General features: G+C 71.8%; 45 protein-coding genes, 2 tRNA genes and 1 riboswitch (2 of these 48 cut by a window edge). Of the genes, 18 read left to right on the top strand and 29 right to left on the bottom strand.

The genetic code is table 11. The features are described 5' to 3' along the window. The 5 genes from MB828_RS40320 to MB828_RS40300 all read right to left on the bottom strand — a co-directional run. Nucleotides 1–894, bottom strand: partial view of a 4-hydroxybenzoate 3-monooxygenase gene (locus MB828_RS40320; protein ID WP_301652486.1) — the 5' portion only. 285 nt of this gene lie to the left of the window's left edge; only the first 894 of its 1,179 coding nucleotides appear in the window; it begins with the start codon at nucleotides 892–894; the stop codon falls past the left edge of the window. Between the two features lie 251 nt (nucleotides 895–1,145). Next, nucleotides 1,146–1,823 carry a hypothetical protein gene (locus MB828_RS40315; protein ID WP_133027883.1) on the bottom strand — a complete coding sequence of 226 codons (678 nt, stop codon included), beginning with the start codon at nucleotides 1,821–1,823 and terminating at the stop codon, nucleotides 1,146–1,148. 94 nt (nucleotides 1,824–1,917) lie between these two features. Further along, nucleotides 1,918–3,825, bottom strand: coding sequence for a hypothetical protein (locus MB828_RS40310; RefSeq protein ID WP_301652485.1), 1,908 nt, complete (start codon nucleotides 3,823–3,825; stop codon nucleotides 1,918–1,920). Between the two features lie 89 nt (nucleotides 3,826–3,914). Continuing rightward, on the bottom strand, nucleotides 3,915–4,133 hold the full coding sequence (locus MB828_RS40305) for a hypothetical protein (protein WP_133027885.1): 219 nt from the start codon (nucleotides 4,131–4,133) through the stop codon (nucleotides 3,915–3,917). Nucleotides 4,134–4,211: 78 nt separating this feature from the next. After that, nucleotides 4,212–4,427, bottom strand: a complete 216-nt coding sequence (locus MB828_RS40300) for a hypothetical protein (protein ID WP_185149294.1) — start codon at nucleotides 4,425–4,427, stop codon at nucleotides 4,212–4,214. Between the two features lie 231 nt (nucleotides 4,428–4,658). Here MB828_RS40300 and MB828_RS40295 point away from each other — a divergent pair, with 231 nt between their 5' ends. Further along, complete coding sequence (locus MB828_RS40295; protein ID WP_132894448.1) at nucleotides 4,659–5,048, top strand: helix-turn-helix domain-containing protein; 390 nt, start codon at nucleotides 4,659–4,661, stop codon at nucleotides 5,046–5,048. 152 nt (nucleotides 5,049–5,200) lie between these two features. After that, nucleotides 5,201–5,452: a hypothetical protein gene (locus tag MB828_RS40290; RefSeq protein WP_240528530.1), complete on the top strand. Its 252-nt coding sequence runs from the start codon at nucleotides 5,201–5,203 to the stop codon at nucleotides 5,450–5,452. A gap of 28 nt (nucleotides 5,453–5,480) precedes the next feature. Here MB828_RS40290 and MB828_RS40285 read toward each other — a convergent pair. Next, nucleotides 5,481–5,563, bottom strand: a tRNA-Leu gene (locus MB828_RS40285). A gap of 451 nt (nucleotides 5,564–6,014) precedes the next feature. On the opposite strand from MB828_RS40285, the gene MB828_RS40280 reads away from it, so the two are divergent. Together MB828_RS40280 and MB828_RS40275 are read left to right on the top strand one after the other, a co-directional pair. Beyond that, nucleotides 6,015–6,779 (top strand): ABC transporter ATP-binding protein, encoded by a 765-nt coding sequence (locus MB828_RS40280; protein WP_301652556.1) that lies wholly within the window; start codon nucleotides 6,015–6,017, stop codon nucleotides 6,777–6,779. Beyond that, on the top strand, nucleotides 6,779–9,307 hold the full coding sequence (locus MB828_RS40275; RefSeq protein WP_301652484.1) for an ABC transporter permease: 2,529 nt from the start codon (nucleotides 6,779–6,781) through the stop codon (nucleotides 9,305–9,307). Before MB828_RS40280 ends, MB828_RS40275 begins: the two co-directional genes overlap by 1 nt. A gap of 82 nt (nucleotides 9,308–9,389) precedes the next feature. Here the strand turns inward: MB828_RS40275 and MB828_RS40270 are convergent, their stop codons facing one another. The 15 genes from MB828_RS40270 to MB828_RS40200 all read right to left on the bottom strand — a co-directional run bounded on the left by MB828_RS40270 (nucleotide 9,390) and on the right by MB828_RS40200 (nucleotide 27,525). Then, the gene (locus MB828_RS40270) at nucleotides 9,390–10,688 is read right to left on the bottom strand and encodes an SAM-dependent methyltransferase (protein WP_133027888.1); all 1,299 of its coding nucleotides are present in this window, start codon (nucleotides 10,686–10,688) and stop codon (nucleotides 9,390–9,392) included. Nucleotides 10,689–10,893: 205 nt separating this feature from the next. Then, entirely contained in the window at nucleotides 10,894–12,273 is a 1,380-nt protein-coding gene (locus MB828_RS40265; RefSeq protein WP_133027889.1) for an NAD(P)/FAD-dependent oxidoreductase, read from the bottom strand. Between the two features lie 443 nt (nucleotides 12,274–12,716). Then, a complete protein-coding gene (locus MB828_RS40260; RefSeq protein WP_301652483.1) occupies nucleotides 12,717–13,658 on the bottom strand; it encodes a Ppx/GppA phosphatase family protein in 942 nt (313 codons plus the stop codon). Continuing rightward, nucleotides 13,655–14,209 (bottom strand): DUF501 domain-containing protein, encoded by a 555-nt coding sequence (locus MB828_RS40255; protein WP_301652482.1) that lies wholly within the window; start codon nucleotides 14,207–14,209, stop codon nucleotides 13,655–13,657. The genes MB828_RS40260 and MB828_RS40255 overlap by 4 nt, the downstream gene beginning before the upstream one ends. 29 nt (nucleotides 14,210–14,238) lie before the next feature. Then, complete coding sequence (locus tag MB828_RS40250; protein ID WP_046731699.1) at nucleotides 14,239–14,715, bottom strand: FtsB family cell division protein; 477 nt, start codon at nucleotides 14,713–14,715, stop codon at nucleotides 14,239–14,241. 107 nt (nucleotides 14,716–14,822) lie between these two features. Further along, on the bottom strand, nucleotides 14,823–16,109 hold the full coding sequence (gene eno / locus MB828_RS40245; RefSeq protein WP_133027892.1) for a phosphopyruvate hydratase: 1,287 nt from the start codon (nucleotides 16,107–16,109) through the stop codon (nucleotides 14,823–14,825). Nucleotides 16,110–16,453: 344 nt separating this feature from the next. Then, nucleotides 16,454–17,152, bottom strand: a complete 699-nt coding sequence (locus MB828_RS40240) for a transglycosylase family protein (RefSeq protein ID WP_133027893.1) — start codon at nucleotides 17,150–17,152, stop codon at nucleotides 16,454–16,456. Nucleotides 17,153–17,155: 3 nt separating this feature from the next. Continuing rightward, a riboswitch (cyclic di-AMP (ydaO/yuaA leader) is annotated at nucleotides 17,156–17,359 on the bottom strand. Nucleotides 17,360–17,540: 181 nt separating this feature from the next. Then, nucleotides 17,541–18,545 carry a transglycosylase family protein gene (locus MB828_RS40235; protein ID WP_301652481.1) on the bottom strand — a complete coding sequence of 335 codons (1,005 nt, stop codon included), beginning with the start codon at nucleotides 18,543–18,545 and terminating at the stop codon, nucleotides 17,541–17,543. Nucleotides 18,546–18,748: 203 nt separating this feature from the next. Next, entirely contained in the window at nucleotides 18,749–20,035 is a 1,287-nt protein-coding gene (locus MB828_RS40230; protein WP_301652480.1) for a cytochrome P450 family protein, read from the bottom strand. 3 nt (nucleotides 20,036–20,038) lie between these two features. Beyond that, complete coding sequence (locus MB828_RS40225; RefSeq protein ID WP_301652479.1) at nucleotides 20,039–21,034, bottom strand: nucleoside triphosphate pyrophosphohydrolase; 996 nt, start codon at nucleotides 21,032–21,034, stop codon at nucleotides 20,039–20,041. A gap of 104 nt (nucleotides 21,035–21,138) precedes the next feature. After that, complete coding sequence (locus tag MB828_RS40220; RefSeq protein WP_133027898.1) at nucleotides 21,139–21,786, bottom strand: SurA N-terminal domain-containing protein; 648 nt, start codon at nucleotides 21,784–21,786, stop codon at nucleotides 21,139–21,141. 237 nt (nucleotides 21,787–22,023) lie between these two features. Then, nucleotides 22,024–22,848, bottom strand: a complete 825-nt coding sequence (locus MB828_RS40215) for a glycoside hydrolase domain-containing protein (protein WP_133027899.1) — start codon at nucleotides 22,846–22,848, stop codon at nucleotides 22,024–22,026. 80 nt (nucleotides 22,849–22,928) lie between these two features. Further along, nucleotides 22,929–24,458, bottom strand: a complete 1,530-nt coding sequence (locus MB828_RS40210) for a serine/threonine-protein kinase (RefSeq protein WP_301652478.1) — start codon at nucleotides 24,456–24,458, stop codon at nucleotides 22,929–22,931. Continuing rightward, on the bottom strand, nucleotides 24,455–25,054 hold the full coding sequence (locus MB828_RS40205) for a hypothetical protein (RefSeq protein WP_301652477.1): 600 nt from the start codon (nucleotides 25,052–25,054) through the stop codon (nucleotides 24,455–24,457). The genes MB828_RS40210 and MB828_RS40205 overlap by 4 nt, the downstream gene beginning before the upstream one ends. A gap of 182 nt (nucleotides 25,055–25,236) precedes the next feature. Continuing rightward, nucleotides 25,237–27,525, bottom strand: coding sequence for an N-6 DNA methylase (locus MB828_RS40200; protein ID WP_301652476.1), 2,289 nt, complete (start codon nucleotides 27,523–27,525; stop codon nucleotides 25,237–25,239). Nucleotides 27,526–28,128: 603 nt separating this feature from the next. Here MB828_RS40200 and MB828_RS40195 point away from each other — a divergent pair. From MB828_RS40195 to MB828_RS40185, 3 genes are all read left to right on the top strand, one after another. Then, nucleotides 28,129–28,851 carry a hypothetical protein gene (locus MB828_RS40195; RefSeq protein ID WP_301652475.1) on the top strand — a complete coding sequence of 241 codons (723 nt, stop codon included), beginning with the start codon at nucleotides 28,129–28,131 and terminating at the stop codon, nucleotides 28,849–28,851. 93 nt (nucleotides 28,852–28,944) lie between these two features. After that, the gene (locus tag MB828_RS40190; protein ID WP_301652474.1) at nucleotides 28,945–30,732 is read left to right on the top strand and encodes a M48 family metallopeptidase; all 1,788 of its coding nucleotides are present in this window, start codon (nucleotides 28,945–28,947) and stop codon (nucleotides 30,730–30,732) included. A 63-nt stretch (nucleotides 30,733–30,795) separates the two neighbouring features. Continuing rightward, entirely contained in the window at nucleotides 30,796–31,914 is a 1,119-nt protein-coding gene (locus tag MB828_RS40185) for a hypothetical protein (protein WP_301652473.1), read from the top strand. A 6-nt stretch (nucleotides 31,915–31,920) separates the two neighbouring features. Here MB828_RS40185 and MB828_RS40180 read toward each other — a convergent pair whose 3' ends face one another. The 4 genes from MB828_RS40180 to MB828_RS40165 all read right to left on the bottom strand — a co-directional run bounded on the left by MB828_RS40180 (nucleotide 31,921) and on the right by MB828_RS40165 (nucleotide 40,100). Next, entirely contained in the window at nucleotides 31,921–32,637 is a 717-nt protein-coding gene (locus MB828_RS40180) for an HNH endonuclease family protein (RefSeq protein ID WP_133027906.1), read from the bottom strand. A 232-nt stretch (nucleotides 32,638–32,869) separates the two neighbouring features. After that, nucleotides 32,870–36,403, bottom strand: coding sequence for a transcription-repair coupling factor (mfd, locus tag MB828_RS40175; protein ID WP_301652472.1), 3,534 nt, complete (start codon nucleotides 36,401–36,403; stop codon nucleotides 32,870–32,872). 332 nt (nucleotides 36,404–36,735) lie between these two features. Beyond that, on the bottom strand, nucleotides 36,736–39,315 hold the full coding sequence (locus tag MB828_RS40170) for an ABC transporter permease (protein ID WP_301652471.1): 2,580 nt from the start codon (nucleotides 39,313–39,315) through the stop codon (nucleotides 36,736–36,738). Then, on the bottom strand, nucleotides 39,312–40,100 hold the full coding sequence (locus MB828_RS40165; protein ID WP_301652470.1) for an ABC transporter ATP-binding protein: 789 nt from the start codon (nucleotides 40,098–40,100) through the stop codon (nucleotides 39,312–39,314). The genes MB828_RS40170 and MB828_RS40165 overlap by 4 nt, the downstream gene beginning before the upstream one ends. 520 nt (nucleotides 40,101–40,620) lie before the next feature. On the opposite strand from MB828_RS40165, the gene MB828_RS40160 reads away from it, so the two are divergent. From MB828_RS40160 to MB828_RS40150, 3 genes are all read left to right on the top strand, one after another. After that, complete coding sequence (locus MB828_RS40160) at nucleotides 40,621–42,114, top strand: MFS transporter (RefSeq protein WP_301652469.1); 1,494 nt, start codon at nucleotides 40,621–40,623, stop codon at nucleotides 42,112–42,114. Nucleotides 42,115–42,303: 189 nt separating this feature from the next. After that, entirely contained in the window at nucleotides 42,304–42,714 is a 411-nt protein-coding gene (locus tag MB828_RS40155; protein ID WP_133027911.1) for a DUF485 domain-containing protein, read from the top strand. Continuing rightward, complete coding sequence (locus tag MB828_RS40150; protein ID WP_301652468.1) at nucleotides 42,711–44,321, top strand: cation acetate symporter; 1,611 nt, start codon at nucleotides 42,711–42,713, stop codon at nucleotides 44,319–44,321. The genes MB828_RS40155 and MB828_RS40150 overlap by 4 nt, the downstream gene beginning before the upstream one ends. Before the next feature lie 37 nt (nucleotides 44,322–44,358). Here MB828_RS40150 and MB828_RS40145 read toward each other — a convergent pair whose 3' ends face one another. The 3 genes from MB828_RS40145 to MB828_RS40135 form a co-directional block, all read right to left on the bottom strand. Further along, on the bottom strand, nucleotides 44,359–45,246 hold the full coding sequence (locus tag MB828_RS40145) for a cellulose-binding protein (protein ID WP_430381498.1): 888 nt from the start codon (nucleotides 45,244–45,246) through the stop codon (nucleotides 44,359–44,361). 275 nt (nucleotides 45,247–45,521) lie between these two features. Next, nucleotides 45,522–48,551: an SUKH-4 family immunity protein gene (locus MB828_RS40140; RefSeq protein WP_301652467.1), complete on the bottom strand. Its 3,030-nt coding sequence runs from the start codon at nucleotides 48,549–48,551 to the stop codon at nucleotides 45,522–45,524. An 8-nt stretch (nucleotides 48,552–48,559) separates the two neighbouring features. After that, nucleotides 48,560–49,576, bottom strand: a complete 1,017-nt coding sequence (locus MB828_RS40135; protein ID WP_133027913.1) for an SMI1/KNR4 family protein — start codon at nucleotides 49,574–49,576, stop codon at nucleotides 48,560–48,562. A 298-nt stretch (nucleotides 49,577–49,874) separates the two neighbouring features. Between MB828_RS40135 and MB828_RS40130 the strand changes: the two genes are divergently transcribed. After that, nucleotides 49,875–50,411 carry a YwqJ-related putative deaminase gene (locus MB828_RS40130; RefSeq protein ID WP_133027914.1) on the top strand — a complete coding sequence of 179 codons (537 nt, stop codon included), beginning with the start codon at nucleotides 49,875–49,877 and terminating at the stop codon, nucleotides 50,409–50,411. A gap of 121 nt (nucleotides 50,412–50,532) precedes the next feature. Next, entirely contained in the window at nucleotides 50,533–51,066 is a 534-nt protein-coding gene (locus MB828_RS40125) for an SUKH-3 domain-containing protein (RefSeq protein ID WP_301652466.1), read from the top strand. 37 nt (nucleotides 51,067–51,103) lie between these two features. On the opposite strand, the gene MB828_RS40120 is transcribed toward MB828_RS40125, so the two are convergent. Then, the gene (locus MB828_RS40120; protein ID WP_301652465.1) at nucleotides 51,104–52,468 is read right to left on the bottom strand and encodes a sensor histidine kinase; all 1,365 of its coding nucleotides are present in this window, start codon (nucleotides 52,466–52,468) and stop codon (nucleotides 51,104–51,106) included. 166 nt (nucleotides 52,469–52,634) lie between these two features. On the opposite strand from MB828_RS40120, the gene MB828_RS40115 reads away from it, so the two are divergent. The 6 genes from MB828_RS40115 to pth all read left to right on the top strand — a co-directional run. Further along, complete coding sequence (locus tag MB828_RS40115; protein WP_301652464.1) at nucleotides 52,635–53,498, top strand: helix-turn-helix domain-containing protein; 864 nt, start codon at nucleotides 52,635–52,637, stop codon at nucleotides 53,496–53,498. Between the two features lie 14 nt (nucleotides 53,499–53,512). After that, nucleotides 53,513–53,587 (top strand) — tRNA-Gln (locus tag MB828_RS40110). Nucleotides 53,588–53,702: 115 nt separating this feature from the next. Beyond that, nucleotides 53,703–55,151, top strand: coding sequence for a bifunctional UDP-N-acetylglucosamine diphosphorylase/glucosamine-1-phosphate N-acetyltransferase GlmU (gene glmU, locus MB828_RS40105; RefSeq protein ID WP_301652463.1), 1,449 nt, complete (start codon nucleotides 53,703–53,705; stop codon nucleotides 55,149–55,151). A 140-nt stretch (nucleotides 55,152–55,291) separates the two neighbouring features. Then, a complete protein-coding gene (locus MB828_RS40100) occupies nucleotides 55,292–56,272 on the top strand; it encodes a ribose-phosphate diphosphokinase (RefSeq protein ID WP_133027919.1) in 981 nt (326 codons plus the stop codon). Nucleotides 56,273–56,489: 217 nt separating this feature from the next. Continuing rightward, nucleotides 56,490–57,086, top strand: coding sequence for a 50S ribosomal protein L25/general stress protein Ctc (locus tag MB828_RS40095; protein WP_133027920.1), 597 nt, complete (start codon nucleotides 56,490–56,492; stop codon nucleotides 57,084–57,086). A gap of 74 nt (nucleotides 57,087–57,160) precedes the next feature. Then, nucleotides 57,161–57,671, top strand: the 5' portion of a protein-coding gene (gene pth, locus MB828_RS40090; RefSeq protein WP_301652462.1) for an aminoacyl-tRNA hydrolase. It continues 92 nt past the right edge of the window; 511 of the gene's 603 nt are visible here — the first part of the coding sequence; it begins with the start codon at nucleotides 57,161–57,163; its stop codon lies beyond the right edge, outside the window.

The following is a 57,671-nucleotide window of genomic DNA, read 5'->3' as shown; positions in this document are numbered from 1 at the left end:
CCCCTTGGCGCCGGTCGGCGGCACGATGTGGGCGGCGTCCCCGGCGAGGAAGAGCCGGCCGTGCCGCATCGGCTCGTGGACGTACGAGCGCATGGGCGTGACCGACTTCTGGGTGATCGGGCCGCGCTCCAGGCGCCAGTCGTCGTCGGTCTCGAAGCGGCGCTCCAGCTCGTCCCAGATCGCCTCGTCGGTCCAGTCCTCGGCGTCCGTGCCGGCCGGCACCTGGAGGTAGAGGCGCGAGACGGACGGGGAGCGCATCGACAGGAGGGCGAAGCCGCGCTCGTGGCGGGCGTAGACCAGCTCGTCGTGGGAGGGGGCGACGTCGGCGAGGATGCCCAGCCAGCCGTAGGGGTACGTCCGCTCGAAGACCTTGGACAGGGACTCGGGGAACGCGGTGCGGGCCACTCCCCAGAAGCCGTCGCAGCCGACGACGTACTCGCACTCCAGGACGTCCTCGCGGCCCTCGTGCCGGAACCGCACCCGGGGCCGCTCGCTCCCGGCGCCCTCCACCGCCAGCGCCTCCGCCTCGAAGAGCAGCGGACCGCCCTCCTTGAGCTGGAGGGCGATCAGGTCCTTGCAGACCTCGGTCTGCGCGTAGACCGTCACGGACCGGCCGCCGGTCAGGGCGGGGAAGTCCACGCGGTGGCGCCGCCGGTCGAACCGCAGCTCGATGCCGTCGTGGCGCAGGCCCTCGCGGTCCATGCGCTCCCCGGCGCCGGCCGCGCGCAGCACGTCCACCGTGCCCTGCTCCAGGATCCCGGCGCGCTGGCGGTGCTCGACGTAGGAGCGGTCACGGCTCTCCAGGACGACCGAGTCGATGCCCGCGTTGTGCAGCAGCCGCGCGAGGAGGAGCCCCGCGGGTCCGGCTCCGATGATGCCGACGGTGGTGCGCATCGGTCGTTCCCTTCCGTCCGTTCACCCACGACGGCCACGGCCGGCCCGCTCACGTGGTGTCGGTTCGCGTGGCCTGCCGCGCGGCTTGTTCGCCTGGTGAAATTAACTTCACTGAGTTGCCCTGAGTCTCCTTCCGGTCGTACCCCGTGTCAATGGACACGACCGGACGCCGGGCCCGCGAATGGCGCTCGCGGGCCCGGCGGCCTCGGTGGGGTGTGCGGTGCCCGGTCCCTACGACGGCGGCGCGGGGCTCAGCGGCCGCCGGGCCAGCCGTCCAGGTGGCGGTGGAGGGTGACGTCGTTCTTCGGGTCGCCCTTCGGGGCGTTCGCGACCGCGTCGTGCAGGACGCTGGTGACCTCGCCGGCCAGCCCGTCGACCTTCGTGCGCAGGTCGGCGGCGGGCAGTGTGGACCGGGTCAGCGCGTCGAGCCGGCGGTGGATGTCGGCGAGCTTGTCCTGGGTGGCCTTGTCGAAGCGGAGCGCGGTCGGCGTGGAGACCACGAACTGGTAGGCGCCCGCGAGGGTCTGACAGCCCGTGCACTCCTTGTTGGCCGCGTCGCTGAGGTTCACGGCGTTCAGGTGCGTGTGCTCGCCGGCGATCGTGACGATCTGGAAGGACAGCGCGACCGAACGGCAGTGGTCGTCGGCCGAGCAGCCGGCCGAGACGGCGTTGGCCTGGTTGCGTGCGGCGGCGGCGTTCACCGTGCCGAACTGGCGGACCGTGAACGAGTCCCTGGCCTGGGTGTGGTGACCGCGGTCGGCGTGGCTGAACACGTGGTCGGAGGCGAACGCGGCGTGCGTCGCGGCGGTGGCCGCCTGGGCGGGCACGGCGGTGGCCGCGCCCGCGAGTCCGGCGGCGAACAGGCCGATCCGCATGGCCCGTCGGGTGAGCGGGCTCGCGGTGGCGCGTGGTTTTCGGTGACTGCTCATGGCGTGCTCCTGTGCTCCAGTGGTGCTGCGGTAAGCGGTGAGTGGACGACGGCCCGGTGCCGGCACGTGCGGTACGGCGGCCCGGTGCCGGTCGTCAGGACGTCGCCGGGGCCGGGCTCGGCGAGTCGCTGGCCGGCGGCGGGGACGGGCTGGGCGTCGGTGACACCGGGACGCTCTCCGACGGGGTGGGCGTCGGCGGGACCGCGACGCTCTCCGAGGGGGAGGGCGTGGGACCGGTGACCGTGCCCCCGCCGGACGGCGCCGGGGATCCGGTGGTGCCCGTGCCGGGGTGGCCCGGCGCCGAGACGGACGGCGACGCCGAGGCGGACGCGCCGCGTGACGTCTGCTCGGCCGAGGGCGCGGCGCTCGCTCCGGCCGGGCCGGCCGGGGCCCCGGACACCGTGTCCGTGGGCGTGCCGGAGCCGTCGGCCGGCTGGTCCGGGGTCGAGGCCTGACGGGCCGGCGGCGCCGTGGTCGGCACCCCCGGCTGGAGGATGGGCGCGATCGGCGGCTGCTTGGGCAGCGGCTTCGGGGTCACCCCGGACATCCAGGCGTAGCTGAGCCCGGTGAGCCCGGCGAGGGCGAGGGCGCAGATCGCCAGCCGGAGGCCGGGCCGGCCCGCCGTGGACCGCTTCGCGGCCCGGAAGATCCGCCCGCCGATCTTCACGGACAGGTAGACGACACCGGCCATCGGGCAGAGCAGCATCACGCAGCCGATCGTCCCGACCAGTCCCTCGACGATCTTTCCGTCCACGAACGCCGAGCCGGTGCCGATGAGTTGCTCGGTCAGCGAGCGGACCATCGTGGTGAGGATCCGGGGCAGGTTCCACAGGGCGTAGCCGAGTTCGCCGATGATCAGCGGGATCATCGTCAGCACCCAGGTGGCGACGATGGCGCGCGCCGACTTCTTCAGCCCGGCGACCTCCGCGCGGGCCTTGTCCCCCCTCGCTCCCGGTACCAGGGCCAGCAGGATCGGCTTGATCTTGCCGTACAGGTCCGGGACGCCGGCCAGGTCGCCGAGGATGTAGTAGCCGTCCAGCCGTACGGCCGGCATCAGCTGTTCCATGATCTCGAAGTGCCCGAGGTACACCGTGGCCAGGAAGAACTGGGACCCGGTGGCGAAGTAGGCGCCGGTCATGGCCAGCATGAAGACGACGTTGAAGTACACCCCGCCCAGGTCGGTGCGGAGCCGGCCGGCCCGGCCGATCCGGTAGACGTCGGTGACGTCCGTGTACATCGAGGGCCAGATGAGGAAGAGCCCGCACCCGATGCAGCCGGGGCGGGCTCCGCCGTATCTGCACGCCGAGGCGTGGCCGAACTCGTGGAAGACGAGGGAGGCCACGGTGAGCACGAAGACGACGAGGATCAGGACCGGCTGGTCGAGCACCTGGAGGACGGGCTCGATCGCCCCGAAGAACCCGAACAGCCAGACGTCCATGGCGACGGCCGAGCCCAGTAACAGCGCGACCACGGCCGGCCGGTGCAGCCAGGCCAGCGAACGCGCGATCTTCATCGTGCGCCGCTCGTTGAAGATGACCCGGTGGCCCTTGAGGGCGAGCAGCAGGTCGGAGCGCGGGGCGTCGACCTCGTCGTCCTCCTGGCCCTCCGGGACCGTCACACCCAGCGGTTCCAGTTTCTTCTCGACGAGGAAGCGGATGTTCTCCCCGCTCACCTCGCGGCCGAAGCGGGCGCTGACCCGGTGCGCGATGGCCTCGGCATCGCGGACGCCGTCGACCGACGACGCCACCAGGTACAGCAGCCTGGACAGCTGCACGACCTGCCCGTCCCCCCGACGGGCGATGTACTTGGGCTCGGTGAAACCCGACCCCTGGTACTCGCCGTGCAGCCGCAGTCCCGCGCTCAGCCTCGGGACCGGTGACGGCGCCTCCACCACCGGCAGGTTGCCCGTCGCCACCTGCTCGTAGGTCACCGGCCAGCCGCCGGGTCCGGGCACCGGGCCCGTGTCGTACAGCGCGGCGGTCCCGTCTCCGAGCACCGTCATATGTGGTCTCCCCCCGGATCCCCCATGAAGTTCCCCCCCGATACCCAGGAGCGCCACCGCCGGGGCGACGGCGGTGGCGCTCGCGGGGACTACTGGGTGACGCTGATCGTCTGCGCGGCGGCCGACTCGGCGGACGACCAGGCCGAGTGGTCGTTCAGCGCGGCCGACTGGTTGGACGCCTCGATGTTGGCGACGTGCTTGGTGACGTTGACGGTCTTGCCGAAGCTGAACTTCAGCTTGCCCAGGGCCTCACGGCCGGGGAGCAGCTCGGCGGACTCGTTCTCCAGCTCGTTCATGTCCATGCTCATGACGGATGTCCTTTCGGTGCGTGTGCGGTGAGATCGATGTGGGTCCAGCGGGTCCCGGCGCCGTGCGCCGGGACGGTGCTACTGGGTGACGCTGATGGTCTGGGCGGCGCCGGAGTCGGCCACCGACCACGAGGAGTGGTCGTTCAGCGCGGCGGACTCGTTGTGGGCGCTGATGTTCGCGACGTGCTTGGTGACGTTGACCGTCTTGCCGAAGCCGAACTTCAGCTTGCCCAGGGCCTCACGACCCGGCAGCAGCTCCGCGGACTCGGCCTCGAGCTCATGGGCGTCCATCATGATCTTTCCCCCTCGGGAATAGACATTTCCGATCGGATCGAGTCAGGTTCCCCCCGGACTCTGTCCAATCTGGTCGGACGTGCTGTCCAACGAGATTGGACACTACGGGCTCGGGGACCCGTCGCGCAACCCGTTCGTGAAATCACCCTCTCGGCCGATCGCGTACCCGACCGTAGAATCGGCGCGACATGGGGGCGCACCCCGCCGGCGGCGAGCAGGAAGTGACGGTCAGTGGCCAACGCACTGCAGCAGTTGATCCGCGAGCACCTCGACCGCAAGGGCTGGTCCTACGGTGACGTGGCGCGCCGCGGCTCCGTCCCGCGCTCCACCGTCCACCACCTGGCCACCGCGGAACGGGTGGTCCGCATGCCGCAGACGACGACCCTGGAAGGGCTGGCCAAGGGGCTGGAACTCCCGCTGGAGACGGTGCGCCGGGCCGCCGCCGAGGCCTGCGGGATCCACGTGTACGACACCGCGCCGGACGCGGATCCGAACGCCCCGGCCGCCGACCCCGAGGTCGCGCTGCTGATCGCGAGCGTCCAGAAGCTGTCGTCCGACGACCGCCGCCATGTCGCCGCCCTCGTGGAGTCCCTGCTGGATCGCTCCCCGCGGGAGAAGTGACCGCCACCGTCACACTCCCGGGTGTATTTCCGTCAACCCGGGTAAAGAATCCGACTCCGCACGAAACCGCCAGGCTCCCGGACTAGTCTCTCGTCCTGCCCGGCAGGCGAGAGCCGCACGACCACGGGCTCTCAGGGGGAAATGTGTTGTTCGTGCACGGCGGACCCGCGACGGCCGTGGTCCGGGGACCCGACGGCGAGTCCGTCGTCCTGCTGTCCGGGGAACTGCCCGAGGTGCTCACCGACACGTCGGTCACCGAGCTCCTGGACCTGGCGGCGGCCATTCTGGACACCGTCGAACTCGCCCTCTTCGAGGAGTGCCTGGCGGCCCTGCGCCGCAACGGCATGCGCGCGGGCCGCCGCATCGAGGTCGACGGGGCGGTCCTGACGGTCTACGAGGGGTGAGCCGACACCGCCCACGAGGGGCGGGAAGTGCCCGGAACCGGACTTGAACCGGTACGCCCGCGAGGGGCAGCGAGGTTTAAGCTCGCCGTGTCTGCATTCCACCATCCGGGCAGGCCATGGGCTCCGCTACGCGGCACCGACCCTATCGGGACGCGTCCCCCGAACAGCGGACGGCCGACCCGATGTTGTCTTATTTTATTGACGTCTGAGGGTGCATCAGCCCCCGGAACGAGCCATCCGCACTTGCCAATAGCGTTACGCGCGGTGGGTGCGCGCGTACACGGAATGACGGAATTTCACCGTCCGAACAAGGGGGCTCCACCTGTTCTCGACGTCTCGCGGTGGCCGGTTCCGAATCTTGCTCTCGGGGTCCGCCGTCATCCCCAGGTATGAGACCGGGCCCGCCGGTCCGACCTCGGTCGACCCCCGGAACCGGAACAGCGGCTGACTACACGGGCCGGTGCGGCCGAGACGATGGTGCGGTCCCCGTGAACGAACGCCGTCGTCCCGACAGGAGCACCCTTCCGTGTCCATCACACCCTCCCCCGAACTTCGTCCGGGGGTGCCCCCGGTCGACCGGCGGACCACCTCGGTGGCCGCACGAGCCACGGACCTCTCGAAGGTCTACGGCCAGGGCGAGACCCAGGTGGTCGCCCTGGACCGGGTCACCGTCGAGTTCCGGCAGGCCGAGTTCACCGCGATCATGGGGCCGTCCGGCTCCGGCAAGTCCACGCTGATGCACTGCGTGGCCGGCCTCGACACCTTCTCCTCCGGTTCCGTCCGGATCGGCGACACCGAGCTGGGCTCCCTGAAGGACAAGCAGCTCACCAGGTTGCGCCGGGACAAGATCGGGTTCATCTTCCAGGCCTTCAACCTGCTGCCGACGCTGACCGCCCTGGAGAACATCACCCTCCCGATGGACATCGCGGGCCGCAAACCCGACCAGGAGTGGCTGGACAGCGTGATCCGGATGGTCGGCCTGAAGGACCGGCTCGGCCACCGCCCCTCGCAGCTCTCCGGCGGCCAGCAGCAGCGCGTCGCCGTCGCCCGCGCCCTCGCCTCCCGGCCGGAGATCATCTTCGGTGACGAGCCGACCGGGAACCTGGACTCCCGCTCCGGCGCCGAGGTGCTGGGCTTCCTGCGCAACTCGGTGCGCGAACTGGGCCAGACGGTGGTCATGGTGACCCACGACCCGGTCGCCGCCGCCTATGCCGACCGGGTGGTCTTCCTCGCCGACGGCCGGATCGTCGACGAGATGTACCGGCCCACGGCCGAGACGGTCCTCGACTTCATGAAGCAGTTCGACGCGAAGGGCCGTACCAGCTGATGTTCCGCACCGCCCTGCGCAACGTCCTGGCGCACAAGGCCCGGCTGCTGATGACCGTGCTCGCCGTCATGCTCGGCGTCGCGTTCGTCTCCGGCACCCTGGTCTTCACCAACACCATCTCGGACGCCTACCAGAACAGCTCCGCCAAGGGCTTCAAGGGTGTCGACGTCGCCGTCACCGCCAAGTACCAGGACTCCAAGGGCGACAAGGTCGGCAGGACGCCCGACCTCACCCAGGCGGTGCTCGACAAGGCCGGGAAGGTCCCCGGGGCCGCCTCCGCGACCGGGGTCGTCACCGGCTTCACCGCCATCGCCGACAAGGACGGCAAGCTGATCGGCGGCGGCTGGCAGTCCGAGGGCGGCAACTACTGGGGCACCAAGGACGCCCGCTACCCCCTCGTCGCCGGCCACGCGCCGAGCGGCGCGAACGAGGTGCTGATCGACTCGAAGACCGCCGAGCGGGCCGGTTACCAGGTCGGTGACACCGTGCGTATCTCGGTGAACGGCCCGGTCCTCACCCCGAGGATCGCCGGCGTCTTCACCACCGACGACGGCAACGTCGCCGCCGGCGGCAGCCTCGCCCTGTTCGACACGGCGACCGCGCAGCAGCTGTTCGGCAAGAAGGGCGCGTACGACGAGATCGACGTGACCGCGAAGTCCGGCACCGGCCAGGCCGCCCTCAAGTCCCAGCTGGACGCGGCCCTGCCGAGGAAGCTCGTGGAGACCACCACCGGGCAGAAGCTCGCCGACGACCAGGCGGAACAGATCTCCAGCAGCATGAGCGGACTGCGCCAGGGCCTGCTGGTCTTCGCCGGTATCGCGCTGTTCGTCGGCACGTTCATCATCGCCAACACCTTCACCATGCTGGTCGCCCAGCGCACCAAGGAACTGGCGCTGCTGCGGGCGGTGGGCGCCTCCCGCCGCCAGGTGACCCGCTCGGTGCTGATCGAGGCGTTCGTGGTCGGCGCGGTGGCCGGCGTGACCGGTCTGGTCGCCGGTATCGGCATCGGCGCCGGACTGCGCTCGCTGCTCGGCTCGTTCGGCGCGACCGTCCCGGACGGCCCCCTGGTGATCACGCCGGGCACGGTGGCCGCCGCGCTCGTCGTCGGCGTCGTCATCACCATGCTGGCCGCCTGGCTGCCCGGCCGTCGCGCCGCGAAGATCCCGCCGGTCGCCGCGATGAGCGCCCTGCACGCGGCCCCGACCACCAAGTCCCTGGTGCTGCGCAACACGATCGGCGCCCTGTTCTCGGCGGCGGGCGTGGCGGTCATCCTGGCGGCGACGACGATGAGCGGCAGCGACGGCCAGGCCCCGATGGGTCTCGGCGCGGTCCTCCTCATCATCGGCGTGTTCGTCCTCACCCCGCTGCTCTCCCGTCCGCTGATCGCGGCCGCCGCCCCGCTGCTGCGCGGGTTCGGTGTCGCCGGGAAGCTGGCCCGCCAGAACTCGGTGCGCAACCCGCGCCGTACCGCCGCCACCGCCTCCGCGCTGATGATCGGCCTGACGCTGATCACCGGCATGACGGTGATGGCCGGCAGCCTGCAGAAGTCCATCGACCGGATGGCGAGTTCGGCGATCCGCGCGGACTACGTCGTCTCGATGGCCAACGGCAACGCGCTCTCCCCCGACGTCGCGAAGAAGGTCGCGGCCACCGACGGGGTCACCGCCTCCAGTCCGCTGCGCAACGCGGCCTCCCGGATCGACGGCGAGACCGAGTTCCTGACCGGCGTCGACGGCTCGGCGATCGGGAAGCTGACCGACCTCGAGGTCGACAGCGGCACCTTCGAGGTCGGCGGCTCGGACGTCGTCGTGGACGACGACACCGCGAAGTCGCACGACTGGAAGGCGGGTTCCGCCTTCACCGTCCACTTCGAGGACGGCAAGGCGCGGCGGATGACGGTCGCCGGGGTCTACCAGGGCAACCAGATGATCCGCGGGATCATGCTCGACAACGCCGTTCTCACCCCGCACGAGACCGACCCGGCCGACATGCAGGTCATGGTCAAGACGGCGGACGGCACGTCGGGCACGGCCAAGGACAGGCTGGAGAAGGCCCTCGGCTCCAACCCGGCGATCAAGGTCCAGGACAAGCAGGACCTGTCCGACTCCATCGCGCAGGCCTTCACGCTGATCCTGAACATGGTCTACGGCCTGCTCGCGATGGCCGTGATCGTCGCGGTCCTCGGTGTCATCAACACGCTGGCCATGTCGGTGTTCGAACGCTCCCAGGAGATCGGCATGCTCCGCGCGATCGGCCTGGACCGCAAGGCGGTCAAGCGGATGGTCCGCCTGGAGTCGCTGGTCATCTCGCTCTTCGGCGGGGTGCTCGGCATCGGCCTGGGCGTGTTCTTCGGCTGGGCGGCCGGCCAGTTGGTCGGCGCGAAGATGCCGACGTACGAACTGGTCCTGCCGTGGACCAGGATGGCGGTCTTCCTCCTGCTGGCCGGTGTGGTCGGCGTCCTGGCCGCCCTGTGGCCGGCCCGGCGCGCGGCCCGCCTGAACATGCTGTCGGCGATCAAGGCCGAGTAGCGGCGGCGAGTACGGCGAAGGGGCCCCACACGAGCGAGGTGGGGCCCCTTTTCGCGTCCTCGGGTTTCGCGTCCTCGGGGGACTACCGGTTCCAGGTGCGGGTGCGCAGCGGCAGACCGGAGGCGCCGTCGTCCGGTGTCCTGATCGCCAGGACCTGGTTGACGCCGATGCGGTTGCGTTCGAAGGCCAGGGCGGAGGCGGCCATGTACAGCCGCCAGACGCGGGCCCGGCCGGGTCCGGCCAGCCGTGCCGCGCGCTTCCAGTCGGCCTCCAGGTTGACCACCCAGCGGCGCAGGGTGCGGGCGTAGTGCTCGCGGATCGACTCCACGTCCCGCACCTCGAACCCGGCCCGTTCCAGCTGGGTGACGGTGGTGCCGATCGGGGCGAGTTCGCCGTCCGGGAAGACGTAGGCGTCGATGAAGTCGTCGACGTTGTAGGCCGACTCGTCGCGCTGCGGGCGCCGCGCGATCTGGTGGTTGAGCAGCCGTCCGCCGGGCTTCAGCAGCCCGTGCAGCTCCTGCGCGTACTCCAGGTACCGCTCGGCCCCCACGTGCTCGGCCATCCCGATCGACGAGATCGCGTCGTACGGCCCGTCCCGGACGTCCCGGTAGTCCTGGACCCTGATCTCCACCCGGTCCGTCAGACCCTCGTCGGCGACCCGTTTACGGGCGAACGCGGCCTGTTCCTGGGACAGGGTCACCCCGACGACGCTCACCCCGTGCTCACGGGCCGCGTGGATGGCCATGGAGCCCCAGCCGCAGCCGACGTCGAGGAGCCGCTGACCGGGGGTCAGGCCCAGTTTGGCGCTGACGAGTTCGAGTTTGTCGCGCTGCGCCGTCTCCAGGGTGTCCGCGTCCTCGGCGGCCCCCCAGTAGGCGCACGAGTACACCATCGACGGGCCGAGCACGATCTCGTAGAAGTCGTTGCCCACGTCGTAGTGGTGGCTGATGGCCCGTCTGTCGCTGTGGCGGGTGTGCAGGTGCCGGCGTCTGCGCACCTCCTCGCGGGGCGGGGCGGGCGGGATCGGCGGCCCCGCGAGCCTGAGCAGGTCCCGGGCCGCCGCCCGCACCCGGGGGTCGCGCAGGGCTTGGGCGAGGGTGCGGGCGTCCTCCCCGCGCTCCCAGATCAGCCCGGACATCGCGGCCAGGGCGGTGTACAGGTCGCCCTCGATGTCCAGGTCGCCGGCGACCCAGGCGCGGGCCAGTCCCAGCTCGCCCGGCTTGAACAGCATGTGGCGCAGGGCGCGGCGGTTGCGGATGACGAGCGCCGGGGCGTCCGGCGGCCCGGCCTGCGATCCGTCCCAGGCCCGCAGTCGTACCGGGAGCGGAACCCCCAGCACCTGCTCGGCGATACTTCTCAGCCGCGACGCGGCGTCAGCCATGGCACACCTCCAAGACATCGATCCCGGATGCCGGTTACCACGTAAACACCGTGAGGGCAGCAGCGCAGTCCCGCAAAGGAGTTACGACTGGGCAAAACAGCTGTATCAGCCACGTAGTTGGCCGGGGCCCCGGGAACGCCGAAGGACCTCCCGCACCACGGATGGCGGGAGGTCCTTCGGGTGGTTCAGCGACCCGGGGCCGAGGTCAGGAGGCCTTGGCCTTCTCCTCGGTCTTCGGGGCGGCGACCGGCGCGGGCTTGGCGGCCTCGTAGAACTCCTCGCGGGGGTTCTCCATGGCGCCCAGGGACACGACCTCGCGCTTGAGGAACATGCCGAGCGTCCAGTCGGCGAAGATGCGGATCTTGCGGTTCCAGGTCGGCATCGCCAGACCGTGGTAGCCACGGTGCATGTACCAGGCGAGACGGCCCTTGACCTTGATCTTGGCCTTGCCCAGGACGATCATCGCGACGCCCTTGTGCAGACCCAGACCGGCGACCGCGCCCTTGTTGGCGTGGCTGTACTCCTTCTGCGGGAAGCCCCGCATGCCGGAGACCACGTTGTCGCCGAGCACCTTGGCCTGCCGCAGCGCGTGCTGCGCGTTCGGCGGGCACCAGGCGTTCTCGACACCGGCCTTGCGGGCGGCGACGTCCGGCACCTGGGCGTTGTCGCCCGCGGCCCAGATGTAGTCGGTGCCCTGCACCTGGAGGGTCGGGGCGGTGTCCACGTGACCGCGCGGGCCCAGCGGCAGCCCGTAGCGGGCGAGCGCCGGGTTCGGCTTGACGCCGGCCGTCCACACGATCGTGCTGGAGTCGACCTCGAGGCCGTTCTTCAGCACCACGTGACCGTCGACGCAGGAGTCCATCGAGGTGGAGAGGTAGATCTCCACACCGCGGCTCTCCAGGTGCTCCTTGCCGTACAGGCCGAGCTTGGGGCCGACCTCGGGGAGGATCTTGTCGGCGGCGTCCACCAGGATGAAGCGCATGTCCTCGCGGGACACGTTCTTGTAGTACTTCGCCGCGTCGCGGGCCATGTCCTCGACCTCGCCGATGGTCTCCGCGCCCGCGAAGCCACCGCCGATGAAGACGAAGGTGAGCGCCTTGCGGCGGATCTCCTCGTCGGTCGTGGAGTCGGCCTTGTCCAGCTGCTCGAGGACGTGGTTGCGCAGGCCGATGGACTCCTCGATGCCCTTCATGCCGATGCCCTGCTCGGCGAGGCCGGGGATCGGGAAGGTACGGGAGACCGCGCCGAGCGCGATGACCAGGTAGTCGAAGGGCAGCTCGTACGCCTCGCCGACCAGCGGGGCGATCGTGGCGACCTTGCGGTCCTGGTCGATGGTGGTGACCCGGCCGGTGAGGACCTCCGCCTTCGGCAGCACGCGTCGCAGCGGGACGACGACGTGCCGGGGGGAGATGCTGCCGGCGGCGGCTTCGGGGAGGAAGGGCTGGTAGGTCATGTACGACCGGGGGTCGACGACCGTGACGGTCGCCTCGCCGTAGCGCATCTTCTTGAGGATGCGCCGAGCTGCGTACAGGCCTACGTACCCACCGCCTACTACGAGGATCCTGGGACGCTCCGTGGTGCTCATGGCATCGAGTATCCACCCGCCCAGGGGGGCCCGCTCGTGCGCCCCTTCACAAGCTTCCACAGGGGTCGTGCTACACTCCGCGGCCCACGTGACACAGGTCATGGTCACCGGCGGGAACCCACTTCCGATACGACCCGTTGTCAATGCCGCGTGAGCTGCCTCTCCAGGCTTCCGGGGGCACCGTGAGGACCCCCGATGTCACCCTCACGAGCGCCTCCCGGAACGCCCCCTGGACGCTCTCCTGAGCACCCGCACAGGCCCGTTGTGACCCCGTACGGCCCAACAGGCCCCTTCGGACCCCTCACCTGCGCGGAATTCCTTGTGAAGAACTTCACGAAGGTTTCCGACGGAGTGTCGTGGCACGGCGTGTCACAGGCCGAAAAACCGCTCATCCGTAGACCTGACCTGCTCAACCGAGGCCTCCGGGAGGCCTCTGAACAGGGCTACGCGACGGACCAGGCGATGCCGTCCAGGATGTCGTGCTCGCTCACCACGACCTCCTCCGCACCCACCCGCTCCATGATCGACAGGAGGACGAGGGCACCGGCTCCGATCACGTCGACCCGGCCGGGGTGCATGGAGGGGATCGCCGCCCGCTCGGCATGCGTCGACCGCAGCAGCCACTCGGTGAGCTCCCGGACCCTGGCACAGGGGATGCGGGAGTGGTGGATGGCGGCGGAGTCGTACTCCGGCAGGTCCTGGTGGATGGCGGACAGCGTGGTGACGGATCCGGCGAGACCGACCAGGGTGCGCGCCTCGCGCAACGGCACGGTCTCCTCCGCGAGGTCGAGGGCCCGCTCGATGTCGGCCCGCATCGCGGCGGTCTCGGCCTCCGTGGGCGGGTCACTGACGTGCCCCTCGTGCACCAGGTGCCGCTCGGTCATCCGCACACAGCCGACGTCCACGGAGCGGGCGGCCCGCACGTGCGCGTCACCGACCACGAACTCCGTCGAACCACCGCCGATGTCCACGACGAGGAACGGCTTGGCGAGGTCGTCACGGCCGCTCAGTTCCCTCGTCGCCCCCGTGAAGGAGAACTCGGCCTCCTGGTCACCGGTGATGACCTCGGGCTCCACGCCCAGGATGTCCAGCACGCCCCGCACGAACTCGTCCCGGTTCTCGGCGTCACGGGACGCGGAGGTGGCGACGAACCGCAGCCGCTCCGCGCCGTGCTCCTTGATGACGGCCGCGTACTCCCGGCACGCGGCGAAGGTCCGCTCCAGCGCCTCCGGCGCGAGCCGCCCGGTCCGGTCGACACCCTGCCCGAGCCGGACGATCGTCATACGGCGGTCCAGGTCGACGAGTTCCCCCGTCTCCGGGTGCACGTCGGCGACGAGGAGGCGGATGGAGTTCGTACCACAGTCGATGGCGGCGACGCGGGTCACTTGTCGTTCTCCTCGGTGTGCGCCGACGCGTGGTCACCGGACAGCGTCACGCACGCCCCCTTGGCCCACCACTGCGGCAGCATCGCGATCGCCTCGTCGCCCAGCGGGTTCACGCCCGGCCCCGCCGCCAGCGAGTGCGCGACGAGCACGTGCAGGCACTTCACCCGGTCCGGCATACCCCCCGCGCTCGGAAAGCCCGTCAGCTCCTCGATCTCGTCCCGGCGCCGGATGTAGTCCTCGTGCGCGGCCCGGTACGCCGCCCCCAGCTCCGGATCGCTCTCCAGCCGGGCCGTCATCTCCTTCATGACGCCGTTGGCCTCCAGGGTCCCGATCGCGGACGCGGCCTTCGGGCACGTCAGGTAGTACAGCGTCGGGAACGGCGTCCCGTCCGGCAGCCGCGGCGCGGTCTCCACGACGTCCGGCTGCCCGCACGGGCACCGGTGCGCGATCGCCCGCAGCCCGCGCGGCGGCCGCCCGAGCTGCTGCTTGAAGGCCTCGACGTCGGCGTCGGTGGGCTCGGTACGCGGAGTGGAGGGCGGAGGCGTTTGCATGACTGTGTTCTGCGTGGCTTTCTGTCGGTTCACTGGTCGGACGCGTCGGACTTGTCGACGCCGTCCCAGACGTTCGCGTACCAGGGCCGGTCGGCCGCCCCGAGGTCCGCGCGCGCCTGCTTGGCGGCACCGGGGTCGATCACGACGTACCCGGTCTCGCCCGGCATCACGTAGTGCAGCCGCTGCCGGATCTGCTGCTCGGCGTAGGTGTCGTCCTGCCACCGCGCCTTCAGGTCGCGCAGCTGCTCGACCCGCTGCCGGGCCTGCCGCTGCTGGCGTTCCTGGTCGGCGATCTCGGCGCGCTGGGAGACGTACTGCCGCATCGGATAGGCGAGCGCGACGATCATCGTGCACAGCACGATCGCGAGCAGCGCCGCCCGGCCGGTGAGCCGGGAGCGGCGGGCCTGCCGTTTGGTCTGGGAGCGGTAGACCCGGGCCGCCGTCTGCTCGCCGAGCAGCTTGAGCCTGGTCGCGGTGGAGAACCGGTCCCGGTCCTTCACGGCCATGTCCCCGCCTCCCTGATACGTGCGTACGTCCCCGCACACGGTACGGGACCGGGTACGGGGACGTACGTACGACTGGCTAAGCCTTACCCACGAGAGGCGGTACCGGCTCAGCCCTTGAAACGGGGGAACGCGGAGCGGCCGGCGTACACCGCCGCGTCGTCGAGGATCTCCTCGATGCGCAGCAGCTGGTTGTACTTGGCGACGCGCTCGGAGCGGGCCGGGGCACCGGTCTTGATCTGGCCGCAGTTGGTGGCGACGGCCAGGTCCGCGATGGTGACGTCCTCGGTCTCGCCGGAGCGGTGGGACATCATGCACTTGAAGCCGTTGCGCTGGGCGAGCTCGACGGCGTCCAGGGTCTCGGTCAGCGAGCCGATCTGGTTGACCTTGACGAGCAGGGCGTTGGCGGTGCCCTCCTCGATGCCGCGGGCAAGGCGCTCCGGGTTGGTGACGAACAGGTCGTCGCCGACGAGCTGGACCTTGTCACCGAGCTTGTCGGTGATGACCTTCCAGCCGGCCCAGTCGTCCTCGAACAGCGGGTCCTCGATGGAGACCAGCGGGTACGCGGCGACGAGCTCCTCGTAGTACTCGGTCATCTCGGCGGCCGAGCGGGACTTGCCCTCGAACTCGTACTTGCCGTCCTTGTAGAACTCGGACGCGGCGACGTCGAGCGCGAGCGCGATCTGCTCGCCGGGGATGTAACCGGCCTGCTTGATCGCCTCCAGGATGAGGTCGAGCGCGGCGCGGTTGGACTCCAGGTTCGGGGCGAAGCCGCCCTCGTCACCGAGGCCGGTGGACAGCCCCTTGGTCTTCAGGACCTTCTTCAGGGTGTGGTAGACCTCGGCACCCCAGCGCAGCGCCTCGGAGAAGGACTCCGCGCCGATCGGGGCGATCATGAACTCCTGGATGTCGACGTTGGAGTCCGCGTGCGAGCCGCCGTTGAGGATGTTCATCATCGGGACGGGCAGCAGGTGCGCGTTCGGGCCACCCAGGTAGCGGAACAGCGGCAGGTCGGACGCCTCGGAGGCGGCGTGCGCGACGGCGAGGGAGACGCCGAGGATGGCGTTGGCGCCGAGCGAGCCCTTGTTGTCGGTGGCATCCAGGTCGAACATGGCCTGGTCGATCAGGCGCTGCTCGGTGGCGTCGTAGCCGACCAGCTCCGGACCGATCTGCTCGATCACGGCGAGGACGGCCTTCTCGACACCCTTGCCGAGGTAGCGGTTGGGGTCGCCGTCACGGAGCTCGATGGCCTCGAAGGCACCGGTGGAGGCGCCGGACGGGACGGCGGCACGACCCGTGCTGCCGTCGTCGAGGCCGACCTCGACCTCGACCGTGGGGTTGCCTCGGGAGTCCAGGATTTCCCGGGCTACGACGACGTCGATGGACGGCACGAGCATCTCCTTCTTGGGATGTGACGCTGGTTGTGCGGGGCGCACGCGGGCCTTGTCGGCCCTTGCTCAGCCTTGCGACTAGAGCCTAACCGTCCCAGGGCCGTCAGCCGGCCGACCGACCGGCCCGTGGACACCCTGACGGTACTCATTGTTCATGCGCGGAACAAAGGGGGCCCCGCATGAAGAACGGAAGAAGAGCGGGTCAAGCGACAACCGCAAAGAGAAACCCCGCTCCGGTGCGTTCGGGGGGAGACGCACCGGAGCGGGGGCCCGTGGGGGACGGGGGCGGCCCTCACGTGGTCCCCACTATGCGGACCACGGTTGAGAGGGGGCTGTGATTCAGCTGGGTCTTACTTCAGGTGCAGCTGCTGGCCGGGGTAGATGAAGTCGGCGTCCTCGACGATGTCCTTGTTCAGCTTGAACAGCGCCTGCCAGCCACCCTTGACCTTGTGCTTCTCGGCGATCGAGCTGAGGGTGTCACCCTTGACGACCTTGTACTCGCCGTCGCCCTTCTTGACCTTCTTGCCGGTCGGGGTGGAGACGGTCTTGGACGCGGCCGGACGCTCGGCGGACCGGGAGGCGGCCTGCGTGTCGGTCGTACGGCTGCTGCTGGAGCCGCTGCTCGACGAGCCGGAGGAGCTGGAGCTGGACGAGCTGGTGCTGCCGCCGGTGTAGGCGGCGCCGGACAGACCCTTGCCGCAGACCGGCCAGGCACCCTTGCCCTGGGCGGCGAGGACCTTCTCGGCGATCTGGATCTGCTGGGCCTTGGAGGCCTGGTTGGCCTGCGCGGCGTAGGCGGTGCCGCCGTACGCGGCCCAGGTGGAGGCGGAGAACTGCAGACCGCCGTAGTAGCCGTTGCCGGTGTTGATGGACCAGTTGCCGCCTGACTCGCACTGGGCGACCGTGTCCCATTCGGAGGCGGTGGCGGCGGAGGCGCTGCCGGCCGCCATCAGCGGGGCGGCGACGGCGGCACCGGTGACACCGGCGACGGCGATGGCGCGGACGGCCTTGGACGGACGACGGTGCTTGCCCTTGCCGGAAAACAGCATGGAGGATCCCCTCACCGACGCCTGCGAGGTGAGCTGTCGGGTTCGGGCCGGTTGAGTTGCCCGGCCGCACGGCCCGCTCTCGCGAGACGCGCGGCTCCACCCCTAGCCGGTTCCGGCGGCCTTTCGGCCGTGAGCCCTCGTGGGCTCAACTGCCGGACCCGGCGCTTACCTTGGGTCCCCCGCTCCTGCCTACGGCGCTTGCGCGACGACTGTTCCCGGGCGGTCGCTGGCAGGACTCGGCGTTGCGACAGCCGGGGCTCGTGGTGACGAGCGGCCTCGACCGTAAACAGACGATCAGGTGAATTTCAAAGATGATCAGGGCTTCTGAGACTCATCCCACACTTTCACCAAAACGGGCATTAGCCCCGAAGCGGGACGTCAACTCCCGCTACTTTTCGTCCGATTCGCTGCTGAGTTTCAGGGTCTGACCGGCTGCGATGTTGTTCGGGTCGGCACCGATGTCCGCCTTGTTCGCGGCATAGAGCGCGCGCCATCCGCCGTCCAGGCCAAGGGAGTCGGCGATGGAGGCGAGGGTGTCGCCATCGCGGACGGTGTACGTGCCGGCCGCCACGGAGGCGTGACGACCGGAGGATGCGGCCTTCTGACCGTTTGTCACGCTTTCGTCCGCCGAGTCACCGCGGTGCTTGCCGCCGCCACTGACGGCGCCCGTGTCGACCAGACTCCAAGAACTGCCGGTCTGCCATGAATTGTCCGAGTCGCTGTCGTCGTCCGCGATGACGGGGTTCTCGCTCGCCTTGGGCGTGGCGGAGCCGGAAGACGACGACTTGTCCGTCTTGCCGGACTTGTGGGACGTGTCCTTCCCGGAGTCGTCGCTCGCGCCGGAACTCGGCGACGGGCTCGCGGACTCGGTCCCGGAGCCCTTCGCCGTCGACGAGGAGCCGGAGCCGGCCGGGGTGGACGAGTCGGACAGCCCGGAGGACGCGTCGGAGGAGTCGTCCGCGGACCCGGACGCGTCACCCGATCCGTCGAGGCCCGTGTCGACGTCCACCGAGGCGTCGTCCGACGACAGCCCGGCCAGCAGGGCGCAGGTCCGCCAGGGCTTGGTGCCCTGGTCCGCGAGTATCTTCTCGGCGACCGCGATCTGCTGCGAGCGGCTCGCCTGGTCGGGCGTCGCGGCGTAGTCCGAACCGCCGTACTTGTCCCAGTCGTCCTGGGACATCTGCAGGCCGCCGTAGTAGCCGTTGCCGCTGTCCATGCTCCAGGAACCGGCGCTCTCGCACTCGGCCACCTTGTCCCAGGTCGTGCCGTCGGCCGCGTTGGCGCTCGCGGCGCCGAGCAGCGGAATGGCGATCGCGGAGCCGGTCACGCCGGCCGCCACGAGGAGCGCCGGAGCCTGACGGGGGCGACGGTGACGACCGTTCCCGGAGAGCATGCGGAAACCTTTCGAGCGACAGCGATGAGCGGCACGGCGGGTCCCGCGAGGGCGCCGCGCTGATGGGTGAACGTATCGGCAGACGATCACTTGTCACAAGTTAATGCCGCGCAGATCACGTGAAGATCACAGACTTGAGTGCTGGTCACCTTTGGTACGTGGGGGCCGAACGGAGGCCCCGGAGGCAGCCGGACGCCGGGCTGTCACGCCTCGGGGGTGAACGCCACGGGGAGCGTGCGCAGTCCGCGCATGATGAGCCCGCCCCGCCACCGCAACTCCCCCTCGTCCGCCGCGAGTCGCAGGTCGGGGAGGCGGGTGAGCAGGGTGGCGAGCGCCGTCTGCCCTTCGAGCCGGGCGAGCGGGGCACCGAGGCAGTAGTGGATGCCGTGGCCGTATCCGAGGTGCTGGTTGTCCCGCCGGGAGAGGTCGAGCGTGTCCGGTTCGGCGAACCGCTCCGGGTCCCGGTCGGCGGCCGCGAGTACGACGAGGACCGGGTCGCCTGCCGCGATGTGCTGTCCGCCGACGACCAGCGGCTCGGTGGCGAACCGCCAGGTGGCCAGCTCCACCGGGCCGTCGTAGCGCAGGAGTTCCTCCACCCCGGTCTCCAGGAGGCCGCGCTCCCCGGCGGCCAGGGAGTCCCGCAGGCGGGCATGCTGCTCGGGGTGCGTGAGCAGGGCGTACACGCCGTTACCTATCAAGTTGACGGTGGTTTCGAAACCGGCGAACAGCAGGATGAAGGCCATGGCGGCGGCCTCGTTCTCGGTGAGGTGCTCACCGTGGTCGGATGCTCTGATGAGCCCGGAGATCAGGTCCTCCCCGGGGCCCGGCTCGGCCGGCAGCGCCTCCCGTTTGCGGTGGATCAGCTCGGCCAGATACCCGCGCATCTTCTTCACGGACCGCGCCACCCCGCCCCTCGGCCCGCCTCCGTGCCGGATCATCATCCCCGCCCAGTCCCGGAAGTCGTCCTGGTCCTCCCGGGGGACGCCCAGCAGGTCGCAGATGGCGTAGATGGGGAGCGGAAAGGCGAAGTCGTGGATGAGGTCCGCCTCCCCCTTGTCCGCGAACCCGTCGATGAGCCGGTCGGTCAGCTCCTGCACCCGGGGCGTGAACTCGGCCACCCGGCGCGGTGTGAACGCCTTGCTGACCAGCCGCCGCAGCCGGGTGTGGTCCGGCGGGTCGATGTTCAGCAGGTGGGTCATCAACTCGGCCTTGCGCTCGCCGGGGATCCCGGTCTTCCCCCTGGCGTGCGCGGGCTCGTCGTGATGCGCCGGGTTCTTGCTGAGCCGGGGGTCCGCGAGGGTCTGTCTGGCATCGGCGTACCGGGTGACCAGCCAGGCCTCCACACCGCTCGGGAGGGTGGCGCGGTGCACGGGGGCGTGCTCGCGGAGCCAGGCGTAGGCAGGGTAGGGGTCGGTCGCGAACTCCCAGGTGAAGAGTTCGGGGGCGGTTGCGGCCCGGGCGGTGGCGGCCGGGTGGGGCTGGTCGGTCACTCCTCAGTCCTGTCCTTCGGTCCGCCGGATCGCGTCCCGGTACGCGCGGGCCGCTGCTCTCAGGGCCGCTTCCGGGTCCACGCCCTCTGTTTCGGCGCGGGCGGCCAGGGCCAGGAGTTCGTAGCCGATGCCTTCGCCGGTGGGGACGGGGACGTCCAGGCCGGCGGTGCGGACGCGGGAGGTGAGCTTGGCGGCGAGGGCGAGGCCGGGCTGGCCGAGGGGCACGCCGTCGGTCACCGACTTGCGCTGCTTCTCGACCGCCTTCTTGCGCAGCCAGTGCTCCTTGACCTCCTCCGGCGTGGACGCCGTCTCGTCGCCGAAGACGTGCGGGTGGCGGTGGATGAGTTTGGCGACGATCCCCGCGGCCACGTCGTCGACCGAGAAGGGGGCCTCCGGGTCCTCCTCCGCTATCCGGGCGTGGAAGACGACCTGGAGGAGGACGTCGCCCAGTTCCTCGCGCAGTTCGTCGCGGTCACCGGCCTCGATCGCCTCGACGAGTTCGTACGCCTCCTCGATGGCGTACTTCGCCAGGCCCTCGTGGGTCTTCTGGGACGACCAGGGGCACTCCTCGCGGATGCGGTCCATGACCTGGACGAGGTCGAGGAGACGGGCGCCGGGCAGGTCGTAGGAGGCGGGGAGCAGTTCCAGCTCGGGCATCCGGACCCGGCCGGAGCCGGCCAGGCGGGCCAGGCCGTCCGTGAGCGCGGGCTCGCCCTCGCCCGTCGCCACGACCACCACGGTGCGGCCGCCGGCGCAGTGGTCGACCAGTTCCTCGGCGGTGGGGGCGGCCTCGTCCACGGCCGTGCCGGCCTCGCGCAGGTACGGCAGCTGTGGATGCGCGCCGTCCGCGCACAGCACGCGGTCGGCGGTGCGCAGGGCCTGCCAGGCGGGCCAGGACAGCAGGCCGGGGGCGACCCGGTGGCTGGTGGTGAGGAGGACGATGCGGCCGGCGTCGGTGCCGGGCTCCGGGATGGTGGGTTCGGGCCTGGTGGTGTTCACGCTCCGAACGTAACGCACGGCCGCCGCCGACCTCGTGGTTTGTCCACAGGGCCGGGGGGATCAAGCGATCGTATGACCGCCGTCCCGCCCTGGGGAGGGTCGCGTCATGCGGACGTCTGGGTCCCGGCCGACGTGACCTCCCGTACCCACGGCGTCCTGGCGTCCACCCGGCTGCTCTTCTGGACGTCCCAGGCGCCGTAGCGCGGGTTGAGGTCGACGTGGAGTTCCTCGGAGGCCTGGGAGAGGGCCTTCCAGAAGGCGGGCTGCGAGGTGTCGGTGCCGAGCGCCTGGGCGAGTTTCCCGGCCTCCACCTGGAAGCGGAGGTTGTCGTCAAGGCGCGCGGGGGCGATGCCGTACTTCTGGAGCCAGGCGGTCTCCAGTGCCTTGGCGCCGCCGGCCTGCCGTTGCAGGCGGGTGCGCATCTCGTCGACCTCCTTGCGGGAGGCGCTGACGCCGGCGTCCTGGGCGGCCCGGTGCAGTACCCGGTCGAGGACCATGTTGTAGAGGGTGTCCCGGGTGAGGCTGCTGGTGGCGGAGAGGACCTGCTGGTACTGCGCCTGGTCCGGCACCGCGGCACGCTGTGCCTGCCGCACCTCGTTCACGCGGTTCTCCAGTTGCGAGACGGTGATCCGCTGCCCGCCGACGACGGCTGCCGCGCCCGGGTGCGCGCCGCTTCCGCAGGCGGTGAGGAGAGGGGCCGCGGCGGCGATCGCGGCGGACAGGACGAGCGCGGTGCGACGGCGGCGGTGCAAGGAGGCCTCCCGAGGAGATTGTGCGACGGTGCACAAGGTCTTGCGGTGATCGATGGTAGGCAGTGGGCAAGCTCAGGCCAACCCATTCGACCAACGATTCCCGCACGCGTCCGGCACCGCCGCGCCACCCCCCGGAAGGGTTTGCGGGTCACCCCGCCGGGCGGACCCCGCCACGGTCACCCCGCCGGGGTCACCTCCCGATCACCGCGTCGCGGCCGCCCCGCCGCGGCTCCGGGTTCAGCCCGTGATCGCCACCGGGGCGTCCCACGCGTCGCGGTCCACGGTGATCGTGTAACCGCCGCGGGTCTCCTTGCTGTTGACCATGTACTGGTGCGCCCGGCTGTGGCCGGTGAACTGGGTGGCGCCGAACGGCCAGTCCGTGGTCGTGGTGTTCGTCTTGTCCCACAGCGCGTACCAGAGGTTGCCCGGCAGGTCCGTCTTGTCCGTGGCGTTCGCGATCGCCTTGGCGCTGGAGCTGGTGAAGCCGTAGAGGCCCGCGCGGTACGTCTTGGCGCGCAGTTCCTTGTCGAAGGCGCGGACGTACGTCAGCACGGCGTTGTTGCACGACGTGTTCGTCGTGTCGTACGCCTCCATGTCGAGGTAGATCGGGCTGCCCGCCTTCATGCCGAGGGCGGCGGCCTTGGCCACGGCGTCGTCCGCCTCGGACTTGCCGACGGAGGCCGCGGTCGAAGCGCTGATCTTGACGGAGCCGCCGGATCCGCAGGACGGCTGGGAGCCGACGTAGAGCGGGACGAGCTTCCAGCCCACCGCGGAGACGGACTTGACCCAGGAGGCGGTGAGGTTGGGCTGGGCGCAGCCGCGGTTCCTGCCGCCGATGTAGACGGCGGCGGCGCCGTAGAAGCCGGTGTTCCAGGCCTTCATCGCGGCGAGGGAGGGCGCGGCGCAGGTGTCGAAGGCGCGGCCGGTGAACGTCTTCTGGGCGGGCCAGGTGGTGGCCGCCATGGAGGTCTGCGCGGCGATCCCGGCTCCGGCGACGACGGCGGCGCCCGCGACGCCCCAGGTGATGTATCTGCGCTTCTTCGACTGCCGATGGCTGGACATACCGGATCCCCACCCCTGTGTGTGCACTATGCAAGGAAGTTCTGCGGAAAACGGACGGCAACCTATCAGGCGCGGCGGGACTAGCCGCGCACCTGCCCCAGCCACTGCAGCGTCCGCCGGACCTCCGCCGCCATGGGGTGGCCGGGTCCGTGCAGGCGCTCCACGTCGAACAGCAGCCGGGTGAGGGTGTCGTGGGCGGCCGGCCGGTCGCCGAGGGCGAGCAGCAGGTGTCCGATCCGGCGGCGCACGTCGTGTGCGAGCTGGGGGTCGCCGGCCACGTACTGGTTCTCGTAGTACGGCAGCAGCGCGCGGTACTCGGCGAGTGCCGCCGCCGGTTCGCCGAGCTGTTCCAGGCACTGGGCGATCTCGTAGCGGAAGCGCAGGGACTGCGGGTCGGCCTGGCCGGCCTCGGCGGCGCGTTCGTCGGCGAGCCGGCGCAGTTCGGGCAGCGCGCGCCGGTACTGCCCGTCGTCCATGAGGGTGGCCGCGTACTGCTTGCGCAGGGTCCGTACGACCGTGGAGCGCTCCCCGTGCTGGTCGGCGGCGACCGGCAGGATCGCGCCCAGGATGTCGACGGCCTGGGTGATCCGCCCTTCGCCGAGCAGCCGTTTGACCTCGTCGACGGCGGTGGCGACGTCGGGTCTGCCGGGTACGGCGGCCACCGGGGCGGCGGGCTGCGGCGCGGGCGTGCGCGCGCGGTCCGGCCAGGGGGCGTGCGGGCGCAGGAAGGGACGGGTGGGGTCCAGCGGCGCCCCGGAGGGCGTCCCGCGCGCGGGCAGCAGCGACGCCAGGTCCTCGTAGACCTCCTGCGCCGACGCCGGCCGGTGCTGCGGGTCCTTGGCCAGCAGGCGCAGCACGAGGCTTTCGAGCGGCTCCGGGACCTCGGGGCGGATCCGGCGCACCGGCACCGGCGGTTCGTACAGGTGGCGGTGGAGCACGCCGAGGGCGGTGGAACCCGCGAACGGCACCTCCCCGCTGAGCAGTTCGTGCAGCAGTACGCCGAGCGCGTACAGGTCGGTGTACGGGCCGACCGCGCCGCCCATCGCCTGCTCGGGCGCCATGTAGGCGGGCGAGCCGATCGGGGAGCCGGTGTGGGTGAGCCGGGTGGTGTCCGTGTCCATGACGGAGGCCACGCCCAGGTCGAGGACGGTGACCGTGCCGTCCTGCTTCACCATCACGTTGCGCGGCTTGAGGTCGCGGTGGACGATCGGCACCGCGTGCACGGCGCTCAGCACGGCGCACAGCTGCGCGGCCACGGCCACCGCCCACTGCCACGGGTAGGGGTCGTGTTCCGCGAGGTGGTCGGAGAGGTCGGCGCCGTCCACGTACTGCATCACGAGGAACAGGTCCTCGCCCTCGCTGCCCGCGTCGTGCACGGTGACCAGGCCCGGGTGGTCGACCTGTGCGGTCACCCGGCACTCCCGCAGGAACCGCCGGCGCAGCTCCTCGGCCTCCGCGCCCGCGACCTTGTCGGGCCGCAGCAGCTTCACCGCCACGCGCCGGTCGAGCCGCTGGTCGTACGCCGTCCACACCTGGCCCATGCCGCCCTGGCCGATGATCGTGGACAGTTCGTAGCGGCCGGCGACGACCCGTCCCGTCGCCACGGTCATCTGCCGCTCTCGTGGTGGCCGTCGTGCTTGCGCAGGTAGTCGCTGAGTTCGTCGAGTTCGGCGCGCACCTGTTCGATGCGGGCGGGCGCCGGGCGCTGGGGCGGGGCGGGTATCGGGGGGTGCGCGGCCGGCTGCTGGGGGATCGGCGGCGGGGTGTGCGGCGGCCGTGTGTCCAGGGGCGCCGTCCCCATTCCCGTGGTGTACGGCGAGACGGGGGGCGTGTAGCCGTACGCCTGCGCCGCGTACGCCTCGCGCCGGCGCTGGAAGTGCCGTACGTCGGCCACGAGGTAGTAGACGACGGTGGCCAACAGGACGCCGAACAGCAGGGTGATGCCCAGGTAGCCGCCGGGGGTGTGCACGTCGTCGCCGGGTTCGCTGCCCAGCAGTACGAGGCTGAGGACGTCGGCCGCCGCGACCGCCACCAGCAGGCCGTAGTCCGCGGACCGGCGGGTCACGACGGCCAGCCGCAGCATCATCACCCATGCCAGGAAGCCGAGACTGAACACGCCCGCCGCCACGAACACCAGGCGCAACAGGACCAGTACCGCGTCGTGCGGCGGCCGCTGCACCGGCTGCGCATGGCCCTGGCCTTGCATGATCGCTCCTGTGTTCCCGGAAAAGGGCGTGGGTGCCCGCCCGGTGCGGCCCGCGCGCGGACGGCACCGGTCGTACGGTGGTAGTCCCGAGCATATGGCCCGGCGCGGACATCCGGTCGGGGTTGTACCGAACCGTTGTGCGCAGCCCGGCCGGTGAGCCGGCCCCCCGTACGGGTGACGGCTCAGTCGGGCGCGACCGTGCCCACGGTGAGACCGTCGTACATCCCGCGCACGAGTTGCTCCCCGAGCCGGCTCGTGCGCCGAAGCGCCCGCTCGAACTCGTCGAGTGCGCGGAAACGGGCGCCGTAGCGCCGCTGTTCCTCCAGCGGGAGCCGGGGCAGTTGCAGCCGGCGTACGTCCAGCCGGGTCGCGGTGGAGGCGTAGCTGCTGGCCTGCCGGTTGTTGGCGCTGCCGCGCAGGAAGCCGGCGAGGAACCAGGCGTCGAGCGCCGTGCGGTCGGGGCGCAGCAGCACGAGGTTGCGGCCCAGGGCGGCGCCCGCCGTGGCGTCGTCGACCACGCGCGCGACCGAACCCCCGCCGAGCACCGGCACGACGACGTCGCCCGGCTCGGTGAGCACGGCCTCCTCCTCGCTCTCGGGAAGCGCGCCCGAGGGCGCCGTGCCGGCGAGGACGTCCTGGTCGGTGAGGACGGGCACGCGCGCGTGGCCGCCGTGACCACCGGTGCGCAGCACCAGCGCGCCGCCGCGGGCGAGTTCACCGACGGTGGTGAGCGGCCAGCGCGCGGGCGGGGCCTGGCCGGCCGGGGGCGGGGTGAGGTCGGCGGTCAGCCGCAGGGTCTCGCCGAGCCGTTCGCGGACCGCCGTGAGTTGCTCGGCGCCGTCCGCCGCGGCCGGCGGCGGCAGGTGGCGGGCGGGGGCGAGATCCACGTCGTCGTCGAGGAGTTCGATGACCGGCACCGCGCGGGCCGGCACCGGCCGTCCGCCCGGGTCCGTGCCGCGCTCGAAGGCCCGCCAGGCGTCCAGTACGGCGTCCCGTACCGCCGCCCGGTCGGGGCCGCCCCGCCCCTCCCCCGCGAAGCTCCCGGTGTCCACGAGCAGCACCTGGGGTGTGGCCGGGGTCCGGTCGGGCCGCCGCAGCACCCATAGGTGCAGCGGGATGTTGTACGGCGGCGCCGTCCCGACCGGCAGCGCCACCACCGCGCGCAGCGCGCCCCGGCGCAGCAGGTCGGCGCGGATCCGGCGGCCGGAGCGGCGGGACGCGGCGGCCGGCGGCATCAGCAGGACCGCGGTGCCGCCGTCGGCGAGCCGGGCGAGGGCGTGCTGCACCCAGGCCAGCTCCGACTCGGTGCGCGCCGGGAAGCCGTACTCCCAGCGGGGGTCGTAGGCGAGTTCGTCGTGGCCCCAGTTGCGTTCGTTGAACGGCGGATGGCAGAGCACGGCGTCGGCGCGCAGTTCCGGGTGGGCGTCGGCGCGCAGGGTGTCGCCGGTGGCGCCGTGCACGCGGGCCCGGGAGTGCAGGGCGAGGCGCAGCGCGGTGAGTGCGGCGAGACCAAGGGCGCTGTCCTGGGCGTACAGCTGCTGCCCGGGGCCGGTGTGCACGGCCCGCAGCAGGGCGCCGGTGCCGCAGGCCGGGTCCAGGACCGTGCGGGCGGGCCCGGCGAGGTCGGCCATGAGGCCGGCCAGGTCGGGCGGGGTGAGCGTGTTCTGGCGGGGGCTGGCGTCGAGGTGCCGGCCCAGCAGGAACTCGAAACACTGCCGGGCCCCCGACTCGGCGGCCAGTTCGGCGGCACCGCGCAGGAGGGGGACGGACGGCAGGAGCTGGGGGCCGGTGGGGGTGCGCGGCTCGGCGTTCACCGGGCCGCCGACCGGTGCGGGGTTCAGGGGGGCGTTGAAGGAGCCGGGGTTCACAGAGCCGGTGGGTGCGCCGGGGTTCACAGGGCGGGTGGGTGCGCCGGGGTTCACAGGGCCGGTGGGCGAGCCGGGGTTCACAGGGCCATGGGGCGCCCCGGTGTTCACGGGGCCGTTGGCTGAGCCGGTGTTCACAGGGCGGTGGGGTGGTGCGGGGTTCACAGGGCCGTTCGGTGGTGCGGTGTTCACAGCCCTGTTCGCCTGCTCGGTGCCGAAGCGGGAGGCCAGTACCTGGTCCAGCGCGCCGGGCAGCATCGCGGCCAGTCGTTCGTCGGAGCCGGCGCTCACGTCGAGCCAGACGGTGGGGCGTTCGTGGATCAGCAGCAGGGCGCAGCCGGCGTGCACCAGCGCGGTGAGCGGGCCGTCGGGGTGTCCGGCGAGGTGCTGCCAGACCCGTTCGCGCAGTGGGACCTCGGCGAGTTTGCCCTGTCCGCGCAGCCAGGCCTCGACCTCGGCGAGCGCGAAGGCGGGGCTGGTCTCGGTGCCGCCCACCGGTTTGGGGAAGTCGGCATGCCGACGGCGCCAGTTGCTGACGGCGGCCCGGCCCACCCCGGCGAGCCGTGCGATACCGGCCGCGGTCACCTCTGTGGCGTTGTTCTGCACGCGCCCCCGCTCCCCTCGTCCCGTGATGCGCCGAGCATACCGACGCGCACGGGATCCACTGGTTCACGGCCGTGTACACGGCGTGTCGCATGCATCGTGTTGACTCGGTTCACAGGCTCTGCTCTTATTGACCTCGCGAACAACGGCGGCCGGAGGGGCGACCGCCACGGGGGAGGGATCAGCCATGGGCATGAAGACCAGGATGGGGCTCAGCGCCCTCGTGGGATTCGTCATCATCGGCACCGTGTCGGCGCACGCAGGCGGCGGTACCGGGGGCGGCGGCCCGTCCACCGGTACTTCAGGCGGCCCGTTCCGCGGAACCTCCGTCTCCCCCGGCCGCACACCGGACGCCGGGCACACCCCGCGGACGCACAGCCGGCCTTCCCCGGACCCGACGCCCAGCGAGCCGACTCCAGGCTGAAGCCCGATCCGGCCGCACCCGGCACCACCGGCACCCCACCACCACGGCCCCCGCCACCGCCACCGCCCCAGCCACCGCGCCCGGCGCGGCCCGGGCGCCGCGTTCACGCGACCCGGTCGTACGCCGGTTCCGCGCACCGCCGTTCCACGATTCCACCGTCCACCCACCCGAGAAGGATTCCGATGCGTCTCTCGTCCCGTGCCGTCGTGCTGATGGCCGTCGCCGCTCTCCCGTTGGCCCTGTCCGCCTGCTCCTCCGGTTCGTCCGCCGACTCCGGTTCCGGCTCCGGTAACGGCACCAGCGCCGGTGCCAAGCCGGCCAAGGCGCAGGACCCCGACGCCGGTCTGTTCACCGGTACACAGCTGAAGAAGGCCCTCGCGCCCGCCTCGGCCTTCCCGTCCGGGCTCACCCTGGAGTCCGACGGTTCCGCGGACAGCGGTGGCCAGTTCCTCTCCCCGGCCGCCCGCAAGACCGGGAAGCCGGACTGCACCAGGCTGGAGACCACGTCCTGGATCCAGGTCTCCGGCTACAAGGGCGGGGTGTCGTTCGCGCAGAACGGCTACGCGAACAAGACCGAGGAGGTGGACCAGGAGATCGACACCTTCCAGGGCACCACCGCGACCGAGGTGATGAAGGCCCTGCGGTCGGTGGCGGCCGCGTGTGCCACGTACACGGACACCGACGCGCACGCCAAGGTGAAGCTCACCGGCAGCGCCACGTCCGGACTCGCCGACGAGGCCTACACGATGACCCTGACGAGCGGCTACTGGGAGAACGGCACCACGCTGATCGCGGCCCGGTCCGGGAACTCCGTGGTCACCGTGCTGTCCACGGCGGGCAGCGACAACGGCGCCGCGTCCGCGAAGAAGGTGACGGCCACGGTCCTGTCGGCGCTTAAGAAGTAGCCGGCTGCCTTCCCGGCCCAGCCACCGTTCCGTCTCCCCCGTTGACCGTTCCGTCTTCCCCGCATGACCTTCCGTCTCCCTCGAAGGACGCCGATGCGCCAGTCGTCCCGCGCCGCGGGCCGGGCAGCCGCCGTACCAGCCTCCGTGCGGCCGCCCGCCGCACCCGGAACCTTCCCGCGGGCCGCGCTCGCCCTCGGCCTGCTGATCGGGTTCTACGCGCTGGCGCTGCTCGTGCTCGTCGTACTGGCGCTGCTCGACGTCTTCCTGGCCCGTGGCCCGGGCATCACGGTCATGACCGTCGAGGGCTGGCTCGGCTCGCTGGCCGTCGCCTGGTGCGTAGGACGGGTCGTCCTGCTCAGCCTCGGTCCCGGCGACGTGCCGGACGAGATCCCCGGTCTGCCGGTGACGCCTGAGGAGCAGCCCGGACTGTGGCGGCGCGTGGGTGAGCTGGCCGACCGCGTGGGCACCCGGCCGCCCGTGGAGATACGGGTGACACCCGGGGCGGGCGCCATGGTGCAGGAGGAGGCCCGGTGGCTCGGGCTGGTCCCGGGCGAACGGCGGCTCTTCCTCGGCGTGGCCCTGCTGATCGGTCTTCCGGAGAACGAACTGGACGCCGTGCTCGCCCACGAACTGGGCCATTACGCGCGGCACGACACCCGTCTGGGCGCTCTGGTCTGGGCGCTGCACCGCAGACTGCTCGGAACGGTGCGCACGTTGCGGCAGCGGGCCGCACGTGAGGAGGCCGAGGAGCGGGCGACGTCCGCGGCGCGGGCCGCACGGCGCAGGGCGGCCGGCCGGCCGCCACGGCCGGAACGGGGGTCCGCGCGCGGCCCGGACCACTACCTCGCCGTGGTGTTCTCGGCGTACGCCGCGCTGTGCCTGCGCCTGACCGAGGCGGTCAGCCGCAGGCAGGAGTACGCGGCCGACCACACCGCCGCCGTGATCGCCGGACGGGACGCCATGGTCGCCGCACTGCGCCGCGTTCCCGCTCTCGACGCCCTGGACGACCGCTACTTGCGCGACTACGCCCTGATGGGCCGGGAGGCACGCCTGCTGCCGCCGTGGGGGCAGTTCCACGGCGGCCTCGAACACCTCCTCGCGGACGACGAACGCCGTGAGCGCCTGAAACCGTGGGACAGGACACCGCGCCCGGAGGACACCCACGAGGAGCGGTCCCCCTACGACAGCCACCCGCCCACGGCCGACCGCATCGCGGCGCTGCGGGCACTGCCCGACGACGGGTGCGGCGCCACGTCCGTACGACGACCGGCGCTCGCGCTGCTCCGGGCGCCGGACGGTCTCCTCGCCGCCCTCGAACAGCGCGTGCTGGGTGCGGAGATGCTGTCCTGGCGGCGGGTCCCCTGGGCCGAACTGCCCACCCGGGCCCGGCGCGAGAGCTGGGCGCGGGAGGCTGCACCCCTGCTGGCTGCCATGGCCCAGGTGACGGGACCGGGCGTCCTGGCCGCGCCTTCGGCCGTGCAGCTCGGCCACCTCCTGGACCTGCTCGACCACGGTCTGCTGTACGACCTCGCGGGCCGGCTGCCCCGGTCGGAGCGGGCCGCCCTCAGCGGTGGCCGGGCGGCCCGCGAGTTCGCCCGGACGGCCCTCCGCTCGGCCCTGCGCCGGCTGGCCCTGCTGGCCGCGCTGGACTCGGGGCTGTGCCGGTGGGAACTGTGCTGGTCGGGGCCCGCGGTGCGAACGGTGACGCCGGAACGGTTCGCCGAGGCGCTGGAGTGGGCGCTGGACCACGCGGTCACCGACCCGCCCGGCACGGCACCGCTGCGCGCCCTGCTGCTGCCCGACGGGAGCCGTCACCCGTCCGACGGCACGGCCCCGCCACCCGCCCCCCAGCCCTGGCCACCGCCCCGCATCCCGTACTGACGGCCTGCCGACCCGACGACCCCACGACCCGCCGGAACACGCCCCGATCCTGAGAGACCTGTCATGAACGTCCTGATCGACATAGCCGGTGCCGGCGCGCTCGCCTACGCCGCGGTCACCGTCCCGCGCAACGCCCGCAAGGCGCGGGTGCTGCGGGCGGAGGCGAAGGCCAAGGCGCCGGTCAACATCGACCCCGCCACGTACGGGCTGGTGCCCGCCGCTCGGCTCGACAGCCGGTTCGCGGGCCCCGACCCCGAGGCGGACGCGGTCGCCGCGGCCGCCCTCGCCGGTGACTGGCGGCGCGCCGCCGGCTACCTGGCCGGGGCGGGCCGCGACTGGGACCTGCGGTGGTACCGGCTCGGCATCCTCGTGCACGCCGCCGCCGAGGACGACGCCTGGGTCAAGGCGTGGCGGACCGCGTACCCGGGCGACCCGTCGGCCGCGCTGGTGCACGCCGACGCGCTCGTCGTGCTGGCCGGCAAGGTGCGCGGCGCGAAGTCGGCCAGGCACACCACCGCCGAGCAGTTCGAGGGCTTCCACAGGCTGCTCGCCGAGGCGCTGCCCGCCTGCCAGGAGGCCGCGTGGATGGCGCCCGAGGACCCCGGTCCGTGGGTCGCGCAGCTCACCGTCGCCCGCGGCCTTGGCTGGTCGAACGACGACTTCCGGGCGCTGTGGGCCGAGGTCACCGCGCGCGACCCGCACCACTTCGGTGCACATGCCAGTGCCCTGCAGTACTGGTGTGCCAAGTGGCAGGGGTCGCACGAGCTGATGTACGCGTTCGCCGAACAGGCCGCGGCGTCGGCACCGGCGGGGAGCCTGCTGCCCGTACTGCGCCTGGAGGCGCTGATGGAGCACTCGTTCCGCGAGCCGCAGGCGCCCGTGTACGAGCAGCCGTTCGTGCGGGCGGCCGTGGACGCCACCCTGGACGCCGTGGACCGGGTGCCGGCCGGGCACCACCGGCTGCCCGCGGTACGGCATCTGCTGGCCGACGCCCTGTTCCAGACGAAGCGGTACGCGGAGGCCGTCGAGCAGTTCGGGGCGGTCGGCGGGTATGTCGGCAGCGCGCCGTGGTCGTACTCCGCGGACCCCGTCAAGGCCTTCGTCTTCGCCCGTACCAACACCTTCGTCGCCTGGGAACAGGCGGGCCGCCCCGCACCCGGGCCGCGTGGCGGGGTGCGGTGAGCCGGGTCAGCGTGCCGTGAACCGCGACGGTGCCTTGGTCGGGTTGCCGCCCGTGGGGAGCTTCTGGCCCGGGCAGGTGGCGAGGACCTTCTTCATGGCCGCCTTCTCGGCGGCGGTGACCCACAGCCCGTACTTCTTCTTCACGGCCACCTGCGCGGCGACGTAGGTGCAGCGGTAGGACTTGTTCGGCGGCAGCCAGGTGGCCGTGTCGCCGTCGCCCTTGCCGCGGTTGGCGCTCGCGTCGACGGCCAGCAGGTTCAGCGGGTCGTTGGCCAGGGCTATCCGCTTGCCGGCGTCCCAGTACTTCGCGCCCTTCTGCCAGGCGTCGGAGAGGGCGACGAGGTGGTCGATGTCGACCAGGCTGCGGCCGCGCCGGTAGGTGACGTCCTTGTCGGAGTACGGGTCCGGGTCGAGCACGCCGTAGGAGACCTTGCAGTCGCCGCCCGTGAACTTCACGTGCTTCAGGTCGCGCTTGAGTATGTCGTCCCTGGTGTCGCAGGAGTTGGAGTCGGTGTCCGCCCAGGCGGAGCCGAACTTGGCCCGGGTGTAACCGGTCTTCGGCGCCCGGCCCTTGACGGTGAGCGAGTCGGCGGCGGTCATGGCCGCACCCCCGCTTCCGGCGCCGGGGGCTCCGGAAGTCCCCTTGTCCTGAAGGTCCTTGCATCCCGCCACGGCGAAGATCACGACGACGGCGATGGCCGCCCCGCCCCTCAGACGTGCCACGTCCGCCCCCACACTCTCCCTCTGCCGCCTCCGCACGGGCGGGTCTCTGCCTGCCCCACCGTAACCGCCGGACGATCCGGACCCGGCGGGGCCTCAGAGGACGGATGCCCGCAACCCCTTCGGGTAGTCGGGGTCGCGGCACGGCGAAGGAAGCCCGCCTGGCACGGCCGTGCGCCCGCTCACGCTCCCGGAGGACGCACGCCTGCCGTCGGCATGCGTCCTCCGGCCGCGGTCAGGAGCCCAGGACGGAGGCGAGGAACTCGCCCACCCAGCCCAGCAGTTCGCGGCCGACCAGCGGCTTGCCGCCCACCTTCGCGGTCTTCGGGCGCGGTACCAGCACCTGGTGGACCGTCGGCTTGATGACCGTCCCCGGGTAGAGGCGCTTGAGGCGCAGTTCCTGCGACTCGCGCAACTCCACCGGCGCGAACCGGATGTTGGTGCCCTGGAGGACGATCTCGCCGACCCCGCAGGCGCGCGCGAGCATCCGCAGTCCGGCGACGAGGAGCAGGTTCTCGACCGGCTCGGGCAGCTTGCCGTAGCGGTCGGTGAGTTCCTCGCGGACCGCCCGGATGTCCTCCTCCGAGTTGGCGGAGGCGATGGCCCGGTAGGCCTGGAGGCGCAGCCGCTCGCCGGGCGCGTAGTCGTGCGGGACGTGCGCGTCGACGGGCAGCTCGATCTTGACCTCGAGCGGCGGTTCCTCCTGGATCTCGCCGGTCTCCAGCTGCCGCCGGTAGTCCGCGACGGCCTCGCCGACCATGCGCACGTACAGGTCGAAGCCGACGCCCGCGATGTGGCCGGACTGCTCGCCGCCGAGCAGGTTGCCGGCGCCGCGGATCTCCAGGTCCTTCATCGCCACGTACATGCCGGCGCCCATCTCGGTGTGCTGGGCGATGGTCGCGAGCCGTTCGTGCGCGGTCTCGGTGAGCGGCTTCTCCGGCGGGTACAGGAAGTACGCGTACCCGCGCTCACGCCCTCGGCCGACCCGGCCGCGCAGCTGGTGCAGCTGGGAGAGGCCGAAGGTGTCGCCGCGTTCGACGATGAGCGTGTTGGCGTTGGAGATGTCGATGCCGGACTCGACGATCGTCGTCGACACGAGGACGTCGAACTTCTTCTCCCAGAAGTCGACCACGACCTGTTCGAGGGCCGACTCCGACATCTGGCCGTGCGCGGTCGCGATCCGCGCCTCGGGGACGATGTCACGCAGCCGGGCCGCCGCGCGGTCGATGGACTCGACGCGGTTGTGGATGTAGAAGAGCTGGCCCTCGCGCAGCAGTTCACGGCGGATGGCGGCGCCGATCTGCTTCTCCTCGTACGGCCCGACGAAGGTGAGCACCGGGTGGCGCTCCTCGGGGGGCGTGGTGATGGTCGACATCTCGCGGATGCCGGTGACGGCCATCTCCAGGGTGCGCGGGATGGGTGTGGCCGACATGGTGAGCACGTCGACGTTGGCGCGCAGCTTCTTCAGCTGTTCCTTGTGCTCGACGCCGAAGCGCTGCTCCTCGTCGACGATGACCAGGCCGAGGTCCTTGAACTTGGTCTCGGAGGAGAACAGCCGGTGGGTGCCGATGACGACGTCGACGGCGCCCTCGCGCAGGCCCTCCAGGGTCCCCTTCGCCTCGGTGTCGGTCTGGAAGCGGGAGAGCGCCTTCACGCTCACCGGGAACTGCGAGTACCGCTCGGAGAACGTGCCGAAGTGCTGCTGCACGAGCAGGGTCGTGGGCACCAGGACGGCGACCTGCTTGCCGTCCTGCACGGCCTTGAAGGCGGCCCGTACCGCGATCTCCGTCTTGCCGTAGCCGACGTCGCCGCAGATCAGGCGGTCCATGGGGATCGACTTCTCCATGTCCTCCTTGACCTCGGCGATGGTGGTCAGCTGGTCCGGGGTCTCCGCGTACGGGAACGCGTCCTCCAGTTCGCGCTGCCACGGTGTGTCCCCGCCGAACGCGTGTCCCGGGGCGGCCATGCGCGCGCTGTACAGCTTGATCAGGTCGGCGGCGATCTCCTTGACGGCCTTCTTGGCGCGCGCCTTGGTCTTCGTCCAGTCCGCGCCGCCGAGCCGGTGCAGGGTGGGGGCCTCGCCGCCGACGTACTTGGTGATCTGCTCCAGCTGGTCGGTCGGGATGTACAGCCGGTCGCCGGGCTGGCCGCGCTTGGCGGGGGCGTACTCGACGACCAGGTACTCGCGGGTGGCGCCCTGGACGGTGCGCTGCACCATCTCGATGTAGCGGCCGACGCCGTGCTGCTCGTGGACGATGTAGTCGCCCGGCTCCAGGGTGAGCGGGTCGATGGTCTTGCGGCGGCGGGCCGGCATCCGGGCGCCGTCCTTGCCGGCCGCCTTCTGGCCGGACAGGTCGGTCTCGGTGAGGACGGCGAGTCTGAGCGCCGGGTCGACGAAGCCGTAGTCGATCGAGCCGCACGACACGTGCACGACCGACGGGCTCAGCTCGCCCAGGTCGACGTCGAGGCGGGCGGCGATGCCCTCGCCGCCGAGCACCTCGACGGTGCGGGAGGCGGGGCCGTGGCCCTCGGTGACGAACACCGTGCGCCAGCCGTCGGCGAGCCAGCCCTTGGTGTCGGCGAGGGCCTTCGCGGTGTCGCCGCGGTAGGTCTCCGGGGCGTGCATGCCGAGCTTGAGGGTGTCGGCGGACAGTTCCTCGTCGGCGGCGAACGGCGACACCGACCACCACATCATGTCCAGCTCGCGCGCGCGGTCGCGGACGTCGGCGATCGACCACAGGGAGGCCGCGCCGACGTCGATGGGCGCCTCGCCGCCGCCCGCGGTGGCCGCCCAGGACGCCTGGAGGAACTCCAGGCTGGTGGCCACCAGGTCGGCGGCGCGGGTGCGGACCCGCTCCGGGTCGCAGACGACGGCCATCGCGCCCTTGGGCAGCACGTCGAGCAGCAGCTCCATGTCGTCGACCAGGACCGGCGCCAGGGACTCCATGCCCTCGACCGCGATCCCCTCGGCGATCTTGTTCAGCAGTTCGCCGAGCTCGGGGTGTTCCTCGGCGAGGGCACGCGCGCGGGCCCGGACGTCCTCGGTGAGCAGCAGCTCGCGGCAGGGCGGCGCCCACAGGCCGTGTTCGGCGACCTCCAGGGAGCGCTGGTCGGCGACCTTGAAGTAGCGGATCTCCTCGACGTCGTCGCCCCAGAACTCGATGCGCAGAGGGTGTTCCTCGGTGGGCGAAAAGACGTCCAGGATGCCGCCGCGGACGGCGAACTCGCCGCGCTTCTCGACGAGTTCCACGCGCGCGTAGGCGGCGGCCGCGAGGGCTTCCACGACCTCGTTCAGGTCGGCGCTCTGCCCGGTGCGCAGCGCCACCGGCTCCAGGTCGCCGAGGCCCTTGACCTGCGGCTGGAGCACGGAGCGCACGGGCGCGACGACGACGGAGACGGGGCCCGTCTCGGGGTCGTCGGAGCTGGGGTGGGCGAGGCGGCGCAGGACGGCGAGGCGGCGGCCCACGGTGTCGCTGCGCGGGCTGAGCCGCTCGTGCGGGAGCGTCTCCCAGGAGGGGTACTCCACGACGCCCTCGGAGGGCAGCAGGGTGCGCAGGGCGGCTGCCAGGTCCTCGGCCTCGCGGCCGGTGGCGGTGACCGCGAGCACGGGGCGGCCGGCCTCGCGGGCCAGGGCGGCGACCGCGAAGGGGCGGGCCGCCGGGGGGCCTACCAGGTCGACGTGCATGCGGTTGCCGTCCCCGGCCGCCTTGATCGCTTCCGCGAGGGCGGGGTCCTTGACGACGGCGTCGAGCAGACCGTGCAGGCTCATTCAGGGCGGCTTTCGTCCGGGGGTGGGCAACGCGAAGTGCCCGGCGCGGGCTGCGACCGGGGGGCTCTCCAGCCTACGACTACGCGGGCGCGGGTGCCGGGGGCTGTGGACAACCTGCCCGCCCTGTGAGGTGCCCTGCGTCACGGCGGCCGCACCAGGGGGCCCCGCCCCCTGGACCCCCCGAAGCCTGTGCCCGCCCACCACCCGACCCGGTGAGTGCAGAAACGGGACTCGAAAGACACGACATGCCCGGCGCCGGAGAGGCTCTTGAGCTCTCCGGCGCCGGGCTTCCCCCGCAACCCCCGTGTGCGGTGGTCCCTGGTCTCGTCCCCTCAGTCCGTCGCGATCGCGTTCAGGACGTTCATGCGGCCCGCGCGGAACGCCGGGATCAGCGCGGCGAACAGGCCCACGAAGGCCGAGCCGACGAAGACACCGATGATCGTGGGCCAGGGGATCTCCAGGACCTTCAGACCCTGGAGGGCGAGCAGTTTCTGGGCCGTCGCGCCCCAGCCCATGCCCAGGCCGAGGCCGAGCAGGGCGCCGAACAGGGCGATCACCACGGACTCCATGCGGATCATGCGGCGCAGCTGCCGGCGGGAGAGGCCGATGGCCCGCATCAGGCCGATCTCCCGGGTCCGCTCGACGACCGACAGGGCCAGGGTGTTCACGACGCCGAGGACCGCGACGATGATCGCCAGGGCGAGCAGCCCGTAGATCAGGTTCAGGAGCTGGCCGATCTGGTCCTTCAGCGCCTGCTTGTAGTCGGTCTGGTCGCGCACCGTGTACTGCGGGTAGTCGTGCAGGGCGGACTTGAGGGACGTGTACGCGGCGTCCTGCTGCCCGTCCTTGGCGGTGGCGAAGACCAGCTGGTCCAGTGGCATCTTGTCGGCCGGCACGTACTTGGCGAGCGTGGCGATGGAGATGTACTTGGCGCCCTGGTCGATGACGACGTCACTGCTGGTGATCGCGCGGACCGTGAGGTGGGCGGTGCCGCCGTCCCTGAACCTGACGGTGATCTTCGACCCGAGGTGGATGCCGTGCGCCTCGGCGAACTTCTCGTGCACGGACATCGAGTCGGGCAGGTAGGCGTCCTTGAGGTCGCCGGCGACCGTCTTGGTGCGCAGGTCGGTGGCGTACGTCGGGTCGGCCGCCGTGATGTCGGTGTCCTTGAGGGTCTTCCCGTCGGGCGTGGTGTAGTCGGCGGTGGTGTCCCGGTACTCGGTGACCCGTGCGAGCCCCGGCACGTCCTTGACCGCCTCGACCGCCTGCGGGGTGATCCGCTGGCCGCTGTCGGACTGGATGATGAAGTCGGTGCCGACGGTCTTGTCGAGCTGGTCCGACGCGGAGGCGACCATGGAGGAGCCGACCACCGAGAGGCAGGCGACCAGCGCGAGGCCGATCATCAGGGCGGCGCCGGTGGCGCCGGTGCGGCGGGGGTTGCGCAGCGCGTTGCGTTCGGCCATGCGTCCGACGGGTCCGAACATCCGCAGCAGGACGGCGCCGAGGACCCGGACGACCCCGCCCGCGAGAAGCGGGCCGATCACCACGAACCCGAGCAGTGAGAGCACGATGCCGAGGCCCAGCCAGAGCGAGCCCTCCTTGGCCTTGTCCGCGGTCGAGGCGAGGTAGAGGCCGTAGCCGCCGCCGGCGGTCAGGAGAAGGCCGATCAGGGCGCGTACGAGGCCCGCCCTGGCGTCGGCGGGGGCGCCCGCGTCGCGGAGCGCGGCCATCGGGGAGACCTTGCCGGCGCGCCGCGCGGGCAGGTAGGCGGCGAGGACGGTGACGACGACGCCGAGGACGAGGCCGATCACCGGGGTCGTCCAGGCGACCGTCAGGTCACTGGTCGACAGGTGCATGCCCATCTGGCCCATGAGCTTCATCAGGCCGACCGCGATGCCGACGCCCGCGCCGACGCCGAGCACCGAGCCGACGACGCCGAGCAGCAGGGCCTCGACGAGCACGGACCGGTTGACCTGGCGGCGACTGGAGCCGATGGCCCGCATCAGGCCGATCTCGCGGGTGCGCTGGGCGACCAGCATGGAGAAGGTGTTGATGATCAGGAAGATGCCGACCAGGAAGGCGATCCCGGCGAAGCCGAGCATCGCGTACCTCATGACGTTCATGAAGCCCTCGACGTCCTTCTGGTTGGCGTCGGCGGTCTCCTTGGCGGTCTGCACCTTGTAGGCGGCGCCGAGTTCGGCGGTCACGTTCTTCTTCAGCTGCGGGTCGGTCACGCCGGGCGCCGCGGTCACGTTGACGTTGGTGAAGACACCGGTCCGTCCGACCAGCGTCCGCTGCGCGGTCCTGGTGTCCAGGTAGAAGATCGCGGCACCGGGGTTGGTGACGGTGAAGTCGGCGATGCCGGAGATCTTCGCGGTGTGCGTGCCGACCGCGCTGATCACGCCGATCTCGTCGCCGAGCGTCAGGTGGTGCTTGTCGGCGGTGTCGGCGTCGACCATGATCTGGCCGGCGTTCCTCGGCGCCGTACCGGAGGTGATCTTCATGGTGCGGGCGTCGTTGGAGTTCCAGCTGCCGACGATGGTCGGGGCGCCGCTGGACGGCGACAGGCTGTCCTTCTCGGCGTCGACGACGGTCACGGTCGTCGAGAACACCGTTCCCTCCGCCGCCTTGACGCCCTGAGCCGCCCGGACCCGGGTGACCACCGAGGCGGGCATGACCGGCGGCCTGCCGTTGTCGGAGGTCGTCTCACCGGTGTCCGAGGCGCTCTTGGCGCTGACCGTCACGTCGGACGAGGTCGCCGCGAACAGCTTGTCGAACGTCGTGTTCATGGTGTCGGTGAACACCAGCGTGCCGCACACGAACGCCACCGACAGCAGCACGGCGACCGCCGACAGGGCCATCCGCCCCTTGTGCGCGAAGAAGTTGCGCATCGAGGTCTTCAGGACGGTCATGACGTACGCCCCCGCGCGTCGAAGTCCTTCATGCGGTCCAGGACGGAGTCCGCGGTGGGCTTGAACATCTCGTCGACTATCCGGCCGTCGGCGAGGTAGAGCACGCGGTCGGCGTAGGAGGCGGCCACCGGGTCGTGGGTGACCATGACGATCGTCTGGCCGAGTTCGTCCACGGAGCGGCGCAGGAAGCCGAGGACCTCCGCGCCCGCGCGGGAGTCGAGGTTTCCGGTCGGCTCGTCACCGAAGATGATCTCGGGGCGGGCGGCGAGGGCGCGCGCCACGGCGACGCGCTGCTGCTGACCGCCGGAGAGCTGTGTGGGGCGGTGCCTGAGCCGGTCCGCGAGCCCCACGGTGGTGACCACGCGGTCCAGCCACTCCTTGTCGGGCCGGCGCCCGGCGATGTCCATGGGGAGCGTGATGTTCTCCAGCGCGTTCAGCGTCGGCAGCAGGTTGAACGCCTGGAAGATGAACCCGATCCGGTCCCGGCGCAGCTTGGTGAGCTTCTTGTCCTTCAGGCCGGTGATCTCGGTCTCGTCCAGATAGATCTGACCGCTGGTCACGGTGTCGAGTCCGGCGAGGCAGTGCATCAGGGTGGACTTGCCGGACCCCGAGGGGCCCATGATCGCGGTGAACTGCCCCCGCGCGATGTCCACGTCGACATGGTCCAGGGCGACGACGCGGGTCTCACCGGACCCGTACGCCTTGACGACCTGCCGCGCCCGCGCGGCAACGGCCGTACGCCCTCCAGTACCCCCGTGCCTGGGAATGGTCACAGCCGATGTCACGGTATGTCTCCTAAGTCGGTCAGCGAACGGGCAGCGCTGTGCTGCGCCTTGCTGAAGTGCGGTTGGTACGACGATCAGTACGGCGATCGGTACGACGACGAGTCTCGCGGTGGGCGGGGCCGCTCCGCGCTGGTGCGAAGCCCCGTCTTTCCCGGGGGAAAACCCCACCCCCGGCGGTTCGGTCAGCCGCCCCCCGGCGGCGTAAGACCAGGTTAAGGACGACGGGGGTGCCGTCTCGTCCTCCGGCGGTACGACCCCTCCCCGAGCCCTGGTACGGAGAACCCCCTAGGGGTCGTCCACCGTCGGGTGGAGACGTTCTCAGGGTCCGGCTCCACCCTCTGCCGGCCGCAGCCGCCACCCTCCCGCCACGTCAGGCGCAGGCGCAGGTGCGTTTCCGGCAGGCGGACGCGTACTCCCGCCGGGTGGAGGCGGGTGGGAAGCTGTCGTACGGGATCTGGCCGCACGCGAGACGCGTGCACCCGGCACGGATGCGTGGGGGACGCAGGAGGAGGGGGCAGGCGTGGGGAGTACGACGCCCGCGACACGCGCTGCCGGGCGGCAGGCCGGGACGGGCCGGCGGGGGGCCGTGGTGGCCGCGCTGATGCTCGCCATGGCGCTGGCCGCGCTCGACTCCACCGTCGTCTCCACCGCCGTACCGCAGATCGTCGGGGACCTCGGCGGGTTCTCGGTCTTCTCCTGGCTGTTCTCCGGCTATCTGCTGGCCGTGACGGTGACGCTGCCGGTGTACGGCAAGCTCTCCGACACCTTCGGCCGCAAACCGGTGCTGGTGGCGGGCGCGGCGGTGTTCCTGCTGGGGTCGCTGCTGTGCGCGGCCGCCTGGAACATGGGCGCGCTGATCGCGTTCCGGATCGTGCAGGGGCTCGGCGGCGGTGCGTTGCAGGGCACCGTGCAGACCCTCGCGGCCGACCTGTACCCGCTGGAGGACCGGCCGAAGATCCAGTCGAAGCTGTCCACGGTGTGGGCGGTGTCGGCGGTCGCCGGGCCCGGGCTCGGCGGGGTGCTGGCCACCTACGCGGACTGGCGGTGGATCTTCCTGATCAACCTGCCGATCGGTGCGGCGGCGCTCTGGCTGATAGCGCGTCACCTCCACGAGCCGGAGCGTGCGCCGCGCACGCCCCCGCGGGTGGACTGGGCGGGGGCGTCGGCGGTCTTCGCGTGCGGGGGCGTGCTGCTGACGGCGCTCGTGCAGGGCGGGGTGGCGTGGGCCTGGTGGTCCGCGCCCTCGTGCGTGCTGTTCGGCGCCGGGCTCGCGCTGGCGGCGCTCGTGGTGCGGATCGAGCGCCGGGCGGCCGAGCCGATCATCCCGGGGTGGGTGTGGCGGCGCCGGACGATCGCGGCCGTCAACCTGGCGCTGGGCGCGCTGGGCCTGCTGATGGTGGCGCCGACGGTGTTCCTGCCGACGTACGCGCAGTCGGTGCTCGGCCTCGCTCCGGTGGCCGCCGGGTTCGTCCTGTCGGTGTGGACGCTGACCTGGCCGCTCTCGGCTGCCCTCAGCCAGCACGTGTACCGGCGCATCGGCTTCCGCGACACCGCGCTGCTCGGCATCGGCGCGGCCACGCTGGTCCTGTTCGCGTTCCCGTTCCTGCCCTACCCCGGGTCGGCCTGGCAGCCGACGCTGCTGATGTGCCTGCTGGGCGCCGCGCTGGGCCTGTTCCAGCTGCCGCTGATCGTCGGGGTGCAGTCGACGGTCGGCTGGGCGGAGCGGGGCACCACGACCGCGTCGGTGCTGTTCTGCCGGCAGACCGGGCAGACGCTCGGCGCCTCGCTGTTCGGCGCGGTCGCCAACGGGGTGCTGGCGGCCCGGCTGGGCGGCTCGGGCGACCTCGACTCCGTCACGCGCGCGCTGGACGACGGAACGGCCCCCGGTGCCACCCGGCACGCGATCGCGGACGCGGTCCACGCGGTGTACCTCGGCGCGGCGTGCGCCGCCGCACTGGCGTTCCTGGTGCTGCTGTTCGTGGCGCCCCGGCGCTTCCCCGTCCTCGACGACTGACTCCCACCCCAGGGTTAACGCGGGTAACACCCGAGGTCAGACGCGTCCTGATGAAGTAAGCGCATACCGACCGCCCAGTTCGGGGAAAACAGCGCACATCTCGGATACCTGCGGGTAACGTGCGTGCCCCGCTCCCTCCTCTCCCTGCGGTCCGCCGCCACGGACCCGAGCCACGCAAGGAGCACCGGGATGTCCCACGACCCCTGTCCGTCCGACCCGCCGCGACTGACCTATCCCTGGGCGCCGTCGCCGCCCGAGCCGCCACTGCCCCGCCACGTGCCGCACCGGGAGCCGGTCGGCCACCACAGCGACCTGCGCGTGCTGCGCGGCGCCTACCGCCTCCAGAGACGCGCCGCGACCCTCACCGCGCTCGGCTACTTCACGCTGTTCCTGGTGCTGTCGGCGTTCGCGCCGGGCGTGATGACGAGCACGGTCGCCGACGGCGTACCCGCGGGACTGCTGCTGGCGCTCCTGCAACTGCCCGTCACCTGGCTGGCGATCGTCCTGTACGAGCGCACCGCCCGCCGCCATGTCGACCCGCTCGCCGACCGCATCCGCAGAACCACCGAACTGGACGCCAGGCGGGGAGCCGTGCGGTGACCGGGTTCAGCGACTCCGCGCAGTCCATGTCGCTGGTCGCCTTCACCGTCGTCGCCACGCTCACCCTGCTGCTGTGCGTGATGACCGGCCCGGACCGCGACGACCTCGACGAGTTCTACACCGGCTACAGCTCCCTCTCCCCGCTGCGCAACGGCCTCGCCATCGCCGGCGACTACATCTCCGCGGCCACCGTCCTCGGCACCGGAGGCGTGATCGCCCTGTGCGGCTACGACGGCGTGGTGCTCGCCCTCAGCACCGCGCTGTCGCTGCTGCTGCTGATGTTCCTGCTGGCCGAACCGCTGCGCAACGCGGGCCGGTTCACCATGGGCGACGCGCTCGCCCGGCGGATGCCCGGCCGTTCGGTACGGATCGCGGCCTGCGCGGTCACCATCGCCGCCCTGCTGCCGCTGATGCTGGTCCAACTCGCGGGCGCCGGACAGCTGATGGCCTTCGTCCTCGGCTTCTCCGACGCGGCCGTAGAGACCGGCTGCGTCGTCGGCCTCGGCGCCCTGATGATCAGTTACGCGGCCATCGGCGGCATGAAGGGCACCGCCCTCATCCAGATCCTGAAGATCGTCATGCTGCTCGGCTCCGGCACCGTGGTCGCCGTACTGGTCCTGCACCGCTTCGACTGGGACCCGGGCGCCCTGCTCACCGCGGCGGCCGAGGGCAGCGGCACCGGCACCGCCTTCCTGCACTCGGGCCTCCAGTTCACCGGCGGTCCCGCACCCCGGCTGGACATGATCAGCTCGGAGCTGACCATCGTCCTCGGCGGCGCCTGCCTGCCGCACATCACCATGCGCATGTACACCGCCTCCAGCGCCCGCCAGGTGCGCCGTTCGATGTCCTGGGCCGTGTCGTGCGTGGCCCTGTTCGTGCTGATCGTCAGTGTCGTCGGGTTCGGCGCCACCGCCCTGCTCGGCCGGGCCGCCGTCGCCGCCGCCGACCCGCAGGGCAACACCGCCTACCTGCTGGGCTCGCGCGCGGCGTTCGGATCCGGCGTGTCGACGGCCGAGACCCTGCTCTTCACCACCGTCACCGCGGCGGTCTTCCTGACCCTGCTGGCCTCCGTCGCCGGCATGATCCTCGCCTGCGCCAACTCCCTCGCCCACGACGTCCTCGCCACCCGCGGCCGGGAGCTGCCCGCCCGCCGCGAGATGACCCTGGCGCGCGTCTCCGCGCTGGCCATAGGAGTCCCCACGATCCTGCTGGCGGTCCTGGTGCAGCACCACAGCCTGCAGCCCCTGGTCACCCTCTCCTTCTGCCTCGGCGCCTCCGCCCTCGCCCCCGCCCTGGTCTACGGGCTCTTCTGGCGCCGCTACACCCGCACCGGTCTGCTCTGCACGCTCCTCGGCGGCAGCCTCACCGTGCTGCTCCTGATGCCCGGCACGAACCTGGTCTCGGGAGCGCCGAGCGCCGCCTTCCCGCACTCCGACTTCAACTGGTTCCCGTTCACCACCACCGGCATCGTCTCCATCCCGGCCGGCTTCCTGCTGGGCTGGCTGGGCACGGTCGCCTCCGGCCGGAGCGGGGCCGCGGAACAGCGGCGGCAGTACGAGGCGGTGGAGGGCTGGATCCTGGCGGGAGCCGGGCGCCGCGGGGCGTGACGGGCACGCCCCGTGGGCTGCGGTGCCGCGAGGGGCGCTATTCCGCCGCCGCGCGCCCCGTCAGGGTCATCAGGCTGTCCCGCATGTGGTCCATGTGCGCCTGGACGTCGTCCCAGGTCTCCCCGTGCTCACGCAGCACCCGTTCGGTCTCGCGCGCGATGCGCTCCTCACGCAGCCGCGCCTCCGTGAGGATCTCGGCGGCACGGGCGTGGGCCTCCTCCTCGGAGCGCCGCGCCGACTCCTCCGCCTCCTCCAGGGCCCGCTCCGCCTCCTCCAGGGCGGCCTCGGCGCGGGCGATGCGCTCGGCGTTGTGCGCGTCGACCGCGGCGGCGCTCGCGACCTCCTCGCGCTCCGCCTCGGCCCACATCTCCGCCTGCTGCCTGGCCTGGTCCGCCAGCATCGCCGCGGTGCGCTGCCGCACCTCGCGCAACGCCGCCAGCGCCTCGCCGCGCATCTCCTTCACCTCGAGACGGGCCCCGATACGGATGTCGTCCGCCTCGGCACGCGCGGCGAGGAGCAGCCGGCGGGCGTGTTCCTCGGCGTCCGCGCGGAGCGCGTCGGCCTCCTCCTGAGCCGTGCAGCGCGCGTTCTCGGCCCGCTCCGCGGACTGCGCGACCCCGTCCGTCAGCTCCCGCCGGGCGTTGCCCCGCAGCGCCGCCGCCTCGTCCTGCACCAGCCGGAACACCCGCTGGGCGCGGTCCCCGAGCGCCTCGTAGGACTGGGGCGGCAGCTCCGCGACGGCGGTGCGCAGCCGCTCGGCCTCCGCGCCCATGTCCTTGGCGAGCACGGTGAGCCGCGCGGCCCGCTCCCATGCCGCGTCCCGGTCCTCGGAGAGCGCCGCCAGGAACGACTCGACCTGCTCGGGGCGGTAGCCACGCCCCCGGACGGTCGCGAATTCGTACGGCGACATCGATGCGCTGCTCACCCTGGGTACCCCTCTCCACCGGACCGCACGAATGATGATTTCGCGCACATCTTGATGGATGGGACGTAAGTGTTCATAACGCGACACTCCGCAGAGATGTCACGGCCGAAGCACCCCACGGCAGAACCGGGCACGCGAACACGCCAGGGGGCGCGCGGATTCAGCCGCGCGCCCTCCGGCAGCGGGTCGGCAGCCGGCACGGAAACGCGCGCACGCACGTGGGGCCGGTCCGGTCGCCCGACCGGACCGGCCCCACCGGTCTTCCTGCCGCCGCCCTACAACAGCCCGTCCCACATCTGTTCCAGCAGCACCGACCACCAGCTCTCCGGCGAACCCAGCGCCGCCGGGTCCAGGGAGGCCAGCTGGGCCTGGAAGTCGACGGTCCAGCGGCCCGCCTGCTCCTGGTTCAGACCGAACCTGAGACGCCACATCCGGCCCAGCAGCGCCAGGCAGCGCGCGAACTCCGGCAGCCCGGTGTTGACGAACTGCGGCGGCACGGACGCCCCGCCCGGCCCGGCCTCCACCGGAACGGCCACGATGTTCGCGGTGCCGTACTGCACACACACCGCCTTGCCGAAGTCGGTGCCCATGACGAGGTACGACCCCGCGTCCGGCGCCGGCCGCACACCGCGTTCCTGCGCCAGCTCCGCCAGCGTCGGCACCGGCCGGCCCGGCTGGGCCTGCGCCCAGAAGAACGGCCCCATGTCCAGCGGCAGGCCCGCCGCGACCAGCATGTGCGCCACGATCGGCGGCACGCCCTGCCGGTCCACCGCCGCCTGCTCGAAGCGGAACACGCCAGGACCGAACGCCGCGCCCAGCTCCTGCGCGATCGCCTCCGGCGGGATCGGCGGCGCCGCCTGCACCTGCGGCAACGGCGCCCGCACCGGCGCGGGCCGCGCCGGACCCGCGGCCACCTGGTGCAACTCGCCCTGGTGCGCCAGCAGCTGACGCATCCCCTGCTGCCGGCTCGCGTGGTCCGTCCCGTACGGCGCGATGCTCGCCAGCCGGGCCTGCGGCCACTGCTCCCGGATCATCCGCGCGCAGTAGGCCCCCGGCAGCTCGCACGGCTCCAGCTCCGTGTGCAGTTCCAGCACCTGGTCCGGCGGCACGTTCATGGCCCGCAGCTCGTGGTAGATCTGCCACTCCGGATGCGGTGTGCCCGGCGCGGAACGCCGGATCAGCTGCTGCTCCGAGCCGTCCTGCGCCCGGTAGCGCAGCACCGCCTGGTAGCCCGGACCGACCGTCGGCTGCCCCTGCTGCGGGTAGCCGTACGCCGGCGGCTGCCCACCGGGCCCCGGCTGCCCGGGCGGCGGCATGGCACCCGGCGGCATGGGCGGCGGCATCTGCGGAGCGCCCGGCGGCATGCCGGGGGCGCCCGGAGCGCCCACCGGGGGCGCGGCCAGCACGGTCTCCGCATGGTGAACCGCCCCCTGCGCGCCACCGGCCGAGCCGTGCGGACCGGGCGCGGGAGGCATGCCGGGGGCAGCCGGCGGCTGCTGCGGGGCGCCGGGGGCGCGCGGGGGCTGGGGTGCGCCGGTGCCGCCCGGCGCGGGGGGTACGCCAGGGGCGCCCGGTACTCCGGGAGCGCCGGGCGGGTTCGGCACACCAGGGGCGCCCGCAGCACCACGCGCGCCCGGCGCACCAGGCGTGCCAGGGGCACCCGGCGGCTGCGGCGCGCCCGGTCCCATCCCGCTCGGGTCGGCCATCATCGTGGCCGCGCGGTGAACGTCGCCCGGCGGCGTACCGCCCGGAGTACCCGGACCACCCAGCGGGTTGGAAGCACCCGGCGGGGTCCCCGGACCGGCCGGGGCCTCGGGCCCGCCGGGACCGGTGGCCGACACCATCTGCGTGGGCGCGTACCCGCCCGGCGCGGGCGGCTCGGACGGACCCCCGAGACGGACGCCCGGCGCACCCGGGACACCCGGCGGCGGAGGCGGCGCACCGGCTCCGCCACGACCCCTGCGCGGAGGCGGAGCGGCCCTGCTGGTCGCGGCGTCCGCTATGTCACCGGCGTTCGGCGCGAGCCGCCGCCCCGGCGTGGCCGGACCGGCGGGAGGCTGGGGAGCATGCGGAGACGGGGCCACGTCGGGAGCACCGGCGGACGCCTGCGGATAGCCGTATCCGGGTGCGGCCGGTGGCTGCGGATACCCGTACGAGGAACCCTCCGGCCCCTGCGGACCGCCGGCCGCGCCCGACGGGGGCGTGCCCGGAGCGGACGGGGGCTGCGGGTGGGCGTACGAGGAGGCCGCCGGTGCCTGTGGGCCGCCGGGCGCGATCGGAGCGGCCGGTCCCTGCGGATATCCGTACGAGGAACCCCCGGACCCCTGCGGACCACCGGGCGTGCTCGGCGGGGGCGTGCCCGGAGCGGACGGGGGCTGCGGGTGGGCGTACGACGGGGGGCCCTGCGGGGGCTGCGGGGGCGTGTTGCCCCGCGGTGCTCCGGGTGCCCCTGCCGCGCCACCCGCGGCTCCGGGTGCTCCGGGTGCTCCCGGCGCCTTCGGGTCGTCGAGCGCCGGGGAGACCGCCGTACGCGGCAGTTGGCTGCCGCCGGTCATCAGGGCCGTCTCGGCATCCCCCAGGGCGCCGTCGTCGGCGTCGCTCAGCGGCGGCGCGAACACCGTCGCCGGCAACGGGACGGAACGGTCCTCGCCCGCGTCGGCGTTGGTGTCGGTACCGGCCCAAGGGGTCGCACCGGCGGACGCGTTGTGCACGCCCGGCGCACCCGAAGCCTCTCGCGCCCCGACAGACGCCCCGGCACCGACGCCAGCACCGGCACCGGCACCGGCACCCGCACCAGCGCCCGCACCAGCCGCCGGCACCCCGGTCTGCGTCTCGGCAAGCCCGATGGGGGCGGGCCCGGTGCCCGCCCCGGCGTCGGATCCCGCGCGGGGGCCCGCCGGCGTGTCCTCGCCCTCCGGCCGCCGGTCCGGGATGCCCAGCTTGTCGGCCGCCTCCTGGAGCCACTCCGGCGGACTCAGCAGGAACGACGTCTGGTTCAGGTCCACCCGCGCGGCCGGCGCCGGCGCCGCGTCGGCGACCTCCGCCTCACGGCCGTACTCCTCCTCGTACCGGCGGATCACCTCACCCACCGGCAGCGCGGGCCACAGCGTGGCCTCTCCGCTGTCCCGGGCGATGACCAGCCGCTGCCCGCCCGCGTCCGAACGCGGGCCGTCCGCGCGGTCCTCGCCCCACACCACGAACCCGAGGCCGAACTCCCGTACCCGCACCTCACGATGCTGGTACGCGGGCACGTCCCCGTTGATCCACTCCTCCGCGCGCTCCTGCGCCTGCGCGAACGTCACCATGCCGAAACTCACTCCCCCGCGTCAGCAGGGACGGCACGCGCGAAACCGCCGTCCACCATCAGGTTCGCCACCGTCTCCAGCTCCGGCGGTGACCCCGCCAGCCGCGACAGGAACACGTCGAAGTCCTCACCGCACGGCAGCAACAGCCGCTCCACCCGCTCCGCCGGCGGCCACGCGGGATCCACGTCGCGCACGTCGTCGTACGCGCAGAACCACACCGAGCCCAGCCGGTCGCCCTTCACCTTCACCGCCACCAGACCGCCCTGCACGAAGCAGACGCCGAGGTAGTCCTTGGTCAGGTGGTCCCGCAGGCACTTGTTCACGTACACGAGGTCGTTGACCGCCGCCTCGTCCCGGACCGTGAAGAACGGCTGGTCGAACAGCAGGCCCAGGTCGGCCAGCAGGGCCGTGCCCACCGGCGCGCACCCGCCCGCCGCCTTCAGGAAGGAACGGTAGGCGCCCGGCAGCCGGTACCCCAGGTCCTCCTCGACCCCCTGCACCTGCGACTCCGACACGGCCACACCCGACTTCGGCAGCCCGAAGTGCGCCGGCCGCGTCTCCTGCAACGGCCGCGTCCCCCGCTTCCCCTGGTCCACCTTCGCCGTCGCCACCCCACCGTGATGCCGCAGCAGCGCCTTCACCTCGACCGGAACCAGCTCCAGGCGCCGCGACCCCACCACGTGATGCCACGTCCAGCCGTGCGGTGTCGCCACCGCCGGCACCGTGTCCCACAGCTCATGACCGGAAGCCGCCAGCACCGCGTTCGCGGACACGAAGTCCGTCAGCCGCAGTTCGTCGACCCCGAAGCCCTCCGGCGGATCGGCGATCTCCGCCACCGCGCGCGCGTAGGGCGAGAAATCGGGGTAGCCACGCTCGTCGACACGTACCCCTCTCGGGTGACGTGCCGCCCGGACCGGATCCGGGAAATGCACGACCTGCCCGGCATAGGCCGCGTTCGGCGGCGCGGCCTGTCCCCCAGCCTGGCGGCTGGGCGGTGCCCCCAGCCCGAGCCGACCTGTCGTCATGACGGTTGCCCCCTGCGGCACTCTGTACGAGTCCGCACCACACCCCTGCGGCGCGCCACGGCCCGTATCCGGCTGTCTCTCCCACGTCCCAGACGCGTCGACCGCACCCATCGCGGTGCCGACAGCCTATGCGGTACGCGAACCCCGGTCACCGGGCCTCCGCTTCCGTGACCAGCCGTCACCCCGCCGTGACACCCTGCCCAAACCCGGGCGTGTCGCAGCGCCCCAGCTACCGCACCCGCCACGGGATTTGGCAGTCTGTGACTTTCGGGGGGATGCCCGGGAGGGGAAGACGATCATGAACGCCACACAGACGGGACCTCACAACGCCGTGCCCGGCGCGGCCCACAGCGCCTTCGGCGGCGACCCGCGCATCGGCTGGAGCAGCAGCGAAACACCTCTCGCGCCCACCCTCCAGCACCGCCGTGACGGCATTCTGCCCACCGTCGCCGCCGCCCTCTCCGTACGCGGCGCCACCCTCACCGGCACCGCCGCACGCGGCGACCAGCCGCCTGAGCTGCACCCGTTGGTCCAGGAGTTCCTCGACACCCTCCCCAGCGGACAGCGCGACCGCTTCACCGGCCGCTGCGCCGAGGCCATCCTCATCTCACGGCACATCACCACCGCCGACGCCGCCCGCAGCAAACGCGCCCTGCGCAAACCCATGACCAACGGCGAGGCCCGCAAAGCCCTCAAGCAGGCCAAGCTCACCGCCCGCCGGATACGCGAGGACGGCGACCCCCTGCACGGCAGCTTCGCCGCCCCCTGCCGGGCCTGCACCGCCCTCACCGCCCACTTCGGCGTCCGCGTCGTCGACCCCACCACCGACGACTGACACACGCCCGCACCCCGCAGCCCGCACCCCGCTCCCCACCCGACGCACCGCACCCCAACCGACACACCGCACCCGCACCCGCACCCGCACCCGCACCCGCACAGACACGAACGAAGGGCAGATGCACGCCGACCGCACCACGTCCCCCAGTCTCGGCCTCACCCGCCCCGGAGGACCCGCCACGCGCTTCTCCGCACCCGTCGAAGCCACCCTGCGCGCCGCCGGCTGGCAACCCGGACGCTGGGACATAAAGCAGGCCGAGATCTGGGCCGACGCCCTGCGCGAACACACCTCACCCGCCGGACACCGGCACGCCGTCTTCCCCGCCGCCGTGGAAGCCTGGGCCGAGTTCGGCGGCCTGCGCATCACCCCCGGCGGAACGGGCCGCCAGGTCGCCCCCGCCGCCCTGCACCTCGACCCCCTGCACGGCCTCCATCTCGCCCGCACCCTCGGCGACCTCGGCCGCGCACTGGACACCGAGGTCTGCCCACTCGGCGAGGAGACCGACACCCACTCCCTGCTGGCCGTCGACACCGAAGGCCGGGTCTACATCCTCGACCACACCGGCGACTGGTACGTCGGCCCCGACATCGACCACGCCCTGGCCGCCCTCATCGCGGGCATCGAGCCACAGCGCCTGACCACGCACAACTGACCGCCCACACCCGGACGACACGACACCCGGCCCCCGGTCAGACCGCCGGAATCACCGCCGACACCCGGAAACCCCCCGCGTCCGTCGGCCCCGACACGAACACCCCGCCCAGCCCCAGCACCCGCTCCCGCATTCCCACCAGACCGTTCCCCCCGGACGGCAGCCCGGCCGACGCCGCCGACGCCGGCTCCGGCGGCGGCTCGTTCTCCACCTGCATCGCGATCTCCGCCACCCGGTGCGCCAGCCGCACATGCGTCTTCGCGCCCGCCGCGTGCTTGTGGACGTTGGTCAGCGCCTCCTGCACCACCCGGAACGCCGTCTGCTCGATCTCCGCCGCGTACGACCGGACATCGCCCTCCACCGACAGGTCCACCACCATCCCCGCCGCCGCCGACTGCCCGATCAGCACATCGAGCTCCGACAGCCACGGCCCCTCCTCCTCGGCCACCCGCGAAGCCGCCGCCGCGGCCGCGGCCGCCACCCCCACCGCCGCCAACGGCACCGAACCCGACGCCGACGCCGACGCCGACACGACGGACACCGAGACCGAAGCGGACGCCGGCGCCGTACGGCGCTGAGCCGAATCCCCCGAGCGCAGCACCCCCAGCATCTCCCGCAACTCCGTCAACGCCTGGCGCCCCATGTCCCCCACCAGCGCCGCGTTCCTCACCGCCTTCTCCGGGTCCTTCCGCGCCACCGCCTGCAACGCCGCCGCGTGCACCACCATCAACGACACCCGGTGCGCGACCACGTCATGCATCTCCCGCGCGATCCGCGTGCGCTCCTCACCCCGCGCCCACTCCGCGCGCTCCTCCGCGCGCTCCGCGAGCAGCTGCAACTCCCGCTCCAGGCTGTCCGCCCGCTCCCGCAGGCTCTCCATCAGCCGGCGCCGCGCACCCACGTACAAGCCGAGCAGCAACGGCGGCGCCGTCAGCCCGAGGGACGTGGTGACCGCCGCGAACGGGACGAACCAGTCCCCCAGCGTCAGATCCCCCCGCGCCATGTCCTGCTTCACCCGCACGAACGTCACGATCATCGTGCCGACCAGCGACATCCCCGCCAGCGCCACGATGATCCGGCGCGGCAGCTCCGCCGCGGCCAGCGTGTACAGGCCGACGATGCCCATCAGGAAGCCCATCTGGGCCGGCGTGACCGCGATCGCGACCAGGACGACGGCGATCGGCCACTTCCTGCGCAGCAGCAGGACCGAACCGGCCAGCAAACCGAACACGATCCCCGCCGACAGCGGGACCCCGGCGTCCCGCGCGAACGGGATGCCCTCCGCGCCGCACTCCAGCGCCGACACCAGGGCGAGCGCCCCGTCCAGAACCGCACTACGCCACCGCGACCACCACCACGGCCCGGTCAAGGCCGTCGCGTGGTCTGCCCCCGTCGTGGTCATGCGTCCAGCCTACGGGCGCGAGGGTGGGCTTTTCCGGTGAGTTTCGTCTACTGCCCTACACCACACTCCGTAACCGAACAACACCGAAACCCACCACAACCCCTCGAACTGCTGAACCACCCCCGTTCGAACCCGGAATGGGGCATTCCGCCTGGACGGTATGCCTATGGCACATCTACAGAGCAAGTACCAGAACTTCGAGGGACTACGGGAGCAGGCGGTGGCGCTACGACGGACCGGACTCAGCCGCCGCCAGATCCGCGACCGCCTCCACATCCACAACAACGACATCCTCAACCGCCTCCTGGAGGGCGAGCCCCCGCCGGACTGGACCAAGCGCCCGAACGCAAAGGACGACCTGAGGGCCAGGGCACGGGAGCTTCGGCTCCAGGGCTGGACCTACGACCAGATCCAGGTGGAGCTGGGCTGCTCGAAGAGCTCGATCTCGTTGTGGGTACGGGATCTGCCGACGCCGGAGCGCAGAAAGCGGACCCGTGAAGAGGCTTCGGCCATCGCCAAGCGCGGCTGGGAAGCCACGCTGAGGTTGAGGGACGAAGAGCGACACCAGACCAAACTCCTGGCAGCACAGGAGATTGGGCAGATGGCCGACCGCGAACTGTTCCTGGTCGGTGTGGGGCTCTACTGGGCCGAGGGTTCGAAGAGCAAGCCGTATCGGCGCCAGGAACGGGTCACCTTCGTGAACAGCGACCCCGACATGATCAGCCTGTACCTGGCCTGGCTCCGTCTACTCGACGTCAAACCCGAGCGACTCAAGTTCGCCGTCCACATCCACGAAACCGCCGACGTTGCGGCCGCCGAGGAGTTCTGGGCGAACCACGTGTGCACCGAGAGGACTGCGTTCCTCAAGACCACCATCAAGAAGCACAACCCGAGCACGAACCGGAAGAACATCGACGAGAACTACTACGGCTGCCTCCGCATCGATGTTCGCGGCGGAGCCGACTTGTACCGTCGCATCGAAGGCTGGTGGTCTGGCATGGTGGTGGAGGCCAAGCGACGAACCGCGTAGGCTGCACTCCGTAATCCCCCGTGGTGTAATCGGCAACACGCGTCGCTTTGGACGATGTATTTCAGGTTCGAGTCCTGGCGGGGGAGCCATGCTCGGTTCGGGCCCTGACAGCACCGTCAGGGCCCGCTCTCATGTCGTCCATGAGGCGCCCCGGTATCCTGCGGATGTCACCCCCACCCGTCCAAAAAGCCGAAGGGCACATCCGTGAGCGCCATTCGCCCGGCAGCCGTCGTCGTTCTCGCAGCGGGTGAGGGCACCCGTATGAAGTCGGCCACACCCAAGGTCCTGCACCAGATCTGCGGCCGTTCCCTGGTGGGCCATGTGCTCGCCGCCTCCCGCGAGTTGGACCCGGAGCACCTGGTCGTCGTCGTCGGGCACGCGCGCGAGCAGGTCGCCGCGCATCTCGGCGAGGTCGACGCGACCGTCCGTACCGCCGTGCAGGAGCAGCAGAACGGCACCGGGCACGCCGTGCGGATGGCGCTGGAGGAGCTGGGCGGGGCCGTCGACGGGACCGTGGTCGTGGTCTGCGGGGACACCCCGTTGCTCACCGGGGAGACGCTGACGGCGCTCGCGGAGACGCACCACGCCGACGGCAACGCGGTGACCGTGCTGACGGCGGAGGTGCCGGACGCGACCGGTTACGGCCGTATCGTGCGCGACGCCGGTTCCGGTGCCGTGACGGCGATCGTGGAGCACAAGGACGCCGACGAGGCGCAGCGGGCGATCCGGGAGATCAACTCCGGGGTGTTCGCGTTCGACGGGCAGTTGCTGGCGGACGCGCTGGGCAAGGTGCGGACGGACAACAGTCAGGGTGAGGAGTACCTGACCGACGTGCTGGGGATCCTGCGGGAGGCCGGGCACCGGGTCGGGGCGTCGGTGGCGGTGGACCACCGGGAGATTTCGGGGATCAACAACCGGGTGCAGCTGGCCCAGGCGCGTCGGATCCTGAATGACCGGCTGCTGGAGCGGGCGATGCTCGCCGGGGTGACGGTCGTCGATCCGGCGACCACGTGGGTGGACGTGACGGTGACGTTCGGGCAGGACGTCGTCGTGCATCCGGGGACGCAGCTGCACGGCAGTACGCATCTGGCCGAGGGTGCGGAGGTCGGGCCGAACAGCCGGCTGCGGGACACCCGGGTCGACGCGGGGGCGCGTGTCGACAACACGGTGTCCGACTCGGCGCACATCGGTGCGAACGCGTCGGTGGGGCCGTACGCCTATCTGCGGCCGGGGACCCGGCTGGGGGCGAAGGGCAAGATCGGTACGTACGTGGAGACGAAGAACGCCTCGATCGGTGAGGGGACGAAGATCCCGCACCTGTCGTACGTGGGTGACGCGACGATCGGGGAGTACTCGAACATCGGTGCGGCGAGCGTGTTCGTCAACTACGACGGGGAGAGCAAGCATCACACCACCGTCGGGTCGCACTGCAAGACGGGGTCGGACAACATGTTTGTGGCTCCTGTCACGGTCGGGGACGGCGCGTACACCGCTGCCGGGTCCGTGATCACGAAGGATGTGCCGCCCGGTTCGCTTGCCGTGGCCCGTGGCCAGCAGCGGAATATCGAGGGTTGGGTGGCCCGGAAGCGTCCGGGGAGCGCGGCGGCGAAGGCGGCTGAGGCGGCTTCCCGGCAGGGCGCGAGCGAGGACTGACCGGAAACAGGTGCGCCGAAGACGTCGTACCGTGATAAGTGCACACCCGCACCTAACCAGCTGATTCGGCCCTCCGCGTCCGGCGCGGGGGCCGCCGGACCTCCAGCTGTACGGCTGAGAACCTCTGAGGAGACAGTGCTGTGACCGGGATCAAGACGACCGGCGAGAAGAAGATGATGTTCTTCTCCGGCCGCGCCCACCCCGAGCTTGCCGAGGAGGTCGCCCACCAGCTGGGTGTCGGGGTCGTCCCGACGAAGGCCTTCGACTTCGCGAACGGTGAGATCTACGTTCGCTACCAGGAGTCGGCGCGTGGTGCCGACTGCTTCGTGATCCAGAGCCACACGGCTCCGATCAACCAGTGGATCATGGAGCAGTTGATCATGATCGACGCGTTGAAGCGGGCGTCGGCGCGGTCCATCACGGTGATCGTGCCGTTCTACGGTTACGCGCGGCAGGACAAGAAGCACCGGGGCCGTGAGCCGATCTCGGCGCGGCTGATCGCGGATCTGATGAAGACGGCGGGTGCGGACCGGATTCTCACGGTCGATCTGCACACGGATCAGATCCAGGGTTTCTTCGACGGTCCGGTGGACCATCTGTTCGCGCTTCCGCTGCTCGCGGACTACGTGGGCTCGAAGGTGGACAAGGACAAGCTGACGATCGTGTCTCCGGACGCCGGCCGGGTGCGGGTGGCGGACCGGTGGTGCGACCGGCTGGGTGCGCCGCTGGCGATCGTGCACAAGCGCCGTGACAAGGACGTGGCGAACCAGGTGACGGTGCACGAGGTCGTGGGTGAGGTCGAGGGCCGGGTGTGCGTTCTGGTCGACGACATGATCGACACCGGTGGCACGATCTGTGCGGCCGCGGACGCGTTGTTCGCGCATGGTGCGGAGGACGTCATCGTGACGGCGACGCATGGTGTGCTGTCGGGTCCGGCGGCGGACCGGCTGAAGAACTCGCGGGTGAGCGAGTTCGTGCTGACGAACACGCTGCCGACGCCGGGTGAGCTGAGCCGGGATCTGGACAAGATCACGGTGCTGTCGATCGCGCCGACGATCGCGAGTGCGGTGCGTGAGGTGTTCGAGGACGGTTCGGTGACGAGCCTGTTCGACGAGCAGTGAGTGTGCAGTGAGCTGTAAAAACGCTTCTGCATGATCGTCGGCGTCCGGTGGACGCCGGCCGACGCTGATCGATTTCTCTGTGGCCTCCCGTGCCGAGTACACTTCCCCAGTTGCTCGGCGAGGGAGGCCACGCCTCCGTTATCGACGCGCTCTTCGTAGCAGGCCGTTCGTGGCCGGGTGACCCTGTCCGTGTCTACCTCTACGAGGAGTGATCAACATGTCCGAGGTGAAGATCTCCGCCGAGTCGCGCACCGAGTTCGGCAAGGGCGCCGCCCGCCGTATCCGCCGTGACTCCAAGGTCCCCGGTGTCCTGTACGGCCACGGTTCGGACCCGCTGCACCTCACCCTTCCGGGTCACGACCTGCTGCTCGCGCTGCGCACGCCGAACGTCCTGATCTCCCTGGACATCGACGGCAAGACCAACGAGCTGGCGATCCCGAAGTCCGTGCAGCGCGACCCGATCAAGGGCTTCCTGGAGCACGTCGACCTGCTGCTGGTCAAGCGCGGCGAGAAGGTCACGGTCGAGATCCCGGTGCACACCGAGGGCGAGCTGGCCGCCGGCGGCAACCTGCTGGAGCACGTGCTCAACGCGCTTCCGGTCGAGGCCGAGGCCACCCACATCCCCGAGGCCGTCACCGTGTCCGTCGAGGGCCTGGAGGCCGGCGCCTCCGTCCTCGCCAAGGACATCACCCTGCCGTCCGGCGTGACCCTGGCCGTCGAGGAGGACGCGGTCGTCCTCCAGGTGCTGGCCGCGCAGGCGGAGGAGGCGGCCGAGGGCGCCGAGGGCGAGGCCGAAGAGGCCGCCGAGGCCTGATCCTCACCGTCGTTTCATCGTTCGTCAGCCGCTGCTTCCTCCCGGGAGCGGCGGCTGGCGCGTATCAAGGAGACATGGACGTGACCACCCCCGCCAACGCCCCCTGGCTGATCGTCGGGCTCGGCAATCCCGGGCCCGAGTACGCCGCCAACCGGCACAACGTCGGGTTCATGGTCGTGGACCTGGTCGCCGACCGGATCGGCGGGAAGTTCAAGCGGGCCGGGAAGGCGCAGGCGCAGGTCGTGGAGGGGCGGCTCGGGGCGCCGGGGCCGGCCGGCCGGCGGGTGATCCTGGCCAAGCCGATGTCGTTCATGAATCTGTCCGGCGGGCCGGTGAACGCGCTGCGCGACTTCTACAAGGTGCCGCTCGCCAACATCGTGGCGGTCCACGACGAGCTGGACATCGACTACGGCACCCTGCGCCTCAAGCTGGGCGGTGGCGACAACGGCCACAACGGGCTGAAGTCGATGACGAAGGCGATGGGGGCGGACTACCACCGACTGCGGTTCGGGATCGGGCGTCCTCCGGGTCGTATGCAGGTGGCGGACTTCGTGCTGAAGGACTTCTCCCCGGCCGAGCGCAAGG

The organism is Streptomyces arenae (assembly GCF_022343545.1).
Taxonomy (GTDB): domain Bacteria; phylum Actinomycetota; class Actinomycetes; order Streptomycetales; family Streptomycetaceae; genus Streptomyces; species Streptomyces humi.
This window is presented reverse-complemented; position numbering and strand designations above follow the sequence as displayed.

Coding starts and splice junctions, on each gene's coding strand:
- MB828_RS40315 (WP_133027883.1), bottom strand. CDS start 1,823: ATGAGCAGTCACCGAAAACCACGCGCCACCGCGAGCCCGCTCACCCGA.
- MB828_RS40310 (WP_301652485.1), bottom strand. CDS start 3,825: ATGACGGTGCTCGGAGACGGGACCGCCGCGCTGTACGACACGGGCCCG.
- MB828_RS40305 (WP_133027885.1), bottom strand. CDS start 4,133: ATGAGCATGGACATGAACGAGCTGGAGAACGAGTCCGCCGAGCTGCTC.
- MB828_RS40300 (WP_185149294.1), bottom strand. CDS start 4,427: ATGATGGACGCCCATGAGCTCGAGGCCGAGTCCGCGGAGCTGCTGCCG.
- MB828_RS40275 (WP_301652484.1), top strand. CDS start 6,779: ATGTTCCGCACCGCCCTGCGCAACGTCCTGGCGCACAAGGCCCGGCTG.
- MB828_RS40270 (WP_133027888.1), bottom strand. CDS start 10,688: ATGGCTGACGCCGCGTCGCGGCTGAGAAGTATCGCCGAGCAGGTGCTG.
- MB828_RS40265 (WP_133027889.1), bottom strand. CDS start 12,273: ATGAGCACCACGGAGCGTCCCAGGATCCTCGTAGTAGGCGGTGGGTAC.
- MB828_RS40255 (WP_301652482.1), bottom strand. CDS start 14,209: ATGCAAACGCCTCCGCCCTCCACTCCGCGTACCGAGCCCACCGACGCC.
- MB828_RS40250 (WP_046731699.1), bottom strand. CDS start 14,715: ATGGCCGTGAAGGACCGGGACCGGTTCTCCACCGCGACCAGGCTCAAG.
- eno (WP_133027892.1), bottom strand. CDS start 16,109: ATGCTCGTGCCGTCCATCGACGTCGTCGTAGCCCGGGAAATCCTGGAC.
- MB828_RS40240 (WP_133027893.1), bottom strand. CDS start 17,152: ATGCTGTTTTCCGGCAAGGGCAAGCACCGTCGTCCGTCCAAGGCCGTC.
- MB828_RS40235 (WP_301652481.1), bottom strand. CDS start 18,545: ATGCTCTCCGGGAACGGTCGTCACCGTCGCCCCCGTCAGGCTCCGGCG.
- MB828_RS40215 (WP_133027899.1), bottom strand. CDS start 22,848: ATGTCCAGCCATCGGCAGTCGAAGAAGCGCAGATACATCACCTGGGGC.
- MB828_RS40210 (WP_301652478.1), bottom strand. CDS start 24,458: ATGACCGTGGCGACGGGACGGGTCGTCGCCGGCCGCTACGAACTGTCC.
- MB828_RS40205 (WP_301652477.1), bottom strand. CDS start 25,054: ATGCAAGGCCAGGGCCATGCGCAGCCGGTGCAGCGGCCGCCGCACGAC.
- MB828_RS40195 (WP_301652475.1), top strand. CDS start 28,129: ATGCGTCTCTCGTCCCGTGCCGTCGTGCTGATGGCCGTCGCCGCTCTC.
- MB828_RS40190 (WP_301652474.1), top strand. CDS start 28,945: ATGCGCCAGTCGTCCCGCGCCGCGGGCCGGGCAGCCGCCGTACCAGCC.
- MB828_RS40185 (WP_301652473.1), top strand. CDS start 30,796: ATGAACGTCCTGATCGACATAGCCGGTGCCGGCGCGCTCGCCTACGCC.
- mfd (WP_301652472.1), bottom strand. CDS start 36,403: ATGAGCCTGCACGGTCTGCTCGACGCCGTCGTCAAGGACCCCGCCCTC.
- MB828_RS40170 (WP_301652471.1), bottom strand. CDS start 39,315: ATGACCGTCCTGAAGACCTCGATGCGCAACTTCTTCGCGCACAAGGGG.
- MB828_RS40155 (WP_133027911.1), top strand. CDS start 42,304: ATGTCCCACGACCCCTGTCCGTCCGACCCGCCGCGACTGACCTATCCC.
- MB828_RS40140 (WP_301652467.1), bottom strand. CDS start 48,551: ATGGTGACGTTCGCGCAGGCGCAGGAGCGCGCGGAGGAGTGGATCAAC.
- MB828_RS40135 (WP_133027913.1), bottom strand. CDS start 49,576: ATGACGACAGGTCGGCTCGGGCTGGGGGCACCGCCCAGCCGCCAGGCT.
- MB828_RS40130 (WP_133027914.1), top strand. CDS start 49,875: ATGAACGCCACACAGACGGGACCTCACAACGCCGTGCCCGGCGCGGCC.
- MB828_RS40125 (WP_301652466.1), top strand. CDS start 50,533: ATGCACGCCGACCGCACCACGTCCCCCAGTCTCGGCCTCACCCGCCCC.
- MB828_RS40120 (WP_301652465.1), bottom strand. CDS start 52,468: ATGACCACGACGGGGGCAGACCACGCGACGGCCTTGACCGGGCCGTGG.
- MB828_RS40115 (WP_301652464.1), top strand. CDS start 52,635: ATGGCACATCTACAGAGCAAGTACCAGAACTTCGAGGGACTACGGGAG.
- MB828_RS40095 (WP_133027920.1), top strand. CDS start 56,490: ATGTCCGAGGTGAAGATCTCCGCCGAGTCGCGCACCGAGTTCGGCAAG.